The 57,671-nt window shown below is 50.3% G+C and carries 53 protein-coding genes, 1 tRNA gene and 1 CRISPR repeat array (2 of these 55 only partly in view); of the genes, 44 read left to right on the forward strand and 10 right to left on the reverse strand.

The annotated features are described in order from the left end of the window. Together C1714_RS08525 and tnpA are read left to right on the forward strand one after the other, a co-directional pair. Window positions 1–1,795 carry the 3' portion of a DNA translocase FtsK gene (locus C1714_RS08525; protein ID WP_245305085.1) on the forward strand. 908 nt of this gene lie to the left of the window's left edge, so 1,795 of the gene's 2,703 nt are visible here — the last part of the coding sequence; its start codon lies off the left edge, out of view; the stop codon is at window positions 1,793–1,795. A gap of 167 nt (window positions 1,796–1,962) precedes the next feature. Further along, window positions 1,963–2,412 (forward strand): IS200/IS605 family transposase, encoded by a 450-nt coding sequence (tnpA, locus tag C1714_RS08530; protein ID WP_102342769.1) that lies wholly within the window; start codon window positions 1,963–1,965, stop codon window positions 2,410–2,412. A gap of 49 nt (window positions 2,413–2,461) precedes the next feature. Here the strand turns inward: tnpA and C1714_RS08535 are convergent, their stop codons facing one another. After that, entirely contained in the window at window positions 2,462–3,733 is a 1,272-nt protein-coding gene (locus tag C1714_RS08535) for a DDE-type integrase/transposase/recombinase (RefSeq protein WP_102341427.1), read from the reverse strand. Window positions 3,734–3,946: 213 nt separating this feature from the next. On the opposite strand from C1714_RS08535, the gene C1714_RS08540 reads away from it, so the two are divergent. From C1714_RS08540 to C1714_RS08555, 3 genes are all read left to right on the forward strand, one after another. Further along, on the forward strand, window positions 3,947–5,077 hold the full coding sequence (locus tag C1714_RS08540) for an IS110 family RNA-guided transposase (RefSeq protein ID WP_102342366.1): 1,131 nt from the start codon (window positions 3,947–3,949) through the stop codon (window positions 5,075–5,077). A 782-nt stretch (window positions 5,078–5,859) separates the two neighbouring features. Further along, window positions 5,860–6,045 (forward strand): hypothetical protein, encoded by a 186-nt coding sequence (locus tag C1714_RS08550; protein ID WP_102342771.1) that lies wholly within the window; start codon window positions 5,860–5,862, stop codon window positions 6,043–6,045. 48 nt (window positions 6,046–6,093) lie between these two features. After that, window positions 6,094–7,008, forward strand: a complete 915-nt coding sequence (locus tag C1714_RS08555) for a PPK2 family polyphosphate kinase (protein WP_102342772.1) — start codon at window positions 6,094–6,096, stop codon at window positions 7,006–7,008. Between the two features lie 48 nt (window positions 7,009–7,056). On the opposite strand, the gene C1714_RS08560 is transcribed toward C1714_RS08555, so the two are convergent. The 3 genes from C1714_RS08560 to C1714_RS08570 all read right to left on the reverse strand — a co-directional run bounded on the left by C1714_RS08560 (window position 7,057) and on the right by C1714_RS08570 (window position 10,021). Next, window positions 7,057–7,392, reverse strand: coding sequence for a single-stranded DNA-binding protein (locus tag C1714_RS08560; RefSeq protein WP_102342773.1), 336 nt, complete (start codon window positions 7,390–7,392; stop codon window positions 7,057–7,059). 144 nt (window positions 7,393–7,536) lie between these two features. Next, window positions 7,537–8,811 carry an EF-P 5-aminopentanol modification-associated protein YfmH gene (gene yfmH, locus C1714_RS08565; protein ID WP_102342774.1) on the reverse strand — a complete coding sequence of 425 codons (1,275 nt, stop codon included), beginning with the start codon at window positions 8,809–8,811 and terminating at the stop codon, window positions 7,537–7,539. Further along, window positions 8,804–10,021: a M16 family metallopeptidase gene (locus C1714_RS08570; protein WP_102342775.1), complete on the reverse strand. Its 1,218-nt coding sequence runs from the start codon at window positions 10,019–10,021 to the stop codon at window positions 8,804–8,806. The genes yfmH and C1714_RS08570 overlap by 8 nt, the downstream gene beginning before the upstream one ends. Window positions 10,022–10,094: 73 nt before the next feature. On the opposite strand from C1714_RS08570, the gene ffh reads away from it, so the two are divergent. Continuing rightward, window positions 10,095–11,477 (forward strand): signal recognition particle protein, encoded by a 1,383-nt coding sequence (gene ffh / locus C1714_RS08575; RefSeq protein WP_102342776.1) that lies wholly within the window; start codon window positions 10,095–10,097, stop codon window positions 11,475–11,477. Between the two features lie 65 nt (window positions 11,478–11,542). Then, window positions 11,543–12,895, forward strand: coding sequence for a DUF349 domain-containing protein (locus tag C1714_RS08580; protein WP_102342777.1), 1,353 nt, complete (start codon window positions 11,543–11,545; stop codon window positions 12,893–12,895). Between the two features lie 126 nt (window positions 12,896–13,021). On the opposite strand, the gene C1714_RS08585 is transcribed toward C1714_RS08580, so the two are convergent. Further along, the gene (locus C1714_RS08585) at window positions 13,022–14,230 is read right to left on the reverse strand and encodes a D-alanine--D-alanine ligase family protein (protein WP_102342778.1); all 1,209 of its coding nucleotides are present in this window, start codon (window positions 14,228–14,230) and stop codon (window positions 13,022–13,024) included. Window positions 14,231–14,314: 84 nt separating this feature from the next. Between C1714_RS08585 and C1714_RS08590 the strand changes: the two genes are divergently transcribed. The 4 genes from C1714_RS08590 (at window position 14,315) to C1714_RS08605 (ending at window position 17,639) form a co-directional block, all read left to right on the forward strand. Then, a complete protein-coding gene (locus C1714_RS08590) occupies window positions 14,315–15,601 on the forward strand; it encodes a patatin-like phospholipase family protein (RefSeq protein WP_102342779.1) in 1,287 nt (428 codons plus the stop codon). Window positions 15,602–15,604: 3 nt separating this feature from the next. Next, entirely contained in the window at window positions 15,605–16,123 is a 519-nt protein-coding gene (locus C1714_RS08595) for a dCTP deaminase/dUTPase family protein (protein WP_102342780.1), read from the forward strand. A gap of 4 nt (window positions 16,124–16,127) precedes the next feature. Next, window positions 16,128–16,994 carry a methionyl aminopeptidase gene (locus C1714_RS08600; RefSeq protein ID WP_102342781.1) on the forward strand — a complete coding sequence of 289 codons (867 nt, stop codon included), beginning with the start codon at window positions 16,128–16,130 and terminating at the stop codon, window positions 16,992–16,994. A gap of 93 nt (window positions 16,995–17,087) precedes the next feature. After that, window positions 17,088–17,639: a hypothetical protein gene (locus tag C1714_RS08605; RefSeq protein ID WP_102342782.1), complete on the forward strand. Its 552-nt coding sequence runs from the start codon at window positions 17,088–17,090 to the stop codon at window positions 17,637–17,639. A gap of 72 nt (window positions 17,640–17,711) precedes the next feature. On the opposite strand, the gene C1714_RS08610 is transcribed toward C1714_RS08605, so the two are convergent. Beyond that, window positions 17,712–17,788: transfer RNA gene (locus C1714_RS08610), tRNA-Arg, on the reverse strand. A gap of 42 nt (window positions 17,789–17,830) precedes the next feature. Here C1714_RS08610 and C1714_RS08615 point away from each other — a divergent pair. From C1714_RS08615 to C1714_RS08625, 3 genes are read left to right on the forward strand one after another with little or no spacing between them, the layout of a single operon-like run. Beyond that, complete coding sequence (locus C1714_RS08615; RefSeq protein ID WP_102342783.1) at window positions 17,831–18,667, forward strand: HAD family hydrolase; 837 nt, start codon at window positions 17,831–17,833, stop codon at window positions 18,665–18,667. Then, entirely contained in the window at window positions 18,651–20,159 is a 1,509-nt protein-coding gene (locus C1714_RS08620; protein WP_210115282.1) for a carboxypeptidase M32, read from the forward strand. Before C1714_RS08615 ends, C1714_RS08620 begins: the two co-directional genes overlap by 17 nt. A 2-nt stretch (window positions 20,160–20,161) precedes the next feature. Beyond that, window positions 20,162–20,752 carry a xanthine phosphoribosyltransferase gene (locus C1714_RS08625; RefSeq protein ID WP_102342784.1) on the forward strand — a complete coding sequence of 197 codons (591 nt, stop codon included), beginning with the start codon at window positions 20,162–20,164 and terminating at the stop codon, window positions 20,750–20,752. A gap of 54 nt (window positions 20,753–20,806) precedes the next feature. Here the strand turns inward: C1714_RS08625 and tgt are convergent, their stop codons facing one another. Then, window positions 20,807–21,940, reverse strand: a complete 1,134-nt coding sequence (gene tgt / locus C1714_RS08630) for a tRNA guanosine(34) transglycosylase Tgt (protein ID WP_102342785.1) — start codon at window positions 21,938–21,940, stop codon at window positions 20,807–20,809. Between the two features lie 42 nt (window positions 21,941–21,982). Between tgt and C1714_RS08635 the strand changes: the two genes are divergently transcribed. The 23 genes from C1714_RS08635 (at window position 21,983) to C1714_RS08740 (ending at window position 49,353) form a co-directional block, all read left to right on the forward strand. After that, window positions 21,983–22,444 (forward strand): hypothetical protein, encoded by a 462-nt coding sequence (locus C1714_RS08635; protein WP_102342786.1) that lies wholly within the window; start codon window positions 21,983–21,985, stop codon window positions 22,442–22,444. Beyond that, the gene (locus C1714_RS08640; RefSeq protein WP_102342787.1) at window positions 22,441–22,767 is read left to right on the forward strand and encodes an ArsR/SmtB family transcription factor; all 327 of its coding nucleotides are present in this window, start codon (window positions 22,441–22,443) and stop codon (window positions 22,765–22,767) included. Before C1714_RS08635 ends, C1714_RS08640 begins: the two co-directional genes overlap by 4 nt. Before the next feature lie 2 nt (window positions 22,768–22,769). Then, window positions 22,770–23,375: a 3'-5' exonuclease gene (locus C1714_RS08645; protein ID WP_102342788.1), complete on the forward strand. Its 606-nt coding sequence runs from the start codon at window positions 22,770–22,772 to the stop codon at window positions 23,373–23,375. Between the two features lie 90 nt (window positions 23,376–23,465). Further along, window positions 23,466–23,681: a hypothetical protein gene (locus C1714_RS08650; RefSeq protein WP_102342789.1), complete on the forward strand. Its 216-nt coding sequence runs from the start codon at window positions 23,466–23,468 to the stop codon at window positions 23,679–23,681. Window positions 23,682–23,758: 77 nt separating this feature from the next. Further along, a complete protein-coding gene (locus C1714_RS08655) occupies window positions 23,759–25,120 on the forward strand; it encodes an ISL3 family transposase (RefSeq protein WP_102342790.1) in 1,362 nt (453 codons plus the stop codon). A gap of 242 nt (window positions 25,121–25,362) precedes the next feature. Beyond that, window positions 25,363–25,530 carry a hypothetical protein gene (locus C1714_RS14070; RefSeq protein ID WP_167849992.1) on the forward strand — a complete coding sequence of 56 codons (168 nt, stop codon included), beginning with the start codon at window positions 25,363–25,365 and terminating at the stop codon, window positions 25,528–25,530. A gap of 114 nt (window positions 25,531–25,644) precedes the next feature. Beyond that, window positions 25,645–28,248, forward strand: coding sequence for a glycoside hydrolase family 2 TIM barrel-domain containing protein (locus C1714_RS08660; protein WP_102342791.1), 2,604 nt, complete (start codon window positions 25,645–25,647; stop codon window positions 28,246–28,248). A gap of 82 nt (window positions 28,249–28,330) precedes the next feature. Next, the gene (locus C1714_RS08665; protein WP_102342792.1) at window positions 28,331–29,110 is read left to right on the forward strand and encodes a phosphatidate cytidylyltransferase; all 780 of its coding nucleotides are present in this window, start codon (window positions 28,331–28,333) and stop codon (window positions 29,108–29,110) included. 22 nt (window positions 29,111–29,132) lie between these two features. Then, window positions 29,133–29,993, forward strand: coding sequence for a patatin-like phospholipase family protein (locus tag C1714_RS08670; protein WP_102342793.1), 861 nt, complete (start codon window positions 29,133–29,135; stop codon window positions 29,991–29,993). 57 nt (window positions 29,994–30,050) lie between these two features. Beyond that, window positions 30,051–31,433, forward strand: coding sequence for an MATE family efflux transporter (locus C1714_RS08675; RefSeq protein ID WP_102342794.1), 1,383 nt, complete (start codon window positions 30,051–30,053; stop codon window positions 31,431–31,433). A 351-nt stretch (window positions 31,434–31,784) separates the two neighbouring features. Next, on the forward strand, window positions 31,785–35,777 hold the full coding sequence (cas9, locus tag C1714_RS08680; protein ID WP_102342795.1) for a type II CRISPR RNA-guided endonuclease Cas9: 3,993 nt from the start codon (window positions 31,785–31,787) through the stop codon (window positions 35,775–35,777). 3 nt (window positions 35,778–35,780) lie between these two features. Beyond that, a complete protein-coding gene (gene cas1, locus C1714_RS08685; RefSeq protein WP_102342796.1) occupies window positions 35,781–36,689 on the forward strand; it encodes a type II CRISPR-associated endonuclease Cas1 in 909 nt (302 codons plus the stop codon). Beyond that, window positions 36,679–36,972 (forward strand): CRISPR-associated endonuclease Cas2, encoded by a 294-nt coding sequence (cas2, locus tag C1714_RS08690; protein ID WP_245305086.1) that lies wholly within the window; start codon window positions 36,679–36,681, stop codon window positions 36,970–36,972. The genes cas1 and cas2 overlap by 11 nt, the downstream gene beginning before the upstream one ends. Next, window positions 36,969–37,631: a type II-A CRISPR-associated protein Csn2 gene (gene csn2, locus C1714_RS08695; RefSeq protein ID WP_102342798.1), complete on the forward strand. Its 663-nt coding sequence runs from the start codon at window positions 36,969–36,971 to the stop codon at window positions 37,629–37,631. Before cas2 ends, csn2 begins: the two co-directional genes overlap by 4 nt. A gap of 54 nt (window positions 37,632–37,685) precedes the next feature. Continuing rightward, window positions 37,686–41,555: a CRISPR direct-repeat array (repeat unit 36 nt; unit sequence GTTTGAGAGCTATGTAATTTCTTTTGGTAGCAAAGC). An 80-nt stretch (window positions 41,556–41,635) separates the two neighbouring features. Beyond that, window positions 41,636–42,694: a M42 family metallopeptidase gene (locus tag C1714_RS08700; RefSeq protein WP_102342799.1), complete on the forward strand. Its 1,059-nt coding sequence runs from the start codon at window positions 41,636–41,638 to the stop codon at window positions 42,692–42,694. 71 nt (window positions 42,695–42,765) lie between these two features. Beyond that, window positions 42,766–43,185 carry a YbhB/YbcL family Raf kinase inhibitor-like protein gene (locus tag C1714_RS08705; protein ID WP_102342800.1) on the forward strand — a complete coding sequence of 140 codons (420 nt, stop codon included), beginning with the start codon at window positions 42,766–42,768 and terminating at the stop codon, window positions 43,183–43,185. After that, on the forward strand, window positions 43,185–43,616 hold the full coding sequence (locus C1714_RS08710; protein ID WP_102342801.1) for a hypothetical protein: 432 nt from the start codon (window positions 43,185–43,187) through the stop codon (window positions 43,614–43,616). The genes C1714_RS08705 and C1714_RS08710 overlap by 1 nt, the downstream gene beginning before the upstream one ends. A 5-nt stretch (window positions 43,617–43,621) precedes the next feature. Beyond that, complete coding sequence (locus C1714_RS08715) at window positions 43,622–43,858, forward strand: TM1266 family iron-only hydrogenase system putative regulator (RefSeq protein ID WP_210115283.1); 237 nt, start codon at window positions 43,622–43,624, stop codon at window positions 43,856–43,858. 299 nt (window positions 43,859–44,157) lie between these two features. After that, window positions 44,158–46,545, forward strand: coding sequence for a leucine--tRNA ligase (leuS, locus tag C1714_RS08720; RefSeq protein ID WP_102342803.1), 2,388 nt, complete (start codon window positions 44,158–44,160; stop codon window positions 46,543–46,545). Window positions 46,546–46,711: 166 nt separating this feature from the next. Then, window positions 46,712–47,452, forward strand: coding sequence for a segregation and condensation protein A (locus tag C1714_RS08725; RefSeq protein WP_102342804.1), 741 nt, complete (start codon window positions 46,712–46,714; stop codon window positions 47,450–47,452). Further along, complete coding sequence (gene scpB, locus C1714_RS08730; protein ID WP_102342805.1) at window positions 47,449–48,141, forward strand: SMC-Scp complex subunit ScpB; 693 nt, start codon at window positions 47,449–47,451, stop codon at window positions 48,139–48,141. The genes C1714_RS08725 and scpB overlap by 4 nt, the downstream gene beginning before the upstream one ends. Next, a complete protein-coding gene (locus C1714_RS08735) occupies window positions 48,138–48,917 on the forward strand; it encodes an SGNH/GDSL hydrolase family protein (RefSeq protein ID WP_102342806.1) in 780 nt (259 codons plus the stop codon). Before scpB ends, C1714_RS08735 begins: the two co-directional genes overlap by 4 nt. Next, window positions 48,895–49,353, forward strand: coding sequence for a DUF4358 domain-containing protein (locus C1714_RS08740; protein WP_167849993.1), 459 nt, complete (start codon window positions 48,895–48,897; stop codon window positions 49,351–49,353). Before C1714_RS08735 ends, C1714_RS08740 begins: the two co-directional genes overlap by 23 nt. Before the next feature lie 95 nt (window positions 49,354–49,448). Here the strand turns inward: C1714_RS08740 and C1714_RS08745 are convergent, their stop codons facing one another. Further along, entirely contained in the window at window positions 49,449–50,126 is a 678-nt protein-coding gene (locus tag C1714_RS08745; protein WP_102342808.1) for a Crp/Fnr family transcriptional regulator, read from the reverse strand. Window positions 50,127–50,259: 133 nt separating this feature from the next. Here C1714_RS08745 and purB point away from each other — a divergent pair, with 133 nt between their 5' ends. Next, entirely contained in the window at window positions 50,260–51,558 is a 1,299-nt protein-coding gene (gene purB, locus C1714_RS08750) for an adenylosuccinate lyase (RefSeq protein ID WP_102342809.1), read from the forward strand. On the opposite strand, the gene C1714_RS08755 is transcribed toward purB, so the two are convergent. Next, window positions 51,547–52,353, reverse strand: coding sequence for a copper homeostasis protein CutC (locus tag C1714_RS08755; RefSeq protein ID WP_102342810.1), 807 nt, complete (start codon window positions 52,351–52,353; stop codon window positions 51,547–51,549). The genes purB and C1714_RS08755 overlap by 12 nt on opposite strands. Then, window positions 52,354–53,646, reverse strand: coding sequence for an adenylosuccinate synthase (locus tag C1714_RS08760; RefSeq protein WP_102342811.1), 1,293 nt, complete (start codon window positions 53,644–53,646; stop codon window positions 52,354–52,356). Between the two features lie 92 nt (window positions 53,647–53,738). Here C1714_RS08760 and C1714_RS08765 point away from each other — a divergent pair, with 92 nt between their 5' ends. The 6 genes in view from C1714_RS08765 to C1714_RS08790 are tightly spaced (at most 12 nt apart) and all read left to right on the forward strand, a layout consistent with a single transcriptional unit that may run on beyond the window. Further along, window positions 53,739–54,572, forward strand: coding sequence for an Mrp/NBP35 family ATP-binding protein (locus C1714_RS08765; RefSeq protein ID WP_245305087.1), 834 nt, complete (start codon window positions 53,739–53,741; stop codon window positions 54,570–54,572). 7 nt (window positions 54,573–54,579) lie between these two features. Then, on the forward strand, window positions 54,580–55,269 hold the full coding sequence (locus C1714_RS08770) for a response regulator transcription factor (protein WP_102342812.1): 690 nt from the start codon (window positions 54,580–54,582) through the stop codon (window positions 55,267–55,269). Beyond that, window positions 55,241–56,743, forward strand: coding sequence for a sensor histidine kinase (locus C1714_RS08775; protein WP_102342813.1), 1,503 nt, complete (start codon window positions 55,241–55,243; stop codon window positions 56,741–56,743). Before C1714_RS08770 ends, C1714_RS08775 begins: the two co-directional genes overlap by 29 nt. 12 nt (window positions 56,744–56,755) lie before the next feature. Then, window positions 56,756–57,013 (forward strand): TIGR03905 family TSCPD domain-containing protein, encoded by a 258-nt coding sequence (locus C1714_RS08780; RefSeq protein ID WP_102342814.1) that lies wholly within the window; start codon window positions 56,756–56,758, stop codon window positions 57,011–57,013. Continuing rightward, entirely contained in the window at window positions 57,013–57,459 is a 447-nt protein-coding gene (gene lspA / locus C1714_RS08785) for a signal peptidase II (protein ID WP_102342815.1), read from the forward strand. The genes C1714_RS08780 and lspA overlap by 1 nt, the downstream gene beginning before the upstream one ends. Next, on the forward strand, window positions 57,456–57,671 hold the beginning of the coding sequence (locus C1714_RS08790) for an RluA family pseudouridine synthase (protein WP_102342816.1). Its footprint extends 696 nt past the window's final position; 216 of the gene's 912 nt are visible here — the first part of the coding sequence; it begins with the start codon at window positions 57,456–57,458; its stop codon lies off the right edge, out of view. Before lspA ends, C1714_RS08790 begins: the two co-directional genes overlap by 4 nt.

Consider the following 57,671-nt stretch of genomic DNA (forward strand, 5'->3'; position numbering starts at 1 on the left):
GCCGGACGCATCGGATCTTGCGGCTGCGAAGGAGCCTCTGAATCTGACAGAGATTGTTCATGATGCGATTCCTTCGGATCCGTCGATCTTCATTTCGGTGGATGATCTTGTGGATCGTACACAGATGATTCCTGTACAGCCTGAAACGCACGTTGAACCTGCAAAGAATGAAGAACCAGCACCGGTGAAACCCGAAGAAGCTTCGGAACCTGCATCTGCCGTTTCAAGTCTTGAAAACCGCAATCCGGCCGCAACTTCGCAGCCGGTGGACACGAAGGTATATACGCAGCCGACCGAAAATGAAGGCGCCGTGTATGCCAACGGTATGAAGAAAAACAGGCCGTATCAGCTTCCGCCGCTGCGTACGCTGGATCCGCTGCCTCCAAAGGACCGCAATGATCCCAATGCGGCAGCGGCTGCTCAGAAGGGAACGCAGCTGATTCAGGTGCTGCGCAACTTCGATATTGAGGCGCGGCTGATTGATACCCATATTGGTCCGGCGGTAACGAAATTTGAGATCCGTCCGGATGCCAATGTGAAGGTTTCCCGTATTCTTGGCCTGGCAGATGATATCAAGATGCAGCTGGCGGTACGGGATGTGCGCATTGAGGCGCCGATCCCGGGTCATAATGCCGTCGGCGTTGAGGTTCCGAACGTGAAGGCGGTTCCTGTAAAGATGCGGGAGCTGATCGGTCAGATTCCTGAAAAGGAGAAGGATCAGCCGCTGCTTGTGCTGCTTGGCAAGGATCTGATGGGATCGACGGTGACGTGCCGTCTGGACAAGATGCCGCATCTGTTGATTGCGGGTGCCACCGGTTCGGGTAAATCGGTATGCATGAATTCGATCATCTGCTCGCTGCTGCTGCGGACGAAGCCGGATGATGTGAAGCTTCTGCTGGTCGATCCGAAGAAGGTGGAATTTACGCCGTATCAGAAGGTTCCGCATCTGATCGGCCCGGTCATCAATGATCCGACCAAGGCAAGCAATGCGCTGAAGGTCATCGTCAAGATCATGGAAGACCGTTATGATATGTTCTCCAAGGCGGGTGTTCGTAACATCCAGGGATTCAATAAGATGGTGGAGACCATGGACGATCCGGCCGATGGTTCGCCAAAGCCCAAGAAGATGCCGTTCATTGTCGTGATCGTGGACGAGATGGCGGATCTGATGGCTGTAGCAGGCAAGGAAGTGGAATCGAGCATTCAGCGGATTACCCAGCTTGCCCGTGCGGCCGGCATTCATCTGATCGTAGCGACGCAGCGTCCGTCGGTCGATGTCATTACCGGTGTCATTAAAGCCAATATTCCGAGCCGCATCGCCTTTGCGGTCTCCAGTGCCATCGATTCGAAGACAATTCTGGACCATGGCGGAGCTGAGCGTCTGCTGGGAAATGGTGACATGCTGTATATGCCGATCGGAGCCAGCGGCCCGGTCCGTGTGCAGGGTGTGTTTGTGACGGATGAGGAAGTTCAGCGCATTACGGACTTCGTCAGCGATGAAGCGATTCCGATGTGGGATGATTCTTTCGTGCGTCTGGAAGGGGTCAATGACGGCGAAGGTGATGTCGGCGGTGTTGCCGGCGCCGATGAGGATCCGCTTCTGGAAGAAGTGCGTGACTATGTGATCCAGTCGCAGAAAGCGTCAACATCGCTTCTGCAGCGCCGCTTCGGCATCGGGTACAACCGTGCAGCCCGGATGATCGATGAACTGGAGCAGGAAGGTGTCATTGGACCTGCCCAGGGTTCCAAGCCAAGGGATGTATATATTAAGCGTGATGAGAGCAGCCAGGACTGAGCCTGGCTGCTCTTCTTCTTGTGCGTAGGAGCGCTGTTGAGCACCGAAGAGGTGCGAAACAGAAAACCTCCCGCTATGCGGGAGGAGGGCCGGTGCTTCTTATAGAAAGAAGCACCCCATCTATCTAGAATGGTGATTGTCCAAGTCACGATTCTAGAAAGAATGAGGTGCCAAATACGGCTAACAAATATGATTCATTAGCTCACACGAAATATTACTGCGTATATCATGTCGTGTTCACTCCGAAGTATAGAAGAAAAGTAATTTACAATCAACTGCGCTCAGATATCCGGGATATCATAAAACGGCTGTGCAAATACAAAGGAGTGGAGATTCTGGAAGGGCATCTGATGCCCGACCACGTACATCTTCTTTTGAGCATCCCTCCAAAGTACTCGGTATCACAGATCATGGGATACCTCAAAGGAAAGTCCTCGCTTGAAATTTTTGATAAGCATGCGAACCTGAAATACAAATATGGGAACAGACATTTTTGGGCGGAAGGATACTATGTGAGCACAGTGGGGATCAATGAATCCACAATACGCAAATATATCCGTGAACAGGAAAGTGCAGATATCGCAAAAGATAAGACAATATGTAATGGCCTCTGTTAAGATTTTTTGAAAATGTCCCATCTTGTTAGAAACTTCTGAAACGTAACAATCATTTGTTTTTATTCGCGTTCATTTCATTGAGTACCTTCTGAAGTTCCTTCTCGTTACTTACCGTGTAGTAATTGTCACGCTTCCGTTCTCCAACCTTCATGCATGTGTAATGTTTTCCGTATCTTTCGATGTAGATCTCATCTGTAATTGCGTCTATGTAAACAGTAATGTTCTGCTTCTGGCTGAGGTGAACAATCTCTCCATTGCTTGTCACCGGGGTATATAAGCAGTTCCCCATGGAGAACACATCGTTCCTGATCTGCCTCTGATATTCTGCTCTGAAGACTTCTGAATAGTTGAAATCAAAGGGTACCGGAGTGAACAGCTCATGTGGATCCTTTACCGGATATGAGAATTTCGCATTCAGGTAAAGCCTGTATTTCTTGTTGAACCAGTCATTGAGGTAATCATAGTTGTGGGGTACCTTCCATCGGATCAGGTCATTCGGAAGCCGCATCTGTGCCGTACCGTTATAACGTTCAACGCGTCCCTTGGCCTGAGCTGAATTTGCGAAGATCATAGTGATGCCAAGCTTATTCATCATGCTGGCAAACTGCGTTGGTGTTCCGGCTTTGACGCTGCGGAAGACTGAGAACTTGTCTGAATACAGTGCTTCCGGAATGCCGTAATTCTCCAGAACAAGCTTCATCATACGGGCGTATCCACGCGCACATTCTTCAGCCATGAAGTATCCCGCAAGAACCTCGGTACTGGCATCGTCAACCGCAAGATGAAGGGCGTAAGCTCTGCCATCATTGAACCAGTCGTAGGGCGTTCCATCAATCTGCACCAGCTCTCCCATATGGTCTCTCGGGGCTCTTGTTGAATGCGTGACGCGTGTACCATCTGTCCGGCCTGGCTTCTCTACAGGAGACGTCCATCCTTCCCTTACAAACAGATCGCGGAACCAGGTCTTGCTGCGGTTCTTCAATCCATACCTCACAACATCGGCTTCCTTGTCTTTGTTTGTAATGACATCTTCAAGATAGATGTCTCTGAACTGTGCTATGGTGATTGACGGATACGTCTTCTTTAAATCCTCAAGGTACCTGATCTCTTGGTCGGAGGCAGTGGTTACCGGCTTTCTTCCGGTATTGCCGTGAGTGAGAATAGCAGACGTATCTTTTATCTTTCTCTCGGCTGACAATCGCTCAATCTGCTTCCGGCTGTATCCACATTGATCAGCTATCCATTGACAAGTAATCTTAGGGTTCGAATCCCTTTGTTCCAGTAGTTTTAGAGCTTTAACTTTATCTTTTTCTTTCTTCATCTGGATCACCTCCAGATGAATGCATTAGTCCCCGAATGCCTTGAAATCAATGGGACATTTTCATTTGATCACGTGTGGGACATTTTCATTTAACTATGACAAATATGTAATGGCCTCCCTCAACTTGTAGCACCGAGGATCATCCCAATATACTTATGTTGGTCTACAAAGCAGAGGGAAGTTGCACTCATACAAGAAAGGAAGGCCATTACAATGACAGTATACAACGTAGGAATCGACGCACACACCACCAATTTCACACTGGCTACCTGGGGGAAGGATGATCTCCGGGCCACTAACGTTAACACTTATTCCCCATCCGTTGAAAGCATCATCAAATACTGCAATGCGATCACTAAACAGCATGGGGATGATGCCAAAATCATTGTTGGATATGAAGCCGGATGCCTGGGATTCCAACTCTACAGGCAGCTGAAGGATCGTGGGATCGAGTGTGTAGTCATGGCTCCTTCAACAATTGTAGGTACCGAGGTCAATCGCCGCAGGAAAGTAAAGACGGATAAGCGTGACGCCATTGCGATCGCTGAGAGCCTTAAGAACAATCAATACAAAGCAGTATACGTTCCTGATGAAGAGGATGAAGCCGTCCGTGATTTCATCCGCATGAGAACAGATCACAAACAGGCATTGAAGAGAATCAAGCAGCAGATCTGTGCCCTCTGCCACAGGCATGGATATCACTATACGGAAGGCAGAAATTACTGGACGCAGAAACATCTGAATTGGCTGAATTCGCTGCCGCTCACAGGCGTGCTGAAGGAGACGCTGGATGAATATCTGCTGTCTTATGAGCACGCTGTAGAAAAGCTTACCCAGCTGGATGCGAGGATCGTCGAAATTGCAGAAACAGATAAGTACCGCGAGAAAGTACATAAGCTCATCTGCTTCAAAGGGATCAAAGAAATCACGGCACTGGCGCTGATCGTTGAGATTGGAGACTTCAGCAGATTCATTAAAGCAAAGGGATTTGCGTCATTCCTTGGACTGGTTTCCGGCCGGCTGGACAGTGGCGATCACAACACTGCTCTTCCGATCACCAGGCAGGGAAATACCTTTCTGCGGCGGCTTCTGGTCGAAGCGTCGCAATCATTCTCAAGGGCACGGCAAAGCAAATCCGCAGCACTGAAGAAACGCCAGGAAGGATGTGAAGAAGCCGTGATTGCCTACGCAGATAAAGCCAACGAGCGGCTGAGAAAGAGATATTACAAGCTTGTCCTCACCAATAAGAAATCTCACAATAAGGCAGTCACTGCGGTAGCGCGGGAACTTGCGTGTTTTATCTGGGGAATGATGACCGGGAACATTCACACAGCACTCGCATGATTACCTGCCTGCATGGATAAGGATTTGAGAAGCACAGTATATTGATTTCAGAAACAGGAAATAACCAGATACAGACGGGCATCGAGGGTATCGGGAAAGAGCCGCCGGAGCAACTGGACGGTTCAGCTATCTGCGATCTAACTTTTACGGCACAGATACTCCTTGTGAACCACGATTTAAGACAGCAGAGCTGGCGGCGAAACCATTGGCCTGTGGGGTGGGATGAGCAGCTGATCCCTGATACACGTATAACAGAATGGCTAAGTACCGCGAACTGTTACATTCGGAGCTCTTTCCCCGTGCCCTTGATCCGGTTGATTATCACTCCAGCCGCAAAAGAAGAATTAACAGAAGAGGATCGTTGATGATCAAGCATACCAACAGAAGTTTTTTCAGAGCACCTTAATTTATCACTTGACATCGGCCATTACATAACAGTTAAGCGTAAAGGAATATGAAGATCCATTCGGAGAGGATAAAGAAAACAGAAAGCCGAATCCGAATCGGAAGATAACAGCGAAGCCATGAGTAAAAGAGCCCGTTTAACGGGCATGCGAGAGAGTTAAACTGCAATCGTGGCTTGAACATTGAAGATGCGAAAGCCAGCGCCTTAAGACGCTGGCTAGTAATAAAGCCTTATAGGCTTAGGACAAACCGCCCGTTTTACGGGCGGTCATGATTCCTGAAGCAGTTGAAACGCTAAAAAATCAGAAAAGTTAGTTCAAACTAATTGACTCCGGGGAAAAGCTTTGCAAGAATAAGAGCGGACAAGGAGGCAGTCTATGGCTGATATTGTCATTCTCGCTGTCATCGGCGTTCTGCTGGTGCTGGCATTGATTTCCGTCAAGAAACATGGTCTGGAAGACTGTTCCGGCTGCAGTTCCTATGGATCCTGCACGCATAACTGCAGTGCAATCAGGAAAGATCTGAGACGGGCTAGACGTGATATTGCAAAGGAAGGGCGCTGAGCGGCGCCATTTTCTGTACAATGGAGTCTGGAAAAGAGGCAGAAACAAATGAAGAACCCATATGAATACAACGGTTCCCGGGTCTATCACCGTGGAGACATCAAGCCGGATGATACTTCGTTATGCAGGGATAGGGACAAGGCGCTTTCCCACATGCAGGAAAATCTCAGCAGGATTGATGAGCTGCAGCGGCGGCTCTATGCAGAAAAGAAAGAAGGGGTCATCTTCCTGTTTCAGGCCATGGATGCGGCCGGAAAGGATGGGACGATTCAGGGCGTTCTGCAGTGTCTCTCGCCGCATGGCGTATATGAGGCGGCCTTCAAGTCACCGTCTTCCACGGAACTTGCCCATGACTTTCTCTGGCGCATTGAACAGAAAGTGCCTGCCAAGGGCGAAATCGCCATCTTCAACCGTTCCCAGTATGAAGATGTGCTGATCGGCAAAGTGAAGAAGCTGTATGAATCGCAGGCCCATGCGGACCGCATCGACAATGACCATGTAATCGAACACCGTTGCCAGGACATCGTCAACTTTGAGACCTATCTGTATCACAACAGTGTGCGCACGGTGAAGTTCTTCCTGAATGTGTCCAAGAAGGAACAGGCAAAGCGTTTCCTTGCCCGCATCGAGGAACCGGAGAAGAACTGGAAGTTCAACGGCGGCGACTACGAGGAGCGGAAGTACTGGGATGCCTATCAGGATGCCTTTGCGGATGCGATCAATGCGACCGCAACCAGGACGGCGCCATGGTATGTTATTCCGGCGGACCATAAGTGGTATATGCGCTATGTCGTATCGGAAATCATTCTCTCCGTGCTGGAGGACATGAATCCTCAATACCCTGTCGTCACCAGGGAGCGGCTTGCCGAATTTGACGGTTACAAGCAGGATCTTCTGAAAGATCTCGGCCTTGATGAAACGGAAGAAAAACCGAAGAAGAAAAAGAAGGCAAGGAAAAAATAACAAACAGGAAAAAGAAAATGGTCCCCGCAGGGACCATGATTGAGACGGTCAGAGTACCGGCGCCACTTCCTGACGGCGCGTCAGATATTCGACTTTTTCGGCAACGACACCGGCGCTGAAACGCTGCGTGCCGTTTTTTTCATAGGTGCTGCCTTCCAGACGTCCGCGGATACTGATCCAGTCTCCGATTCTGCACAGCGCTGCGCATTCCTCTGCGATGCCGCGCCATAAGGTGACCTGAAACAGGTCGGCACTCAGGCTGCCGTCCTCGTTGCGGAAATTGCGGTCAACTTCCAGTACCATCTTGGCAATGGAGTTTCCCTTGGGAGTGGTTGTGATGCTCGGTGTTTCCTTGATGCGGCCGATTAATACGCAACTGTTCATAGATTTCTTCCTCCTCGCTGTTACGTAGGAACAGTATTGCAGGGAAATCTGTGTACGACAAACCACCGGAACCGTCCCAAAGTCTCAGAATCGGCTCATGAAGATGTTCACTTTGAACAAAGTGTCCAGGAAGCGGTCAATGCGTCAGTCCGGAAGAATTCTGGTCAGCGTCACGTCCGAAAGATCCAGATTCGCAAATGCACGCATGCACTGAGCAGAGCTGAGATTGCGCACGATGGCAAGTTCCTCAAACATGGATACACCTTCCAGCTCACCCTCCAGTGCACTCATTGCCATGGAAACGGGATCATTGAAATTCTGGATGGCGTCGCCAAGGGCCCGCTTCTTCAGCTGTTTCAGAAGCTGTTCATCGACACCATTGCCCCGGATCGAGGTCATCTCTGCGGCAATGAAGTTTTGGAAATCATCCGCCGCCGTTTCATCGAAGAACGTAAGATAACTCAGATTTTTCTCAATGCTCAGATCCCAACCGAAGAGCGGCGAGATTTTTCCTTCATCAATCCAGCTTTGATACTGTGGATTCAGTGGCGTAAACACGCTCTCCAGGATCATTCGTATCCGCCATTCCTGTTCCAGGGCCTCTTTTGCACTGCCGGCCGGAAGTCTGAGGCGATAGCCAAGCATCTGCCGGGGCGTATGCGTATCCATGTGAAGCGTCTTTTCAGCAATGACAGGATCCTGTTCCGGTTCAATGATCCGGTGCATTGGCAGCCTGGAAGGGAAGGAAAACTGCTGTTCCTCTTTTTCGATCAACGCAAGAAGACTGCCCGGATCCATAGGCGAAACGATGACCAGCACCATTTGAGAAGGATGGTAGTCAGCCTGAAACAGCTGCCAGAGATCGTCACGCGTCATCTGTTTGATCGATTCATCGGTTCCGGTAACATCTTCGCGGATCGGATGTTTGCGATACAGGGAGCGCATCGTTTCCTGCATCAGGCAGGTATCCGGATCCTGCTGGTAGCTGTGCAGTTCCTCCAGGATGATGCCTTTTTCCTTTTCGACGGAATCCGGGCTGATGTCAAAGCTCTGTCCCAGCTTCAGCAGCAGCCGCAGCGGGGCGGAGATATCCGAATCCTGACTCGTAAAGTAATAGGCTGTTTCCTCCATCGATGTCCATGCATTGACCGAAGCGCCAAGCAGGGAAAATTCATTCATTGCGTCGCTGCCGCGGCTTTCAAACATTTTGTGTTCAAGAAAGTGGGCGGTCCCGTAGGGGAGGGTGATCCGGTGGCCCTGGTCATCTTCCAGAATATGATCAAAGGAGCCGCAGCGAGCAGCCAGAATGGCACACGAAGTTACAAACAGCGGTTTGCAGAACAGAACGACATTCAGGCCGTTGGAAAGGACGGTGCTGTACCAGGTTTCCTGAAGATCTTCTTCACGATGCTCAATCATGTGATACTCCTTCCAGAATCTCTTCCGCCGCCGGCTTCAGCTTCCTCGCCGCATGCATGACGTCCTGACGGCTGACTCGTTCAAAAGCCGCGATGGTTTCGCTGGCAAAGTCCGGCCGCTTCAGAAGGGATGCGACATATTCTTCCCTTGCCTGGGCACTGATAGAATCCAGGGAGCCGCGCCAGCTGGCCGTGTACAGCCGCTTGGCACTGAGAAAAGCCTCGTCGCTGAAGTCACCGGTTTTCAGCCGTTCAATCTGGCGGTCAATCAGTTTCCGCGCCGGATCGATATGTTCGCCCGCCATCGTCGCTTCAATGGACAGCGTTCCTTCATATACGTGGTTGTCGGAGCTGATCGCATAGCAGAGGCTGTGATGTTCGCGGACCTCCTGAAACAGCAGGGAAACAGGCAGCGCTCCAAGCATGCCGTTGGTGAGCATCAGGGCCGGCATATCCGGATCACTCATGTCGCAGTCGGTTGTATACATCTGAACCAGAGCGCTCTGAATGGTGTCCTTCTGATTGCGACGGATCTTCGGCATCCTGGTTTCCGCCCGTGTGCAGATCGTCAGGGGCAGCTGGCTGAGGGTGTCGTGGAAATATGTTTCGGCCAGTGAATGGATGCGCTGAGGGTCGCCTGGCCCGATGACGGTCAGATCCATGCGGGCAGACGAAAGAAATTCCTTCCAGCTGTTCTCGACATCCTGCAGAGTCAATTTCTGAAACGCTTCTTCCAATGGTGAAGAAGTGCGCTGGGGCAGGTCATTGAACAGGCGGTTGGCGCGGTCGATGGCGTCGCTCAAAGGATCATCGAGCGCCATGGCCCGGTTCATGAGCAGACGTGTGCGGCATTCTTCAAATGACTGCGGCGTAAAGAGGGGATGATAATACAGTGCGTTCAGGAAGCGGAACTGTTCTTCCAGAGGATCTTCGGAAAGAAAGCGGCGGTCCGGGGCGCACAGTTCGAGGCGCAGATTTTCGCTCAGACCGATCTTCTCGATGCCGATGGAAAGATCGCCGCCGTAAAGGTCATCGACTTCCTTCTGCATGGCCCGTTTGTTGGGAAAGGCCTGACACGCTTCTGCAAGCATGTATGACAGCAGGATGCGGGCGGGATGTTTTTCTTCACTCAGTGGAAGGGCGGCCCGCAGGGAAATGAGATTGGACTTGAAGGCCGTGGTTGTACGGATATGGAAATTACTCAGCGTCATATGGAAACCATTATACAAATGATTTCCTGAAAGAGGCGTTATGCTAAAATAACCGGGTTAGGGAGAAACATCTATGGCGTTTGACTCATTAAGTGAACGGATGACAAAGGCAATGCGCAACATTGCCGGAAAAGGCAAACTGACGGATGCCAATATGGAGGACATGCTCAAGGAGGTGCGTCTTGCGCTTCTGGAAGCCGATGTCAACTATAAGGTAGTCAAGGACTTTCTGAACAATGTGCGTGACAAGGCGCGCGGTGCGGATGTCCTGAATTCGGTGCAGCCGGGAGATCAGCTGGTCAAGATCGTTCATGATGAGCTGACAGCGCTGCTTGGCGAAAATCAGGAGCCGCTTCACTATGCTTCCAGCGGGATTACGACAATCATGATGGTCGGTCTGCAGGGTACCGGCAAGACGACGTCAGCTGCCAAGATCGCCAACTATATCAAGAAGAAGGACAGCCGCAGGGTGATGCTCATTGCGGCGGATATCGTGCGTCCGGCTGCCATCGAACAGCTGCAGACGCTCGGCCGGCAGATTGATACGGAAGTGTTCACGGAAGGAGCAGAGACACCAGCGCTGAAGACGGTGCAGGACGGTCTCGCCCATGCGAAGGAAGCCGGCTATGATACGGTGATCATTGATACGGCCGGTCGTCTGCACGTCGATGAGACAATGATGCAGGAGCTGAAGGACATGGAGGCTTTGGTGCATCCCAATGAGATTCTGCTCACTGTCGATGCGATGACGGGTCAGGATATCGTCAATGTGACGAAGTCGTTCCAGGAAGCACTGCCGTTAACGGGTCTTGTGGCGACGAAGTTTGATGGTGACTCAAGAGGCGGCGGCGTTCTTTCTTCGAAGGCCATCACCGGTCTTTCCATCAAGTTTGTCGGTGAAGGCGAGAAGATTGATGATCTGGATGCGTTCTATCCAGAGCGTATGGCGGATCGGATTCTGGGCATGGGCGATGTTGTGTCGCTGGTCGAGAAGGCGCAGGAAAAGATCGATGTTGAGGAGTCGAACCGGATTGCGCAGCGGATGATGGACGGCACCTTTACGATGGATGATATGCTGTCGCAGCTGGATCAGATCCGTAAGCTGGGACCGCTGACCGGGATCATGAAGCTGATGCCGGGCTTCAATCAGTATGCGGACCTGGTGGATGATGCCAAGGCCTCCGATTCCATGAAGCATATGCGGGCGATCATTCAGTCGATGACGCCGGCGGAGCGGGCGGATCCTTCCAGGATGCGCAGCTCGATGAAGCGCAGAGTTGCTGCGGGCAGCGGCACAAGCGTGACGGAAGTGAACAAGGCGATCAACTCGTATGAACGCATGAAGAAGCTGATGATGTCGATGGGCCGTCTGCAGAAGAGCGGGAAACTGAATGAGGAGTCTCTCAATAAGATGATGGATAATCTTCCGGAAGCGGCAAAACGCTATCGGAGATAAATTTCTTGTTTCTGTCTGCGCGAAAAAATGTAGAATAGAACAGGAAACTACAAAGAGGGGAAACTATGAATAAACCGGAATTCAACGATGTATTTGCAAAAACCAGCAGGACCCGTCACAACAAGTTTGACGGCTACGTTGTAGAGATTCTCTACGGCGCAAAGGATGCGGAAGGAAATCCATGTGCGCCTCAGGCGGACGCGGATGACGGACACGGCCGCTGGTATGGCATCGATGTAAACGGTGACTATACGATGTTCCAGTGGAAGCACTCCAAGGATGAGGGGGGAGCTGTTGAATATGGAACAAAATATGAAGACAAGGCTCTGGAAGTCATGGAGGATCAGCTGCAGCAGAAGCGTGATCTGTGCCTGAAGGCGGAACAACTGCTGGCAGACAGCGGCGATGAAGCTGCTCTTGAGGAAATCAAGAAGCAGTGGGATGCGCTGGATGACTGGGGCACGCCGAAGGATAAGGAATGTGCAAAGCGTTTCGCCAGAGTTACAGAAGAGTTCGGCCCGCTGAATGAGGCACGCAAGGCAGCTTCTGCAGCCAAGGAGGCTGTTGTGCAGGAAGCTGAAAAGCTGCGGGAAGCTCCGAATTTTGCAAATGCGCGCAAGCAGCTGCGCGATCTGCGTGACAAGCTGCGTGATCTGGAGAGCGCCGGTGAGGCGGCTGACCGTGAGTTCGCTTCGCGGATCAATGCGGTAGACCGTGAGCTGCGTCAGAAGCAGGAAGAGTACAACGCGAACCGTGAGACCCGTTATGCGGAAGCGAAGGAAAAGAAGACCGCCATCATTGAGGAGACGAAGAAGGCTGTTGCTTCGGTAACCAATTTCAAGGATGGTGCTGCGAAGCTGGATGATCTGTTCCAGCAGTGGCGTGCAGCTGGTTCGGCAGGGCATGAGGAGGATGATACGCTTTGGGCATCTTTCAACGAAGCCCGCCAGCAGTTCTATGACAAGCGCAAGGAGTTCTTCAAGCAGCGCAATGAAGCCTTCAAGGAATCGGTAGCCAAGAAGGAAGCTCTGATTGAGGAAGCCAAGAAGATTTCCGATACGGCAGACTATGGCCGTGAGAATACGGATCGTATGAAGCAGCTCGACAAGGAATGGACAGCTGCCGGATATTCCGGAAAGACGGACAACGATCGTCTCTGGAAGGAATTCAACGATGCCAAGGAAGTATTCTGGAACGGCAAGCGTGATCGTGCGATGAAGCGGATCTCGGACAGCCTCGAAAGCAAGAAGATGGAGCTGACGAAGCTGAAGCACAATAACGATGATCTTGCATACCGGATTGACATCACGGATGCGCCGAATCTGAAGGACGAGTTCCAGCGGACCATTGACTTCAATGAGTCCCGCATCGAATCCCTGCAGAAGGAAATCGATGAGCTCGAAGAACGTTTGAAGTAAGCAAAATTCTTAATACAGAAGAAGCGGGTCGTACGTGATCCGCTTTTCATTTCGAGCAAACGAAAAGGACCGTTTTCACGGTCCTCATTCGGAGTGTTTCTGTTCGTTCATCTTCCGTTGACGGACTCAGAACTGCTTTACACCGCCCTTGACGCCGCCTTTTACACCTTTGGCACCCTTGACGCCGCCGGCAAAGTTTTCCAGCAGATTGGTGTCATAGCTGAAGGTGATACGGGCGCGGCGACGTTCACGGTCGAGAGCCAGTTTAACGAGACGGTTCATCAGTTCCTTGAAGGAAACATTCTTCTCGGTCCAGAGATAGAAGGACAGAGAGCCTGGAATCGTATTAATCTCGTTGACGTAGATTTCGTTGGTGTCCGCATTCATCAGAAAGTCAATGCGGCACACGCCCGAAGCACCAAGTACACGGAACGTCTTCAGGGCATAGTCCTGAATCTTCTCCGTCAGCTCTTTGGACAGAGGTGCCGGAACCTGGCGCGAAGCACCGGCCATGGAGCCGGAGGACTTGTACTTGTCATCAAAGGAAAGCAGCTCATCGTTCTTGGCATGGTGCACTTCCTCAAGAACAGAGGCCTCCGCATGGACGCTGTTGCCCAGGACGGAGCAGTTGATTTCCTTGAGCGGATCAATGGTCTTTTCGGTGATGACCTTCTCGTCATACTGCCGCGCATCATCGAAGGCATCGAGATATTCCGCATCATTGTGAGCGACCGTAATGCCGACCGAGGAACCGGTACGCGCCGGCTTCAGAATGACCGGATAGCCGATCGCATGGACCTGCTTCAGGATTTCATCCTTCTTTTCTTCCATCTCATCGCCATAGACATAGAACCAGGGAGTGATGGGAAGACCGTTGTCATGCAGAATATTTTTCTGCAGAACCTTGTCCTGACCAACAGCGGCCGCATAAAGATCGCAGCCGGCATACGGCAGCTTCAGATTTTCAAAGTAGCCCTGAATGGTTCCGTCCTCGCCATTGGTGCCATGCATGACAGGAATGGCCACATCGATGGTGCCGAGTTCCTTTCTTCCGAAAATTCCGGATTTCACCGGAAGAATTCTTACCTTGTTATCGACGTTGGCCAGCGTGATCTGCGTGCACTTTTTCGTTAATGCATTGAGATCGCGGTAGCTCGCCATATCGCGCAGCCAGCCGGCCATAGAGACATACATCTTGCGGTCCTTCGCGACATAGACAGGGATGACATTGTATAACTCCGGATCCAGGGCATTGATTGCCTGCTGACCGGAGATGATGGATACTTCATGTTCTACGGACTCGCCGCCGAAGAATACAGCGATATTGAGTTTCATACGGATGGTTCCTCCCGACGCATTATTATATAACGAATCACCTTTGGAAAGAATGATAGAATAAGCTGGCGGAAGGCGGCAGATATGAAAAAAGCACTGGTACTTGCTGGCGGCGGAACGCGGGGCTCCTATGAAAACGGAGCGGTTCATGCGCTGCGGCGGCTTGGAAAGGACGACTGGAATCTCGTCTGCGGAACGAGCATCGGCGCACTGAACGCGGTGCTTGTTGTACAGAAGGACTATCAGGCAATGGATGATATGTGGCACCACCTGTCACAGGATCAGATCATCAACGGCGGTATCCCCATCGACATGGACCTCAGCGAGATGATCAGTGAACGGGCGGACATCCAGAAGTTCGTCCATCGTTTTCTGAAGGAGAAGGGAGCGGATATCAGCCCGCTGATCCAGCGGATCACGGACATGTATCATCCCGAACGATTCTTCGCAAGCGATATTGACTTCGGCTGCGTCGTGGCAAAGCACAGAACCAAGGAACCGATCTACGTTACCAAGGAAATGATGAAGGAAGATGGACTGGACTGGTTGATTTCAACGGCCAGCGCCTATCCGGCTTTCCCTGTGCACAGCTTCAAGGGTGGAGAATACATTGACGGCGGCTACTTTGACAATCTGCCGATCGATGAAGCACTTCAGCTGGGGGCGGATGAAATCATTGCCATCGACCTCAACAGTGAGCCTCAGCATCCGAATTTCATGGACCGTCCGGGCATCACATATATTTTCCCGAGGATTGAAACCGGTTCGTTTCTGCAGTTTGATCCGCAGGTGGTGCAGCGGCTGGAAGTTGCCGGCTACTACGATGCGATGAAGGCGTTCGGCATCTTCGACGGCGTCAAATATACCTTTGAGAAGGCGGATCTTCCTTCCTGGTGGCACAGCTTCTACCGCCACCTGCTGATCTATGAAGGAAAAGTCAAGCTGGCGAGCAACCTGAATGAACGCTTCCGCTCTTCACAGGTCATCACCGACCGTCTGCTTGCCCAGCAGCACAAGCGGGTGCTGAGTGAAAAGGATATGTTCTACGGCCTGATGGACAATCTGATGGATGTCTGCGGGGCGAAGGTGGAGCCGGTCTATACGTATCATGAGGCGCGCAATCTGATTCTGGCGGCCTTCAGCGACAGCGCGGACCGTTCGTATGCGATGAAGCCGGGACTCAATCCGAAGGAGATCCTCGACTATGCCTCGTCGCTGGATACGAAGAGTATTCTGGATCGCATGGTGCACGGCATCCTGTATCCGGGAGATGAATTCTTTACACCGGGACTTCAGCTGACGGTGTATCCGTTCCAGATGATGCTCGCGGAATTTGTGGTTGAAATGATGAAGGAACTTGGTCAGGAGTAAGCAATGGGAATTGCCCGATTTGAAAAAGTAAGCTATGCCCGGTTTGCGGAAAGCTGGAAGGAACTGTCTCCATTACTGACGGAGGAAGAAATCAAACGAGCCTATGAGCAGCTTCGTCTGCCGGTGCGGGCGACAGCGGGATCGGCCGGCTATGACTTCTTTGCGCCGATGGATCTGAGAATTCCGGCGCAGACGGAAATCAAGATTGCGACCGGGATACGGGCATGGATGGATCCTCATTATGTTCTGATGCTGTTTCCGCGCAGCGGGCTGGGCTTCAAGTACCGTCTGCAGCTGAACAATACCGTCGGCATCATTGACAGTGACTATTACGGGGCTGCCAATGAGGGACATATCATGTGCCGGCTGTTCAATGATTCCCGCGCAGGCCGGGATCTTGTGATTTCGGAAGGTGAAGGGATGCTTCAGGGCGTATTTGTTCCCTTCGGCATCACTGATGATGATGAGGCAGATGGCGTGCGTACCGGCGGATTTGGCAGTACAACAAAGAAGAAGGTGTAAACAGATGACAGAAGAAGAAATTGATGCGAAGAAGCGCTCCTATTTTGAGACGGAACCGATTCCGGAGCACATTCGTGCAAAGATGGAGGAGTGCCGCAGGAAGCACATGATTGTTCCGGATGATACGCTGATCAAGCGGCCGAGCCAGATTGAAGGGATCCGGAGGGCCGGTGTTGTCAATACAGGTGTTCTGGATGCGGTTGCGGCAGTCATTCATGACGGCATGAGTACGCAGGAGATCGATGACATTGTCGTCAAATATACGCATGAGCACGGCGGTATCTGTGCACCGTATCACTTCGAAGGCTATCCGAAGAGTGTATGCACCTCGATCAATGATGAGGTGTGCCATGGCATTCCTGCCCGCCATCGCCATCTTCATGACGGCGACATCATCAATGTCGATGCGACAACGATCGTCGACGGCTACTATGCGGATGCTTCGCGCATGTTCATGATCGGTGAAGTCAGTCCGGCAAGACGGCGTCTGACGGAAGAGACGAAGAAGTGCCTCGAGATCGGCATGGCCGCCGCACAGCCGTGGAACACGGTCGGTGACATTGGCGCTGCTATCGCGAAATATGCACATTCCCTGGGCTATTCGGTGGTGCGCGATCTTGGTGGACACGGCGTCGGCATCGATTTCCATGAAGATCCGTTTGTCGCCCATATTGCCAAGGCCCATACCGGCATGGTACTGGTGCCGGGCATGGTCATCACCATCGAACCGATGATCAACGCCGGCAAGGCAGGAGTTGTCATCGATCCGTACAATGACTGGACCATCTATACGGCGGACGGCTCCGACTCTGCACAATGGGAACATACGATTCTCATTACCGAGACCGGAAACGAAATATTGACTTATTGATTTGAAATGATCGGGTTTGAAGATATTGAAACCTGATCTTTTTTTTTTTATATATGATGTAGAGATAGTTTTCGAAGAATGAGAGGAACAGCTATGAAAAATGTCTACCGCTTCATCTTCTATTCTGCGGCAGTTTTTGCGATGGCTCTGTCCGGCTGCGCATCGAAACCCGCTGCTGTTCAGGAAATCATTCAGTCGTCAGATACGATGGCTGTTACGTTATACGGGTATGATATCGGCGGGGGATATAAGTCTCCCTCCTCCTACACGGCATTTATCAATGTGAAGGATTTTGATGAAAGCAGTCTGGAAACGATTGGAGCTTCGGATGACTTTGCTGCAAGACTGAAAGAAACATCGGATCAGTATCAGAGCATCTGGAATTCGTTCGGCGATGAGCTGGTTCAATACCTGAAGACGTCCGATTTCAAAGAAACGGCGCAGGTTCCATCGAATGATGATCTTGCCTTTATGGTGGAAACTCCGGATGCCGGCAATGTCTATTTTTACAGGTATGACCTTGTGAAATTCGTTGGTGATCAAACGGTCTGCTACTCGGTTTCCGATATGAAGGATCTGCTGGACACGCTTGCTGGGGCGGCACAGGCCAATGATGCGCTTTTCTCCTCGCTTACCAGCCAATGAGCAGGCACAATATTGATGCACAGCGAAAAATAAAACGGTCGCAGCTTCCTGTCTACGGCCGTTTTTTATGAATGGTGCGCTCGGTGGGGATCGAACCCATAACCTTCAGCTTCGGAGGCTGACACTCTATCCAGTTGAGCTACGAGCGCGGCAACACACTTATGATAACATAATCTGCAAAGGGAGGAAAAATGAATAGACAAGGAAAAATCGACCTGATCGCAGTCGATCTGGACAATACGACGCTGGTTCCGGGAAAGGATTCCTACAGTCCGCGGCTGGTGAAAGACATTCAGTTATGCTCTCAGAACGGCGTCCACTTCATGCTCAATACGGGCCGTCATTATACGATGATTCCGCCGAAGGTATTTGCGGCGCTTCCCAACGGACTGATCGGGACGATCAACGGTGCCTGCCTGGTGGATCATGAGGGACACGTTCTTCGCAAGCATCCGATGTCAAAGGAAGACATGGATGCGCTGGTTCACTGGTGCGATGTCTATGATGTCGGTCTTGGCTTCAAGTTTGAAGATGCGGTCGCTGCCTACGTGAACTATGAAAAGTTCCGCGACGGCTACAGCCATGGCGATCCGTTTGTGGCTGACAGTATTCTCGACTGTACTGCGACGCGCGATCATCATTGTTCGGTTGGACTGCCTCTGGGAACGTTCATCATCTGCGATGATGCGACGGAGGCGAAGCTGAAGCCGCTGCTGCCGCAGTTTACCTTTGCCTGGAGTGCCTGGAACGGCTTTGATGTGTTTCTGAACAACGTCACCAAGGCCTTGACGGTTCAGGATGCCCTGGAATATTACGGCCTCGGGTGGGAGAATGTGCTTTCCTTTGGTGATGCGGAAAATGATACGGCGTTTCTGGTTGCAGCAGGTTATGGCTATGCGATGGCAAATGCTGTTCCGGAAGTAAAGGCGGCAGCCCGGTATATGTGTGAAAGCTGCGAGGATGACGGTGTCGCAAAGACAATCGAACGCCTCGTTTTAGGAGGAGAAATCAATGATGGACACAAGTGAACTGCTGAAACAATACAACGACTGGAAATTCAAGGTATCTGCCTATGAGATGGCAGTCAGCCTGATCGGCATCGAAGAACAGACCATTGCGCCTTCCGGCGGCAGTGAATACCGCAATGACCGTATGGCTTTTCTGCAGGGCGAGCTGTTTTCTCTTTCGACTTCGGAAGATGCGCTGAAGATGGTCGATGCGGTGAAAAACAATGAGGCAATAGAGGAAGTGACGCGCCGCGAGGCCCAGCTGTTTTCGCGTTCGATGCATAACTTCTGCTGCATTCCCAAGGATACCTATGTAGAGTTTACGAAGCTGCAGGCGGATAACTATCTGCGCTGGAAGAAGGCAAAGGAAGCGGGGGATTACAGCCTGTTTGAAGATTCGCTGGTAGCGATCATTGAGATGGAAAGGAAAATCTACGGCTTCCGTGGAAGCAATGTTCCGCTTTATGATCAGATGCTTGATGAATTTGAGCCCGGCATGAACATGGCCTTCTATGATCGGTTCTTTGATCAGGTGAAGGAGCGGCTGGTGCCCCTGATTCAGCGCGTCGCCAGGGCAGAGGCGATTGATGACAGCTTCCTGTACCTGGATTATCCGATTGACAGACAGAGAGAATATACGGAAAAGTATCTTCTGCCGTATTTGGGCTATACGCCCGACTGGGGCTATGTCGGTGAAACGGAGCATCCCTTTACGGCATGGACCTGCGAGAATGACTGCCGGGTGACGACGAAGTATCTGGAGAACAGTGCCGTTTCCAACATCTTCTCGATCATTCACGAGACGGGACACGCCTGGTATGAACATGACATTGATCCGCGCTTTGACGGCGGCCCCCTGAGCAACAATGTGGGCAGTGCGATGCACGAGAGCCAGAGCCGTTTCTGCGAAAACTATCTTGGCCGCAGCGCTTCGTTCTGGAAGTACTGCTATAAGGATCTGCAGAAGGAGTTTCCGCAGCAGCTTGGCGGCGTGGACGTCGATACATTTGTACGCGCCATCAATGCGAGCCGTCCTTCCCTGATCCGTACGGAGGCGGATGAACTTACCTATCCGCTGCATATTCTGATCCGCTATGAGATTGAAAAGGGTCTGTTTACGGGAAAGATCAGTACGGCCAATCTGAACAAGACCTGGAACGATATGTATGAGAAGTATCTCGGAGTGCGTCCTGCCAATGATCGGGAAGGCATTCTGCAGGATGTGCACTGGGCGGACGGCAGCTTTGGCTACTTCCCGACCTATGCGCTAGGCTCGGCGTTTGGTGCCCAGTTTCTGCATGCGATGAAGAAGGACATCGATGTGGATGCGGCGCTTGCAGAGGGAAGATATCTTGACTGCATCGGCTGGCTGAAGGAACACATTCATCGCTACGGTGCGCTGTATGATGCGGGTACGATGGTGAAAATGGCGAGCGGGGAACCGTTTGACGCCCGTTACTATCTGGATTATCTTGAAGACAAATATTCGCGGCTGTACAGTCTGGGAGACTGAAGATGAAGGGACTTGAAGATCGGATTCGCAAGGAAGGCCGGGTGATCGGTGATTCAATTCTGAAGGTGGACAGCTTTCTGAATCATCAGGTGGATCCGGTGCTGATGGATCATATCGGCGCGGAATTTGCGGATCTGTTTCATGGCGTAACGATCACGAAGGTGCTGACGCTGGAAGCCAGCGGCATTGCGCCGGCGCTTGCGGCTGCCTATCATCTGGGTGTTCCGCTGATCTTTGCCAAGAAGAGCGGTTCCCATAACATCGGCAGTGATGTGTATACGTCGGTGGTTCATTCCTTTACCTATAACCGTGACTATATGGTCCAGGTTTCAAGAGCCTATCTGGCGTCGGATGATCGTGTTCTGATCGTGGACGACTTTCTGGCCAACGGGGCGGCGATCCGCGGCATGATGGAACTGATCGCCAAGGCCGGTGCCAGCTGTGCCGGTGTCGGTGTCGTGGTTGAGAAAGCCTTCCAGGATGGTGGTCAACAGCTGCGTAGCAGCGGTGTGCGGGTAGAGTCACTGGCCCGCATCGCTTCGATGAAGGACGGCGAAATTCAGTTCGTTCCAGAAGAAAACACCGGCAATTGACCACAGACTGAAACAGCAGCAGAAAGAAAAAGTGCGCCCCATGGGGCGCACTTTTCAGAATCCGCGTTCATCAAACTTCATGGATGCGAGTGTTTCGTTTTTGAAATCGAGGAAACGGTCTTCCTTAATGGCCTGACGTGCCTCTTCCATGAGGCGGATCAGGAAGCGGGTGTTATGGATGCTGGCAAGCCGTGTTCCGAACCCCTCGTCGCAGCGGAAGAGGTGGTGCAGGTAGGCACGGGTATAGTTCTGACAGCAGTAGCAGTCACACTGTGGATCGAGGGGCGTAAAGTCTTCGGCGAAGGCTGCCTTCTTGATGTTGAGGCGTCCCTGCGATGTCATCAGTGTGCCATGGCGGGCAATGCGGGTCGGCAGGACACAGTCGCACATATCGATGCCGTAAAGCACCGCATCGAGAAGATCGTTGACGGCTCCGACACCCATGAGGTAGCGGGGCTTTTCTTCCGGAAGCTTTTCGGTGGACATGCGTACCATGCGCCGGAATGTTTCCTTGTCTTCACCAACGGAGGTGCCGCCGACGGCATAGCCGGCAAAGTCCATTTCAACCAGCTTCTCGGCGCAGTAATGGCGCAGATCCTCATGGTCGCCACCCTGTACGATGCCGAAGACGGCCTGCTCGTCGGGACGTTCATTTGCCTGTTTGCCGCGCTCGGCCCAGCGAAGTGTCCGCAGCATCGACTGCTCCGTGTATTCGCGGGAGGACGGATAGGGAATGCACTCGTCGAGAGACATCATGATATCGGCGCCGATGCAGTTCTGGATATGGATTGATATTTCCGGCGACATGAACATGCGGTCACCGTTGAGGATGTTGCGGAAGGTGACGCCCTCTTCGGTGATCTGCCTTGTCTTGGCAAGGGAGAATACCTGGAAGCCGCCGGAATCCGTCAGCATCGGTCCTTTATAATTCATGAATTTATGAACGCCGCCGGCCTTCTTCATCACTTCTTTCCCGGGTCTCAGCCACAGGTGATACGTGTTGGCCAGTACGACGCCTGCATGCATTGCATACAGCTCTTCCGGGGACAGGAACTTGACGGTCGCCTGCGTTCCGACAGGCATGAACATCGGTGTTTCCACGTCGCCGTGCGGCGTATGAAGGATACCGGTGCGGGCACCGGACTGGGCGCAGATATGCGTAATTTCAAATGTTACTGGATGTGTCATAGCCTCAACAGTATAGCAGAAGCCGGATGTATAATAGGGATAATGAAATCGCAGATTATCAGAGTTTGCAATATTCCGAAGAAAGACGGTGTGAAGCCTGTGCGCATCCATGTGAAGCCGACGGCGCAGCTGATCGGGGGCATTGCGGTCGGTGCGGCACTGATGCTGGGGCCGTGGTCTTTGGCTGCGTATGGCATCGTGGTGATGGGGATCTGCCTCTTTGCGCTGTTTCTACCGGATCGTACGCTGGTCGAGTTCTATCCGGATTTCCTGGTTCTTTACAATCAGAAGAATCCGGACATGGCATATCTCTGCCTGTGGAAGGATATTGTGCAGTGGCGCTACGAGTACCATACGGCGTCGGACAGGGTGTTTGTGGAACTGGTGGATGGCAGTACGCAGTCGGTGGACATGTTCGGCAGAACGTTTTTTCGCCGGTGCATGAATCTGTATGCCCCGGGCAAGGAAGTGAAAAGTACGCGCATGAAAGGGGAGAATGCATGAACAAGGCTCAGACGCGGACGGACCGCTGCCGCGCTGGAATGATCAAGGAGAGCGAGTACGATGACATGTCGATGCTGTTCACCATGTTTGCGGATTCGACGCGGCTGAAGATCATGAATGCGCTGTTCTATGAGGAGCTGTGTGTGAGTGATCTGTGTGAGGTGCTGCAGATGTCTCCCAGTGCGGTGTCCCATCAGCTTGCCAGTCTCAAGAAGACGAAACTGGTGAAGTCGCGCAAGGATGGAAAGAACGTGTATTATTCGATGTCGGATGAACATATCAAGAACATCTGGAAGATGGCATACGATCATATTACGGAATAGTTATGGACATTACAGCAATCGATTTTGAGACAGCCAACGGGTCGCCGGCGTCGGTGTGCTCGGTTGGGCTGGCAACGATGGACGGGTATGGTTCCATTGAGACGCCCTATTCGACGCTGATCCGTCCGGCGGACAATGTTTCTTCCTTCTGGCCGATGAACATTTCGATCCACGGCATTCATCCTTCGGATGTTGCGGGGGCACCGTCGTTCCGGGAGGTGTACATGGACCTGAAGCCTTATCTGAGTGATCATCTGGTGTGTGCACATAATGCGGGCTTTGATATGGGCTGTCTGGCGGCGGCGTGTGAGAACTGCGGCCTCAGGATCCCGGAGGTGCAGTGGTTTGATACAGTGATTCTTTCGCGGCGTCTCTGGCCGCAGCTGAGTCATCACCGGCTGAATGATGTATGTGACTATCTTGGCATTGAACTGAATCATCACCGGGCGGACAGTGATGCGGCAGGCTGCCTGCAGATTGTGGCCAATGCGATGAATCAGACAGGGATCTTCGATGTTCAGCAGCTGCTGGAGGAATATCAGGTACCTGTGTACAGTCTTTCTTCGCGTACGGGCCGCTCCCGCCGCCTGAAGCAGAAAGATAAATGAAAAAAATTTCAATGATATGCAAGAGATTTACATTTCCTGCAATGGCGGTATAATAAATTTTGTCATTGACAGTATTTTGTGAGGGAATGCATGGCTGAATACGAAAATAATGCTTTTTTCTGGCAGAAACTGGATACGCTGTATCTTTCCAGTTCTGTTCGTCCGGTTCATAAGAAGGGGGAACATCATTCGGAGTTTGCCAATCTGGTATATCCGGTTGATTATGCGCACCTGACGGATACGAATGAAAATCCGGAAGGAGTTGAGGCTTCAGGCATGATTGTGGGTAAACCAGCATCATTTTAGAGATGTCAAAAATTGAAAAAGCCATCCTGATTCTTGTAATGTAAATGCGCTGAACATAACACACAAGGAGATTCAGGATGACCACTGCTACATTATGCAAGAAACTGCTCGGAGTCAAGAATACAGTTGTTGAATCGTATGATTTTTATACTGATTCGGACGGTGTGAATCATCTTAGAATCTATGTCAGAGCAAATGTATGGCATCAGGATGTCTGCCCTCACTGTGGCCGAAGACATCTTCCAAAGTATGACAGGGCTGCACGAAATCCGAAGGTATGGAGAGGATTGGATTTTGGTGGCATTGTCGTTGAGGTTGTATCTGAAACTCACCGTGTCATTTGTCCGGATCACGGTGTGGTTACCGCCGCCGTTCCATGGGCCTATCCTTCCAGCGGCTTTACGAAGGAATTCGATTTAACAGTTGCCTGGCTTGCAGAGTACCTGCCCAGAAGCGCTGTAGCTGAATACATGCGCATTGACTGGCAGACTGTCGGAAACTGTATCTCACGTGCTCTTCACGATCTGGAACCGGAGCGTTCCAGGCGGCTGAACGGATTAGTGAATATCGGCATTGATGAAACGAGCTATCGCAAAGGGCATAAATACATTACAGTCGTCGTCAACCATGATACCAACACCGTCGTATGGGCCGCAGATGGGCATGGGAAAGGCGTCCTTGAGCAGTTTTTCAAGTCTCTGACAGAAGAGCAGCTTGCCAGCATCAAGGTCGTTACAGGAGACGGTGCACGCTGGATTACAGACTGCGTCAATGAGTTTACGACAGACTGCGAACGGTGCGTTGACCCTTTTCACGTTGTGGAATGGGCAATGGAAACACTGGATGAAGTCCGCAAAGACAGGTGGCGCGCCGCTTATCAGAAAGCTCAGAAGATGGAACAGGCAAATCCGCAGAAGCGTGGCCGTCCAAGGACAGATGACAATGTCGCCGCCGCGATTCAGGCTGCCCGCGAGAAGGCGTCCGATATCAAGAATTCCGCATATGTCCTGGGTAAAGCACCGGAGCATCTGACAGAAAAACAGCAGATTCGTCTTGATATTATTCAGGCGAATGATTCGCAGTTGTACCGGGCATACCGTCTCAAAGAGTCTCTTCGCTTACTTCTCAAATCAACTGACGTCGAAAAGGCAGAAGCCGATCTGAAGCACTGGCTCTTCTGGGCAAGCCACAGCAGGATGCCTGCTTTCATAGATCTTTATCACAAGATCAAGCGGCATAAGGAACATATCTTAAACACGATTCGTTACGGTTTGAGCAATGCACGCATTGAGGCAACAAACAACAAAATCAAACTCATTATCCGCAAGGCTTACGGCTTCAGAAACATCAACAACATGATCGACATGGTGTACCTTGTGTGCTCAGATATCCAGGTCCCACTTCCTAACCGAAAACCAAAACAGCTTAGACCCGCATGATCAAAGGAGATTTACTGCTTTTTCAACCATAACGATGCCTGAAGAGCCCNCAACATGATCGACATGGTGTACCTTGTGTGCTCAGATATCCAGGTCCCACTTCCTAACCGAAAACCAAAACAGCTTAGACCCGCATGATCAAAGGAGATTTACTGCTTTTTCAACCATAACGATGCCTGAAGAGCCAAGGAGTTTCGGTTTATCTCGGTTCCGGATCGCATTCGCAGATTACGGCGGTCGTCGTGGCGGCTGACATTCTGAAGAAAACGCTGGATGTCAAGATTCTTGCCGGCTGTAATGAGGAAGAGGAAAAGGCGGTCCTTCGCTTTTTGAATCAGACGGATTATCAGAAGACAGTTCTTCTGCACCGCGGCAGTACGATTCCTTCCTGGGGCGTCAGCGCGGACTGATCGTAACAGTCACAAACAATTGAATGGAAAGTCAGAACGGAGGGAGTGACGGTTCTCTCCGTTTTATTGGCTGCAGCTGATAATACGGGATCTTTGCCATGTTAAGATAGTCTCATGAGGCGTTTGGCAAGTGTATTCCTGACGATTGTCCTGCTATTGGCCGGATGTGTTCCGGCATCGGCGGAAGAAAATGATGTGCCTGATCTTTCCCGGCGCATGAACAGTTTTAATGAAGGCTGGCTTTTTTCGTGTGGGGAAGGGGATGAAACGGCGTCGGATCCTTCGCTTGGGGACAGTACGTGGGAACCTGTTACGCTTCCTCATGACTGGTCGATTTCCATGGCCTATGACGAAAACGGGGAGGCGGAAAGCGGCTTTCTTCCCGGCGGCACAGAATGGTACCGGAAGAAGTTCGTGGTTCCTTCTTCATTGAAGGGGAAACGGATCTCGGTGGTATTTGATGGTGTCTATCAGCGGGCGGAGGTTTATCTTAACGGGCAGAAGCTTGGCTATCATCCGGATGGCTATACCTCGTTTTCGCTGGATCTGAGCGGCGGCCTGATTGTTGACGGGTCGAGTGAAAATGTGCTGGCTGTCCGTGTTGAAAATCCCCAGCCCAACAGCCGCTGGTATTCCGGCAGCGGAATCTATCGGGATGTGTGGCTGAAGGTGACGGATTCTGTGTTTGTCGATGAGGATGCGACTGCAATCCGCTATGATGTCGATCAGCTCAAAAAGCAAAACAGTACCGAAACCAAAGCTTCGATCGTTCTGTGCAATGACAGTGACAATGATGCAGAGGTAACTGTTCACAGTGTGCTGCGTGATCCTGCTGGAACGGCGGTTGGTGAAACCTCTTCGCAGGCGGTTGTACAGGCAAAGCAGACCGCGACCGTTTCGCAGACCATTGAGGCGCGGGATCTGACGCTCTGGTCGGTGGATGATCCTTCGCAGTATACGTGGGAGGTCGCTGTTTCTTCTTCGGATGGCAGTGATGCGGTTTCGATTCCCTTCGGCTATCGCTATGCAGAATGGGACGCGGATCATGGCTTTTTCCTCAACGGGAAGGCTATGAAGCTGCAGGGTGTCTGTCTGCATCAGGATTACGGCGCCCTTGGCACAGCGTGCTATGAGGCGGCGGTGGAGCGGCAGCTGGGCAAGCTGAAACGGATGGGCGTCAATGCGATCCGTTCGACGCATCATGCGGCGGGACGGATTCTCCGTACTCTTTGTGCAGAGAAGGGCATTCTGCTGATTGAAGAAGGATTTGATACCTACATTTATCCGAAGAACGGAAACGTCAACGATGGCAGCAGCTTCTTTCTGGAGACGGTTGGAAGGGACAATGGAATCGAGCACGCATACAGCGATGAGACCTGGGCGGAATATATATCGCGGCGGATGGTGGAGGAGTCGCGCAATAATCCGGCGGTGATCATGTATTCGATCGGCAATGAGCTGCTGGGCAATTTCAGCGGTGATACACAGGCCTATCCTCAGTATGCCGAAGAGATCATTACCTGGATCAAAGATGAGGATCCGGATGCGGTGGTAACGATCGGCGATAATCTGGCAGGCAGGGACAATGCGGTTCAGCTGGCGATGGATCAGGCGCTCGTGGATGCGGGCGGTGCCGTTGGCTTCAACTATGCAGGCGGAGATGTATATGATTCGATGCATGCGGCATATCCCGATTGGTGTCTCTATGGTTCGGAGACGGCGAGTGCGCTGAGCAGCCGGGGCTGGTATTCCAGCCTGGGAGTGGATGAGAAGAATCTTCAGGTGTCCGTCTACGATACGGTACATGTGGGCTGGGGCACGACGGCACAGCAGGCATGGAAGGATGTGATTTCGCGGGACTTTGTTGGTGGCGAGTTCATCTGGACGGGCTGGGACTATCTTGGGGAGCCGGAGCCCTGGAACGGGCTGGAGCCGGGATCGGTCAGCGGACAGGGTGCTTCTCCGAAGTCTTCCTATTTCGGGGTGGTGGATACGGCCGGCTTTGAGAAGGATACGTATTACTTCTACATGAGTCAATGGAATCCGGATGTTGTGACGCTGCACATTCTTCCCGACTGGAATGTAGAAGATATCGTCAGGGACAAACTTGGTCGGGTGAAGGTTGATGTCTACAGCAATGCGGCGAGCGTTGAGCTGTTTCGCAACGGCATGTCACTGGGCCGGAAATACTTCGCGAAACAGACGACGGAAGACGGCTATACGTATCAGACCTGTGAGGGGGAGCTTTATCTTTCCTGGGATGTATGGTACTGGCCGGGTGAAATCATGGCGAAAGCCTACGATGAAGACGGCAATGAAATCACGGATACCGTGGGACGCTCTTCTGTAAAAACGTCTTCGGCGGCTGCGCAGGTTGTTCTTACGGCAGATCGGAGTGAGCTGCATGCGGATGGTTCGGATCTTGCGTTCATTACGGCGGAAATCCGGGATGAAGACGGCAATCCGGTTTACAGGGCGAGCGTTGATCTGGACTTCACCCTGGAGGGGGAAGGAAGGATCATCGGTGTGGACAATGGGGATCCGACGGACCTTTCTTCATATCAGGGCAGTGATGACAGCCATGCAAGCCGCAGGACATTCTCCGGAAAGGCGCTGATCATTGTGCAGACCAGTAAAACGGCCGGAACCATCCGGGTGAGCGCATCCGGCGAGGGGCTGGCTTCGTCCGTCATTGAAATAAATTCCGCTGCACCATAACAGCAGTGTTAAGTACTCTTCAGCATACGAATCGGGCGAAACGTATGCTGAATTTTTATTTGCGGGCGACTAGGATAGCGTTATGAAAAATAACTTTCGTACGCGGGCAGTGACGGCTGCCATCCTGGTTGCGGTTGTTCTTCCGTGCCTGATTCTTGGTGGACAGTGGATGCGGGTTCTGCTGGTATTGATCGGGCTGTTCGGGGCCTGGGAGATCAGCGGTCTGAAGCTGAAGGATACGCGGCAGGTTGTATTTACGGCCATTCTCTGGGTGGCGATGGCGGCATTAGTCTTCTGTGACAGCAGTATTCTTCCGGCGGCGTTGGGCGTGTGGTTCATTGTGCTGGCTGCTTTGTGCCTGATCCCGGGCTTTGTGACAATTGATCTTGCCTGCACGGCGTACTGTCTGAGCGTGATCATGGTAATGGCAGCACGCAGTACGGCTGCGGTTTACGGGACGGCGGACGGCTGGAAGCTGATGTTCTATATCGTGATGATCTGTACACTTGCGGATACGGGTGCGTATCTGTTTGGCTCGTGGCTCGGCAGACATCCGATGGCTCCGTCCATTTCTCCGCGCAAGACATGGGAAGGTGCGATCGGTGGCTATGTTTGTTCGGCAGTACTTTCCTATATTTACGGGATGCTGGTGTGTGAAAGCCTCGGTGGCTGGCAGCTGGCGGTGTGCAGTTTGATTCTGCCGGCAGCGGCGGAGGCTGGCGATCTGATCTTTTCAATGATCAAGAGGCACTGGAAGATCAAGGATTACGGGACCCTTCTGCCGGGGCATGGCGGTGTGCTGGATCGTTTTGATTCGTTGATTGTTGTTCTGACGGTGTTTTCGCTTGCGGCGGGATTGTGATGGCTGAGGACGTGATGGAACTATGAAACGTGGTCTTGTGATGGAAGGCGGAGCGATGCGCGGCATGTTCACCGCTGGCGTGATCGATGTGCTGATGGAGAACAATCTGTATCCGGACGGAGCGGTCGGAGTTTCGGCGGGCGCTGCCTTCGGCTGCAATATTAAGTCGCACCAGATCGGCAGAGTGATCCGCTATAATGTGCGCTTTGCCAGAAACTGGCGGTATTGCTCTTGGAAGTCCTTTTTTCTGACGGGCGATCTGTACGGGGCAAAGTTCTGCTATGATACGCTGCCGAAGAAACTGGACATCTGGGATATCAGGACGTTCGCATCCGATCCGATGGCGTTTTACATTACTGCAACGGATATAAAGACGGGCAAGCCTCTGTATCATCTTTGCACGGATGGCGGGGAGGATGATCTGCTTTGGATGCGGGGAAGCGCATCGATGCCGATCGTCTCCAGGCCGGTCGATGTGGATGGCTACCGGCTTCTTGATGGCGGCATCAGTGATTCGATTCCTCTGAAGTTTCTTGAAGGAAAGGGATACGATCGCTGTGTCGTGATTCTGACGCAGCCGGATTCGTATCGAAAAAAAGACTATTCGAGGGCACAGCTCGATGGTTTGCACTTCCTGCTTCGAAAGATGCCGGCGATCTACGATCAGCTTGCGCGGCGCGCAGACTTCTACAACCGGGAGGTTGCAGAAGTAAGGCGGCAGGAGGAAGCCGGAAACGTTGTCGTTGTACGGCCAAAGAGGGATCTGAATATTTCTTCAACGTGTCACGATGGGGAAGAGAAGATCCGTGTCTATGATGAGGGGCGTGCGGCCGGGGAGGCGGCGCTGGAGCGGATCCGTTCTTTCTGGAACATGACTGTCTGAGGGGCTGTACCTACTGCGGTTTTCTGTGCTAGCATAGCCTCAAGGCGGGGCTGGACAATGCGGGTCAGAAAGAAAAAGGCAATCGATCTTCTTCACGGGAATATTACGGAACAGCTGCTTCTGTTCTTTTTTCCCGTGTTTTTCGGTACGCTGTTTCAGCAGCTTTACAATACGGTCGATGCGGTCGTTGTGGGTAATTTCGTCGGTACGGCCGCACTTGGTGCCGTCGGCGGCTCGACGGGTACGCTGATCAATCTGCTGGTCGGCTTTGTGACGGGGCTTTCTTCAGGTGCGACGGTTGTCATTGCGCAGTTCTATGGTCAGAACAACCGTGACGGTGTGAAGCGGGCAACCGCTTCAGGCATGTTCCTGGCGATTGTGCTGGGAGCTGTTCTGACGGTGGTCGGTATTGTGTTTGCGCCGCAGCTGCTGCAGATGCTTAATGTGCCGGAAGATATGTTTGCGCAGGCAGTAACGTATCTCAGAATCTATTTTGTCGGCATGGTGCCGACGATGGTTTACAACACCGGCGCCGGTATTCTGCGTGCGATCGGCGATTCGAAGCGGCCGCTGTATTTCCTGATTGCCTCTGCCTGCACCAATATCGTTCTTGATATTGTTTTTGTGGCGGTATTTCCATTTGGAATTGCGGGAGCCGCATGGGCAACGGTGATTTCGCAGGTGGTGAGCAGCCGCCTGACGATGTATGTTCTTTCACATACGAATCAGCCGGTCCAGTTCCGGTATCGTGATCTTTCGGCGGACTGGCCGATTCTGAAGCGGATTCTTGCCATCGGCCTGCCGACGGGCATTCAGTCTTCTCTCTACAGCATCGCCAATCTTTTCATTCAGGCGTCCATCAACGGCTTTGGGACAAGTACCGTGGCGGCCTATACGGCCTTCGGTAAAATCGATGCCTTCTTCTGGAACGCCAGCGGCTCGCTCGGTACAGCTGTTCTGACTTTTGCGGGTCAGAACTTCGGAGCTGGCAATATCAAGCGTGTACGTTCTGGGTTCTATCATGCGATCGGCTGCTATGTGGTCGGTGCGCTTGGCATCATTGCGATTTGCTGGTTCGGGGGTCCGAACCTCTTCCGTCTGTTTACGCCGGATCAGGAAGTCATTACGATCGGTCTTTCCATCCTGCATTATCTCTGCCCGTGGTGGATTTCGTTCTGCCTGGTGGAAGTATTCTCGTCCGGCATCCGTGCCTGCGGAGATTCTCTGATTCCGATGCTGATTACGGCCTCGGGAATCGGTGCTTTCCGTATTCTCTGGATCATCTTCTACCCCGGTACAACGATCTTTGATACACTTGTCTGCTATCCTATCAGCTGGGTTCTTACAAGCATTCTCTTTATGATCTACTACCTTCAGGGAGGCTGGCTGAAGCGGTCACTGAAGCTGAAGGAACAGGTTTCCGGCCTTGGTAATAAATAATTTTTCAAGGTACCCGGAAAGACAGATTCCTGTCTGCATTTCGAATGATGTAGTGGAATGGGACAATTTAAACAGCATTGCGGTAAATAATAGAAAGCCTATATAATTAACTTCAGAGAAGACAACATTGCTTGCATATTCAGACTATTATCGCCTTCTAAAAATCATTCGGGCAAACAGACAAAACAAAAACTTCCTTTCGGAAGTTTCTGCTCACACACTGTGAATTCGTCTAAGACGATAAGTTCGCTGTAAAGCTTATTTGAACCTGCTATGTAATTTGTCTTTGGTAGTAAGACACTATTTTTATAGTCTAGAACCTGATGTTTGTCAATTGAAGGAGAAAGCATAATGAAACAAAACGGGAATAATGAGAAGCAGGGAAATTGGTACCTTGGTCTTGATGTTGGAACCAGTTCCTGTGGTTGGGCAGTGACGGATCAGGACTACAACATTCTGAAGTTCAAGGGAAAGTCGATGTGGGGCGCACGTCTATTTGACGAGGCAAATACTGCTGAAGCCCGCAGAACAGCACGAACGAATCGTCGTCGTCTGAATCGCAGAAAACAGAGACTCCTTCTATTGGAATCGATCTTTACAGATGAAATCAAGAAATTGGATCCGAATTTCTTTGTGCGTCTTCATGAAAGCAATCTGTGGGCGGAGGATCGAACGGAGTCCGGCTGCAAGTATACGCTGTTCAATGATCCCGGTTTCACCGATGTGGATTATCTGAAGAAATATCCGACCATTTATCATCTTCGCAGTGAACTGATCCACAATGATCAGCCGCATGATGTTCGTCTTGTTTTTCTTGCGCTGCATCACATTATCAAAAGTCGTGGACATTTTCTTTGGGAGAGCTCTGCAAACTCAGAGGGGAAGACACTTGATGAGGCGATGGAGGATCTGGAAACACGTTTTGAAAGCGACGGGTTGAGCTTTTCGCCAAGAGATCCTGCTCTGTTTAAAGATGTTCTTTCCAGTGCGGATTCCGTTTCGATTAAAAAAGAGAAACTTAATAAGGCATTTGGAGACTTAGCAAAAACGGAGGAAGATTCGCTTGATTACGGTGCTTTTCTGGACTTGCTTTCGGGGGCAACTGTCAAACTCAGCAAATTGTTCTGTGATGATTCTTTAACTGACGCTGATATCAAGTCAATTTCCTTGAAGGATGATATCGATAGTCAGATGGATCAGCTTACAATCCTGTTGAGTGACAGGGCAGATTACATTTTTTATGCCAAGGAAGTCTTTGATATTGCAAAACTGGCTGAATTTCTGGGAACGAATGAATATCTCAGTGATGCGAAAATCGTTCTCTTCAAGAAAAATGAACGCGAACTCAAAGTACTGAAGAACTTTGTACGCAATAACCTTTCTGCTGAAGACTATAAGGCGATTTTCCATTCGGGAAAAGGGAATAATCTGTGTGCATATCTTGCCTCTGATGATGCTGAAAAAAAGTGTTCTCAGGAGGAATTCTGTAAGTACCTTGAACCTTTTGTGGCGGGTATGAAAGATTCGGTAGACGATGAGGAGGAAAATGTTTATAAGGAGATCGCTGGCCGAACATTTTTGACGAAACTTAAGGGGTCAAGCAATGGTGTGGTTCCTTATCAGCTGCAGAGAAAGGAACTGATTGCCATTTTGAATAATGCGGAACATTATCTTCCGTTTCTGAATGACGTTGATTCAGACGGCTATAGGACCTCGGACAAGATTATCTCGTTGGTTGAGTTCCGCATTCCCTATTATGTTGGACCATTGAAGAATGGTTGGGCAGTTCGAAAGAATTCGAATGAGAGGGTGTATCCATGGAATTTTGAAAAGATGATCGATGAAGAAGCGAGCGCGGAAAAATTCATGGAAAATCTTGTCGGCCGGTGCACATATACAGGTGCTCCTGCGCTTCCGTTGAACTCGCTGCTTTACAGCCGGTATATGGTACTGAACGCGATCAATCCGATCAAGGTGAATGGATATCCGATTGATGTTAGGACGAAGCAGCAGATTTTCAACGATCTGTTCGTTAAATCCAGGAAGAAAGTTACAAAGAAGTCTATTCATGGTTACCTGCTTTCAAAAGGGCTGATTAAACAGACTGATGAGATTTCCGGTATTGATGATGAGATTAATGCCAGCTTAAAGTCTCTGCATGATTTTTCATCGATGCGTGACCATATTTCGGATGCTGATATTGAAAAAATCATTAAGGCGATTCTTGTTTATGGAAAAGACAAGAAGATGCTGGGAAGCTGGATTAAGAAGAATGTGAAATGCGTTACCAAAGATGATCTTCGCTGTATCCGCAGTTTTCAGTATTCGGAATGGGGAAGATTGTCTAAGGAATTCCTGACGGAAATCTACCATACCGATGAGAATGGCGAAGTGAAGACCATCATGGATATGCTTTGGGAAACGAATAATACCTTGATGCAACTGCTTTCGGACCGGTATCAGTTTCTTGTAAATGCGCAGGAATATCGTAAAGAACAATTTGGGGTCGGTGATTCTGTCAGGGAACAGGTAGAAGACCTCTATATTGCACCCGCTGTCAAACGGAGCATCTGGCAGACACTAAAGGTGGTTGATGAACTTGTTGACATCCAGAAGTCTGCTCCTGCGAAAATAATGATTGAAATGGCTCGCACAAATTCCAAAGAGCTGAAGAAGAAGCGTACTGTTTCTAGAAAGGACACTTTATCTGAGCTGTATCGTTCCTGTGCTAAAGAAGCTTTTCAGTTTATCCCGAAAGAAAAATTTGAAAAAGTTAAATCAAGACTTGAAAAGGAAACAGACCAGTCATTAAGAAGAGACAAACTTTATCTTTACTATACCCAGCTTGGATGCAGTGCTTATACAGGAGAACCGATTGATTTTGAACAAATGATGCTCGAGGATAAAACTTATGATATTGATCATATTTTCCCTCGTTCGCTCATTAAGGACAACAGCCTGAATAATCGTGTTCTGGTTGAAAGCCGCCTGAACCGTGAGAAGACGAATGAGTATCCGATTAAGGATTCCATCCGCAAAAAGATGCTTTCGTTCTGGAAGATGCTGCATGATAAGAACCTGATCTCAGACGTGAAGTTCGAGCGGCTGAACAGGTGTACTCCATTGACTGAGGAAGAGCTGTCGTCCTTTGTTGCCAGACAGATCGTTGAGACGCAGCAGTCTACCAAAGCCCTTGCCGAGATCCTTCATAACTCCTATCCGACTTCCAGGATCGTTTATTCCAAGGCGGGGAATGTCAGTGATTTCAGGCAGGAATTTGATCTTCCAAAGTTCCGGGAGATCAACGATCTTCATCATGCCAAGGATGCTTATCTGAACATTGTTGTCGGAAACGTGTACAACACCAAATTCACGGACCAGTTCTTCAAGAACATTACGCATGAAAAATACTCTTTGAATAAGGTTTTTGATTTTGATGTTCCCAAAGCCTGGAAAGCTGATGGCACTTCAATCAGAACTGTCAAGAAGTACATGGCAAAGAACAATCCCATCGTTACTGTTGCCCAGATAGAGGGGAAAGGCATGTTCTTCAAGCTAAATCCGCTATCGAAAGGTAAAGGTCAGCTGCCCATTAAAGAGGGAATGGATATCAACAAGTATGGCGGCTATGATAAGGTTTCGGGCGCGTATTTCTGTGTTGTTGAACATCAGAAGGGGAAAAAGAGGATAAGAACTATTCAACCCGTTCTCCTTTATGCAAAGGATGAATACGAAAACAAACCGGAAGAATACTGTGAGAATGTGTTGAATCTTGAAAAACCGAGGATCATTGTGAAGAAGGTTCCCAAGAATGCAATTCTTGAACTGGATGGTTCCAGATTGTTGATTACAGGGAGAACTGGAAGTCAAAATGTATACAGGCATGCTTATGAGTTTTCTGTTGACAACGAACATGGACAATATTTGAAGAACCTTCAGAAGTACTGCCAGAGATGTGCAACTGCAGGAAAAGATGTAGAACTGAAAGTTACAAGTTGCGATGGTATTTCTGCTGAAGACAACGTTAAGATGTACGACTGGTTTATCAGCAGAATTGAGCAGCCTTGTTATTTGAAACTGTTTAATAATGAAAGAAAACAATTATCTAATTGTCGCGATGCTTTCTGCTCTCTGTCGATATTGAAGCAGGCAAAGGCATTGATGGAAATATTGAAAGTTTTTAAATGTGATTCAGTATTTGGAAACTTTAAGGAATTTAATGGGTCTTCTGGTACTGCAGGAAGAGTTCAGAAATCAAGTAACATATCTTCATTTACCAGCGCTTTCCTGATTCATCAATCAAGTACAGGTCTCTATGAAACAAAAGTTGATCTTTTGAAATGATTTATGGGCTGGCGTGTTGTTGCAATCTCCAGTATTGCGAAACTTGATTACAAATTGGATTATCTCGTTATCAGAACCAAGGATAATGTGAACCGCATTCATATAAGTGAGATTTCTGTCCTGATCATCGAGTCTACAGCAGTTTCATTAACTGCTTATCTCCTTGTAGAGCTTGCGAAGAACAAAGTCGATGTTGTTTTCTGCGATGAACGGCGGTTCCCGTTTGCAAGATTTCAACCACTTTATGGCAGCCATGATACTTCTGATAAGGTCAGAAAGCAGGTTGTTTGGCCGCCAGATGTAAAAAAGGCAATATGGAGCAGGGTAGTTGTCGCTAAGATCCTGGGGCAAAGTGCAGTTTTGGACCGGATTGGAAGCACAGAAGGCAGAGATGCATTGCTGGAGTTTGCAAAAGAAGTAATGCCCGGCGATGTGACAAATCGGGAAGGGCATGCAGCAAAAGTATATTTCAACAGATTATTTGGCATGAGCTTTACAAGAACGGATAAGGACAATGTAATCAATTCTTGTCTGAATTACGGCTATAGTCTTCTGCTTTCTGTTGTCGCGAGAGAGGTGGTCAACAACGGTTACGTTACTCAGCTGGGCATTCATCATGACAATATGTTTAATGATCTAAACCTTGCTTGTGACTTAATGGAACCATTTCGGCCATTTATTGATCTTCTTTGCGTTCAAATGAAGCCGGATCAGTTCGGTAAAGATCAGAAACTTCAGTTGATTGGTTTTATGAACCGTCAGGTCAATATTGACAGTAAGCAGCAGTTCATCCTGAATGCCATTGAAATATACGTTAAAAGCGTTTTGACATCTTTAGAATGTGGGGATCCATCGATCATTAAATTTCCTGATTATGAATTTTCGATATATGAGAGTTCTGGTGTTCTTTGATCTTCCTGTTACAACTGCAGCAGGCAGACGAGCATATACAACGTTTAGAAAATTTCTGATTAAAGACGGCTTCTTTATGATGCAGGAATCGGTCTATTGCAAAATAGCCCTTAACCAGCAGTCAAGTAATGCAATTGTTGAGCAAATCAAAAACAATAAGCCGGATTGCGGTCTTGTTCAGGTACTCGTTATTACTGAGAAACAGTATTCCAATATTGTTCATGTGGTTGGAGACAATAAAAGTGACGTCATTAACTCATCGGAACGATTGGTGGTCTTATGATCCTGGTGAATCCTAACTATTTTGATCCGATATCCATTACTGAGGAATATCCCGAGACTCTGGTTGTGGAAGATAATTTCTATTATCGGAGTATTCTGACGGACATGATTGAGCAGTTGAAGACCGGGAAAGGTGATTTTGTTCTTTCGGAAAATGAGGAAATCATCAGCTGCCAGAACATTCAAATTGTTACCGATCTTCTTCAAATGGATTTTTCTGATCGAACAGCAAAGACAAGACTCCAGCAGACTATTGCATTCGATTTTCGCGATGATCCGGCTGTTGAAAGTATCCGTGAAGATCTTTATCATTTCTGCTTTAAAATCTGTACAGATTATCCTCTTCCGGTCAGCTTCAAAATGGATCTGACAGCCATTGATCTTGTAAAAATGATGGATTTTTTCCTTGATCTTAGCTTTTCTTCATGGGTAGAGAAGATTATTCTTCTCCTTGAAGCGGAGCGTTCCCTGCTAAAGAAGAATCTGTTTATCTTCTCAGGTTTAAAGGATCTGATGAATAAAGAAGAGTATGCGGCTCTTGAGAAGGAATTGAAGTATCGAAAGTTCAGTGTACTAATGATAGAACATCGTGAACATCAGGATCTCGATGACAAAGATCATCTAAGGATTATTGATAAGGATCTCTGCCTGATAGAATAATAGGTGCCAGAAGCCTGTTTGCTATGCAGGTAAATACATAGGTCCAAATTTGAGGTTTGAGAGCTATGTAATTTCTTTTGGTAGCAAAGCGATGGTAGCCTCTTTGATACATCATACAAGGTTTGAGAGCTATGTAATTTCTTTTGGTAGCAAAGCAATTAAAGTTGCAATGCTTTTTACCCTTATGTTTGAGAGCTATGTAATTTCTTTTGGTAGCAAAGCAATTAAAGTTGCAATGCTTTTTACCCTTATGTTTGAGAGCTATGTAATTTCTTTTGGTAGCAAAGCTAAGAGAAGGATGGCATATCGTAGCAGGCTGTTTGAGAGCTATGTAATTTCTTTTGGTAGCAAAGCCACGACATGAAACACAAAATACTATCTATCGTTTGAGAGCTATGTAATTTCTTTTGGTAGCAAAGCTTCTTTGGAGAACGGGTACAAATGCTGCCGGTTTGAGAGCTATGTAATTTCTTTTGGTAGCAAAGCTCCCCATGTACGGCTGCGGATGTACTCAACGTTTGAGAGCTATGTAATTTCTTTTGGTAGCAAAGCCAGTCTATGGTCAATCCTATGCCTGGGGCAGTTTGAGAGCTATGTAATTTCTTTTGGTAGCAAAGCCTTTACTTTTTCAGACGGATCAAACCCGTAGTTTGAGAGCTATGTAATTTCTTTTGGTAGCAAAGCTATTTTGAATTCCTGTCGCCTGCTGCACGCGTTTGAGAGCTATGTAATTTCTTTTGGTAGCAAAGCAGTTCTTAGAGTTAAACGTAATCACGGCATGTTTGAGAGCTATGTAATTTCTTTTGGTAGCAAAGCCCATCAGCCGATCCTTATCAACCATGTGCTGTTTGAGAGCTATGTAATTTCTTTTGGTAGCAAAGCTATCAACGCTGTATGGTTCCATTCCTTTCTGTTTGAGAGCTATGTAATTTCTTTTGGTAGCAAAGCTCAGAGTGATGTATCTGATGCCGGAGGATCGTTTGAGAGCTATGTAATTTCTTTTGGTAGCAAAGCAATACATTGACAGCAATGCAGACGATGTTCGTTTGAGAGCTATGTAATTTCTTTTGGTAGCAAAGCGGAATTCCTTCGACGACATCGAAGATGCCAGTTTGAGAGCTATGTAATTTCTTTTGGTAGCAAAGCAGCCGATGACCTTATGTCTTTTTGTTCCTGGTTTGAGAGCTATGTAATTTCTTTTGGTAGCAAAGCACCGGACACGGGAAGAACTGAACAGCGGAAGTTTGAGAGCTATGTAATTTCTTTTGGTAGCAAAGCAGTGGAACCGGTTGCTGTGCTGACCGACATGTTTGAGAGCTATGTAATTTCTTTTGGTAGCAAAGCGAAAACCGTATGCCTTCATGTCCTGCACCAGTTTGAGAGCTATGTAATTTCTTTTGGTAGCAAAGCAAAGGTCATTCCACATAAAGTCAGGGCAGTGTTTGAGAGCTATGTAATTTCTTTTGGTAGCAAAGCTCTCCGGCACCATGCGCCCGATGAACAGGAGTTTGAGAGCTATGTAATTTCTTTTGGTAGCAAAGCTAAGTGTTACTAAAATCCTTGTAATAGTTGAGTTTGAGAGCTATGTAATTTCTTTTGGTAGCAAAGCATCTCCCCCAACTACTGTACATGACACGGAGTTTGAGAGCTATGTAATTTCTTTTGGTAGCAAAGCAACCGTACCGACCATCGATATTCCTATTCGGTTTGAGAGCTATGTAATTTCTTTTGGTAGCAAAGCGGATGTCTGTTCCGACAAACTGCGGCAGCGGTTTGAGAGCTATGTAATTTCTTTTGGTAGCAAAGCCGGTAAAATCGTTTTCCGCTTCCATGAGTCGTTTGAGAGCTATGTAATTTCTTTTGGTAGCAAAGCCGTGCAGCTGATGCCGTTTTTATTTATGCAGTTTGAGAGCTATGTAATTTCTTTTGGTAGCAAAGCTAAACGCGCAATCAAGCTGATCGCGGAACAAGTTTGAGAGCTATGTAATTTCTTTTGGTAGCAAAGCCTGCTTTCTGTCGATGTTCTGAGACTGCTTGTTTGAGAGCTATGTAATTTCTTTTGGTAGCAAAGCTTCGCTTTTCCATTTCCTTACCTCCTTATTGTTTGAGAGCTATGTAATTTCTTTTGGTAGCAAAGCCAGTCGGTTCAGCGAGAATAATCGGCGCAAGTTTGAGAGCTATGTAATTTCTTTTGGTAGCAAAGCTTCTCGGTCGGGTGGAATACCGGCTGGATGGTTTGAGAGCTATGTAATTTCTTTTGGTAGCAAAGCCTGCCCGTTTCTGTTTCCACGCCCCCGAGTGTTTGAGAGCTATGTAATTTCTTTTGGTAGCAAAGCCAGACGGAAAGAAGGAAAATGTTTCGACATGTTTGAGAGCTATGTAATTTCTTTTGGTAGCAAAGCTTCGGCTTTGCTTCAATGTTCCCCCTGTTAGTTTGAGAGCTATGTAATTTCTTTTGGTAGCAAAGCTTTTCCGTCTCTACTTCTCTGAGGCATATAGTTTGAGAGCTATGTAATTTCTTTTGGTAGCAAAGCCTGATTCATACGCTGAACTTTCCTAATCCGTGTTTGAGAGCTATGTAATTTCTTTTGGTAGCAAAGCTCTGCCCCTCGATTACAGGCTTCAGGATGTGTTTGAGAGCTATGTAATTTCTTTTGGTAGCAAAGCCGTCAACGATCATTGCTGCATTAAACGCCTGTTTGAGAGCTATGTAATTTCTTTTGGTAGCAAAGCAGTTTTACCACTACCCTTTTTACCAAAAACGTTTGAGAGCTATGTAATTTCTTTTGGTAGCAAAGCCTGCCTGATGTTGATACTATCTGTGTTGCAGTTTGAGAGCTATGTAATTTCTTTTGGTAGCAAAGCATTTGATAGATTTACAGGTTGATCCGGACGGTTTGAGAGCTATGTAATTTCTTTTGGTAGCAAAGCTGCAGGACAGTTCAATAAGCGGATAACGATAGTTTGAGAGCTATGTAATTTCTTTTGGTAGCAAAGCCCCACACAGCGATGTATCTGCGCGGCAATCGTTTGAGAGCTATGTAATTTCTTTTGGTAGCAAAGCCGCGTGAGCAGTTTGGGAAACGCATGGCCGGTTTGAGAGCTATGTAATTTCTTTTGGTAGCAAAGCATACATCACTGTTAATGCCGATCTGCAAGTGTTTGAGAGCTATGTAATTTCTTTTGGTAGCAAAGCCTTAGTGTATCTGCTGATATCCGCATACATGTTTGAGAGCTATGTAATTTCTTTTGGTAGCAAAGCTGCATTGACCTCGCTCAAGTCGATTCCGGAGTTTGAGAGCTATGTAATTTCTTTTGGTAGCAAAGCTGTTTGAAAAAGATTTGTTATCCACCTACGGTTTGAGAGCTATGTAATTTCTTTTGGTAGCAAAGCCAATAGCGCGCTTAAATAAATAGCGCTTGTGTTTGAGAGCTATGTAATTTCTTTTGGTAGCAAAGCTTGTTTTCTGGTCTTCAGTGATAAATGTTTGTTTGAGAGCTATGTAATTTCTTTTGGTAGCAAAGCCAAAGATGAGGCTACAGAAAAAATTGTCGATGTTTGAGAGCTATGTAATTTCTTTTGGTAGCAAAGCATCCTTCCCGCCCGCTTCAAATTGTGGGCTGTTTGAGAGCTATGTAATTTCTTCTGGTAGCAAAGCCTTCATTGCCGCTTCGAACTGTTCCTGTGTGTTTGAGAGCTATGTAATTTCTTCTGGTAGCAAAGCACTATTCCTCTCATTGCTATTCCTCGATTAGTTTGAGAGCTATGTAATTTCTTCTGGTAGCAAAGCTTGCCTGTGGCGATCGTGTAATTGACTACAGTTTGAGAGCTATGTAATTTCTTCTGGTAGCAAAGCAAGAATTGCTGAAGTATTGAGGCCTATATCAGTTTGAGAGCTGTGTAATTTCTTCTGGTAGTCATTCCATTTGATGATGATTGAGGCAGGCAGCGTTTTCTTTCTATGAAAGAACTATACTGGTAACGATGAGTGAGAGGTGTTGTGATGGAAGAACGGGAACGCATTGAGCAGCTTTCGAATCTGTTTGGACCTTCTGGCTTTGAGGATGAAGTATCGGATTTTGTTCGCTCTGAATTAAAGGAGCTCAGTCTTCATCAGGACCATATGCGCAATCTCTCGGGTGCCTTTGGAACGGATGGTCCGGTTGTGATGCTGGACGCGCATCTGGATGAGGTTGGGCTGATTGTGCAGGCGATCAAACCGGATGGGACGATGCGTTTTCTGACGCTTGGACGCATGGCGCCAGAGGCAGTAGCGGCCAGTAGTTTCCGCATCCGTACGGACAAGGGTACATATGTTCCGGCGGTTGTGGCATGCAAGCCGCCCCATTTCCGTTCGTCATTGGAAAAGAATATGCCTTTGGATATTTCGTCGATGGTTCTGGATTGCGGCACATCGAGCAAAGAGGAGACGGAGGCCTTGGGCATCTCGATCGGATCGCCCGCAGCTCCGGATGTGGTGTGCCGCTATGATCAGAATCTGCACCGGTTCTATGGCAAGGCGTTTGACTGCCGCATCGGTGTGGCGGCGGAAATCGAAACGCTGAAGCGCCTGGAGAGGGAAGGCTTTGATCATCTGTCCTGCCGTGTCGGTGCTTCCTTTGCGGTGCAGGAAGAAGTCGGGGAACGCGGGGTTCTGGTGAATGCTTCGCGGCTTCAGCCGGATGTCATGATCTGCTTCGAAGGCTGTCCTGCCGATGATACGTTCTCGGAAGACTATATGGTGCAGGCGGCTCTTGGAAAGGGGCCGATGCTAAGGAATATGGACGTTTCCATGATTACCAACTGGCGCTTCCAGAAGTTCGCCGTTGATCTTGCGAAGCAGTGCGGCATTCCTGTGCAGCAGTCGGTACGTGCCGGCGGCGGTACGAATGCGGCGGCTGTCAACAGCCGCTTTGGTACGCCGGCGATCGTGATCGGCATTCCGGTGCGCTATATTCACAGTCCGAATTGTTTCGTGGATGAACGTGACTATGAAAATGCGGTAAAGCTGGCTGTGGCACTGGTGCATGCGCTGACGGCTTCCAATGTAGGCAAACTGTAAGAAAGTGGGCCGTTTCCTCTATTGAAAATATGTAAAATAGAGGAAGAATCAGCTTTGAGTAGAGGTGTTCAATGAAAATTACATCCGATGATCTGAAGAATGGTGTATGGGATGATTCCATTTCCCATCTGACCTGCGGAAAGAATGAGAGTCCGCAGCTGAGCATTGAGCCGGTGAACGGCGCCGTCAGCTATGCGGTCTATATGCTTGATCCGGATGGCCATGACTGGGAACACTGGGCAAGCATCGGCAGTGAGACAGAGATCGTGCATGGAGACAATCCGGGCAGCTATGTAGGTCCCTATCCTCCTTCGGGAACGCATCGTTACATCATTTACGTGTTTGCGCTGAAGAAGGAAATCTATGATCTTCCGGGCAGCTTTGATGCGCCGGGCAACCGGATCGAAGAGATCCGACGTGCGCTTGGACCTTTGACGCTGGACGAAGGGTCATTGACAGGTACGTTTACGCGCAGAAAGGGAGTGATCTGATGGAACAGGTACAGATCTGGGAAGCCATCGAGGCCGGTGAACAGGCACACGATGATCTCAGCAGCGCCTATGACAAACTGTGCAGTGCAGCAGGCTGGGGATGGCTTGATGTATTCGGAGGAAAGATGATCGTTACCGCGATCAAGCGTCAGCGCATGAGTGAGGCCGACGCATTGATGGACCGGGCGCAGCGTTCGCTTTCGCATTTTGCGGATGTGCTGCAGAACTACGGAATGCTGGTGCCGGACCGTGTCGGAGGGACTCTGGATGCTCTGGATGTCTTTGACTGGTTCCTGGATAATCCGATTACGGACATGATGGTACAGAGCCGCATCAGTCAGGCGAAGACGACGGTTCAGCAGATGCTTGAAGATCTGGAAGTGGAACTGAACCGTCTGCACACATATGCCGAACAAACGGCAGGGAGATAAAGAACATGATTGCAGTCATCAGTATTGTTGTTGAAAATCCGGAATCTGCAGAGGATGTGAACCGCATTCTCCATGTGCACCGTGATGCGATCATCGGACGCATGGGCATCCCGTACCGTAAGAAGAACATCAATATCATTTCGGTTGCGGTCGATGCCGGCGAATCTGAGATTGCGGGGATGAAGAAGGAGCTCGGGGAAGTTTCCGGTATCCGCGCTGCCAGCGTCGAAACGGCCGAATGAGGCTGGAATTGAATTGAATTCCACGGCGTGCTTTGTTAGAATGAGCGTGCTGTGATGAACGGAAAGCAGTAGTAGGAATTGCCCCTCAGAGAGCATCGGGCTGGTGAAACGGTGCGGGCATGCAGTATGAACTCGTTCCGGGAGCGGCCGCTGAACTGTGCGCTTGCCAGCGTTAACAATGCGAGCAAGAGGGTGGATGGCGATTTGACGCCATGCAAACTAAGGTGGTACCGCGTTGATTATTACGACGTCCTTAGATCAAAGGGCGTCTTTTTTAGTGAAGCCCGGGGAGAAGAACTATGTACGATCATCAGAAAATCGAAGCGAAGTGGCAGAAGTACTGGGAAGACAACAAGACCTTCAAGACGGATGGCTGGGATTTCTCGAAGCCAAAGTATTACGTCATGGACATGTTCCCGTATCCGTCCGGTCAGGGACTGCATGTTGGTCATCCGGAAAGCTATACGGCGACCGATATCATGGCCCGCATGAAGCGGATGCAGGGATACAACGTGATGCACCCGATGGGATTTGATGCCTTCGGTCTTCCGGCGGAGCAGTATGCGCTGAAGACGGGTCATCATCCGGGTGAATTTACCTATGCCAACATTGACCATTTCCGTGCGCAGCTGAAAATGCTCGGTTTCAGCTATGACTGGGACCGTGAAATCCGTACCTGCGATCCGGAATATTACAAGTGGACGCAGTGGATCTTCCTGCAGCTATACAAGAAGGGCCTTGCCTATGTGGCCGAGATGCCGGTCAACTGGTGCCCTGAGGAGCGTGCCGTCCTTGCCAACGAAGAAGTCATCAACGGCAAGAGTGAACATGGTCACGCCGTCGTTCGCCGCAACATGCGTCAGTGGGTGCTGAAGATCACGGCCTATGCCGAGGAGCTGCTCAAGGATCTTGACGAGGTAGACTGGCCGGAGTCGACCAAGGAGATGCAGCGAAACTGGATCGGCAAATCGACCGGCGCTGACATCACGATGAAGATCAAGGATACCAATCTCGAGTTCACGGTCTATACGACGCGTCCGGATACGGCATTCGGCATTTCGTTCATCGTCTTCTCTCCGGAACATCCGTTCGTGGATCAGATTACGACACCCGAGCACAAGGATGAGGTCCATGCCTATCAGGCGGAAGCGGCTAAGAAGAGTGAGCTTGCCCGCACCGATCTGAACAAGGAGAAGACCGGCGTGTTTACGGGAAGCTATGCGATCAATCCGGTCAACGGACGTCTGGTTCCGATCTGGATTTCTGATTATGTGCTGGCCAACTATGGTACCGGCGCCGTCATGGGTGTGCCGGCAGGCGACCAGCGTGACTGGGACTTTGCGACGAAGTTCGGCCTCGAAATCATTCCGTTCATGAAGGATGTCGACATTTCCCAGGGGGCCTATGCCGGGGAAGGCATTCATGCAAATTCCGGCTTCCTCGATGGTCTGAATGTTGAGGAATCGAAGAAGGCGATGCTGGACTGGCTGGTTGAGCATCACTGCGGCGAGCCGAAGGTTCAGTACAAGCTTCGTGACTGGCTGTTCTCGCGTCAGCGCTACTGGGGTGAGCCGATTCCCATCGTTCGTATGGATGACGGGACTCTGCGGGCGCTGCAGGATTCCGATCTTCCGCTGGAGCTTCCGGCGGTTGACAACTATCAGCCGAGCGAAGACGGAGAGTCGCCGCTGGCCAATGCCAAGGACTGGCTGAATGTGACGATCGATGGTCAGCACGGTGTGCGTGAGACAAATACCATGCCTCAGTGGGCAGGTTCCTGCTGGTATTATCTGCGGTATCTGGATCCGCATAATGATAAGGCTCTGGCAGATCCCCAGCTGATCAGGCACTGGATGCCGGTTGATCTTTATATCGGCGGTGCGGAACATGCGGTTCTGCATCTGCTGTATGCGCGGTTCTGGTACAAGGTGCTGCGCGATTGCGGCGTCGTGTTCAACGATGAGCCGTTCCAGAAGCTGTATCACCAGGGCATGATCCTGGGCGAGAACGGTGTCAAGATGTCCAAGTCGCTCGGCAATGTCGTGAATCCGGATGATCTGGTCAAGAGCCATGGCGCCGATGCGCTGCGTCTTTATGAGATGTTCATGGGACCTCTGAATGCGTCCAAGCCGTGGTCGAGCAAGGGTATGGATGGTGCGCGCCGCTGGCTGGACCGTGTCTATCGGGTCGCGGAAGCCAGGATGTACACCGATGAGCTGACGCCGGAGCTTGACTATAGCTACAACGTGATGGTTAAGAAGGTGACGGAGGATTATGACAGTCTTGCCTTCAATACGGCCATTTCGCAGATGATGGTATTCATCAATGATGTGTACAAGCTGGGCCGTGTGTCGAAGGATATGCTGGAAGGCTTCATCAAGATTCTGTCGCCGATTGTGCCGCATATCTGCGAAGAGATGTGGCAGATGGTAACGGGGAAGACAGGCATCTCCTATGAGCCGTGGCCGTCATTCGATGAGTCCAAGACGCAGATGAATGAAGTGACGATGGCTGTGCAGGTCAACGGCAAGATGCGCGGAACCTTTACGGCGTCTGCGGATGCCAGCGACGAAGAGCTGACGGAAGCCGCCAAGCAGGTGGAGTCGGTTCAGCGTCAGATTGAGGGCAAGACCATCCGCAAGGTGATCGTCGTCAAGCACAAGATCGTGAACATCATTGCTAACTGATGTGTACGGTTTTGTAAAATGCGTTAAGTCCCATAAAATTGAGCTTGGTATCATAGAGACGCAGATTTCTGCGCCTTTTATTTGAGAATCTCTGCTTTGCAATTGGTTGGTTGTCCGGGGAAACGATAGGAATAGGATGGCGTTTTTGGTATAATTTGCGGTGGTTATGGAAGACTTCAAGGTTACGATTGACAAGTTTGAGGGTCCGCTCGATCTGATGCTGCATCTGATCAAGGAAAAGCAGCTGGATCTCTTCGATCTGGATATGAATGTGCTGACGAATCAGTACATTGCCTATCTCAACTCGATGAAGGATATGCACCTGGAAGTGACCAGTGAATATCTAGTGGAACTGGCGGAGCTGATTGAATACAAGTCCCGTAAACTGCTCCCGAAGGATGAGTCGCAGCCGGAAGAAGATGAAGAGGATCCGAAGGAACGCCTTGTCCGCAGACTTCTGGAATATCAGCAGTACAAGAACGTGAGCCAGACGCTTGGCGAGATGTTTTCGGAGCGTCAGGAGATGCTGGGACGCCCTCTTGCCAAAGAGGCGGATGAATGGATGAAAGATGACAGCAGCCAGCCGTATGAGGGGGATCCCTACGAACTGATGAAGGCGATGAAGCGCTGTCTCATGCGGATGCAGCTGGCGAAGCCGATCGGCGTCAAATATACGCAGCGTGAAATTTCGATGGAAGACAGGGAGCTGCAGATTCGATCGCGTCTGACATCGCTGCCGGATACATTCCGGTTTGAAAATCTTCTGGAAGATGTAGAAAGTCTTCCGATGTTTATTGCAACATTCCTTGCGGTGCTGGATCTGGCCCGTCTTCATACGCTTGTCTTTACAGTGGATCAGGATGATGTGATCTGGTTTTCCAAAGGAACGGGGACATTATCGGCATGAGTGAATTAGAGAAAGAAAAAACAGAACCGGAAACGGAAAAAGATCAGGAACCGGCGCAGACGAACGCTGCCCCGGTAGATGTTCATAAGGATGATTCTGCTGCCTCGGAAACTGCAGACAGCCTGGATGAAACAGAACAGGAAGGCCGGGCGAAGGCAATCCTGGAAGGGCTGATCTTTATTGTCGGCGATGACGGTATATCGGCTGAGCAGGCGGCTGAGACGCTTGACGTGAGTGTGGAGCGTGTTGAGCAGCTTGTGGAAGAGCTGAAGAACGATTACAGTGATGACAGCCATGGCTTTGAGCTGACGCAGTACGGTGGTCTTTACCGCTTTATGTCGAAGGAGTTTGTGCATCCGTATGCGGCGCAGCTGTTTCAGATGGGCAGGCAGGCGACGCTTTCGCAGGCGGCTTTGGAGACGCTGGCGATCATTGCCTACAAGCAGCCGGTGACCCGCGTCGAGATTGAGGAAATCCGCGGTGTGGGAGCGGATGTGATGCTGAGAAAGCTGATGGCGCGCGGGCTGATCAGGGAGTCGGGCCGCTCAGACGCTCCGGGCAAGCCGATTCTCTATGAGGTGACGGAGGAATTCATGAATTCCTTCAAGCTGATGAGTCTGAAGGAGCTGCCGGAACTGCCGGCCTTCCGCAGCGATGACAATGAAGATGATGGAGATTTTCTGAAGTGATCACAGGGAAGAAAACATTACAGGTGATGGCGGCGGCGCTTCTGTTATGCGGCTGCGGGAGTCCGGCGGCTGCGACGGGTGCGACGGCATCTGCGGCGGCGGGACGGAATGATTCGTATGCCTGTCGGGTGATGGACTACTATGACTACAGTGCCCCGGCACCCTATACGGTAGAAGCGGTGGATGAGAGCTATTATGCGGATACGCTGTTTGCCGGAGATTCGCGGATGGGTTCGCTGGCTCTCTACGGCTCGCACCCGGATGCGGAAGTTGACTACGTGACGAGTCTCAATCTTCTGCTCATTGATACGATGCCGCTGGATGAACATGAGGATGGTTCGACGCTGATGGATGTTCTTTCTTCGACGACGAAGGATAACATTTATCTGCTGTTTGGAATCAACGAGATCCGCAATTCCAACTTTGATGCGTTCAATGCGCAGTATCAGGACATTCTGACGATGCTCAGGAACAATAATCCGGATGTGAATGTCTACATTATTCTTGCCTATCATCCGGACAAGATTACGGACCTTCCGGAGCCGCAGTTGAGTGAGCATCTGCAGAATCTGAATTCGGGACTGATTACATTGGCTGAGACCAATGCGATGTTCTATCTGGATACGGACAACGGCCTTGATGAGAACGGCACGATCAAGGATGATTATGTATGGGACGGTCTGCACCTCAACCCGACCGGTGCCCGGGCGTTTGAAGACTATATCGCTACCCATGTGGTACAGAAGGAGAAATATGTTAAAGAAGTTTGTGAGTAGTTTACTGGTGATTGGATTGCTTGCTGGATGCGGCAGTACACAGAGTGCTGAAGCTTCGTCAACGTGTGCAGATACGGCAGCTTCGTTAGTCAGCGAGCTCGGCCTGAGTGATACGACGAAAGAGGCGTCCGACCGCATCATTTCCGGTCTCTTCTTCTTTGATGAAGGAACGATTACGGATTCTTCGCTCTATGTTGCCACTGATAAGTCGGCGAATCTCGTTGGTGTCTTTGATACGACGGACATGGACGCAACCAAGAGTAAGATCAAGGATTATCTCAGCACGTTGAAGTCGCAGATGCAGTCCTACTATCCGGATGAAGTGTTCAAGATTGATAACGCCGTTCAGGAAGATAACGGGACCCGCATCATTGTCATTGTCTGCGATGATCTCGAAACAGCAAAAACCGCGGCGCGAAGTGCACTGGGTCTCTAAACAGGAAACAATGAAAGCGATATGCCTGCATGCAATGATGCGGACATATCGCTTTTTAAATGAACAGAAGGGGGATGGATCTGAAGCTTCCTCTTTTATTTCTGTCCAGGGCCTTTTTCCTTCAGCTCAAAGTGATTATGGTCACTGCTGAACCATCCGTCTCTGGCAAGCCGGGCGATTTCAGTGGAAAGGGCGGAACGGTCCACGGCAAGATATTCTGCCATTTCTGCCCGCGTATAGGGAATGTCAAAGGAAGGGGAACTGTTATGGAAGAACTGCCGCGAAAGGAAGCAGCGGATCTTGGCGGGCGTTGAGCGCTGCACAAGTATCTTCTGACGCTGCTGCAGCAGGAGGCTGCGTCGCGCAAACTGGTTCATCAGATTGCGGATCACGATCGTGTGCCATGGCTGGGATCCGTCGAGCTTCAGTATTTCGCTGAGTCCGACCCAGAGAACGATCGAAGCCGTGACGGCTTCAATCCGTTCATCGGCGATGGCCCCGCGGGTCTGGGCAAGATCTTCGGCAAAGATCATGCCGGGCTGAATTTCTTCGATCGGTGTCAGAGTTCCCCAGAAGCTGACGTCGCTGATGGTCAGGCTTCCTTCGAGCAGAATCCCCATGCGATAGACCGGTCTTCCCTCTTTAAGAACAATCTGGCAGCTGCGGTAGTTTTTCAGCTGCGAATCGAGGCTTTCAAGCATGGCCGGAAATTGCTGTTTTTCAATGCCCGCAAACAGGGGGCAGCGGTAGATCATTTCTTCTGTTTTTCGCATTTGGATTCTGCTTTCTGATAGCGGTTTCGGTGTTGGTTTTCCAACATGACAGTTCCATTATACCGATCCCTGTTCCCGTTGCAGAAAAATGAGGTTCCTCGTACAATCGAAAACGGAAAAGGGAAGAGTGACTATGATTGAACGGTATGCACGCAAAGAGATGGAACAGGTCTGGAGCCTTGAGCAGCAGTATCAGGCCTGGCTGGAGGTAGAGATCGCTGTCGATCGCGCCTGGGCGAAGCAGGGCATTGTGCCCATGGAGGATCTCGAGAAGATCGAAAAGAATGCGTCGTTTACAGTCGAGCGCTGCCTTGAGCTGGAACAGGTTACCCACCATGATGTCGTTGCCTTTACGCGCTGCGTATCGGAAAGTCTTGGGCCGGAAAAGAAGTGGATCCACTATGGCGTAACGTCGACGGATATCGTCGATACGGCAAACGGCCTGCGCTTCAAGCGGGCGGATGCGATCCTGAGAAAGGATATTCAGGACTTCATGGATATTCTCAAAACAAATGCGCTGAAGTACAAGGATACGCTTATGATCGGCCGGACCCATGGCATTCATGCGGAAATTACGACGTTCGGTATGAAATTTGCTCTCTGGTATGAAGAAATGAAGCGCAACCAGCAGCGCTTTGAGGCTGCTGCGGCCGACGTGGAGTGCGGAAAGATCTCCGGGGCGGTCGGCACCTTCGCCAATATTCCGCCTGCCGTGCAGGATGATGTATGTGCGCAGCTTGGACTCCATTCGGCGAATATTTCGACGCAGATTCTGCAGCGTGACCGGCATGCGCATTACTTTGCGACGTTGGCTCTGATCGGATCCTGCCTGGAACAGATGGCGATGGAGATCCGGCATTTGCAGCGTACGGAAGTTCACGAAGTGGAGGAACATTTCTCGGCCGGGCAGAAGGGATCCAGTGCCATGCCCCATAAGCGGAACCCGATCGGCAGTGAAAACATCTGCGGCTGTTCGCGTGTGCTGCGGGGATATATGGTTACCGCCTATGAAGATATTCCGCTCTGGCATGAGAGAGATATTTCCCACTCCAGTGCGGAGCGTATCATTGCGCCGGACGCCACGATGCTGCTGGACTATATGCTGGTGCGGTTTGGAAAGATTTTGAAGAATCTGACAGTGTTCCCGGAGCGAATGAAGGAAAACATCAACAGGACTCATGGCCTCATTTATTCGGAGCGGGTCATGTTAAGTCTGATCGAGAAGGGTCTTTCACGTGAAAAAGCCTACGACCTTGTTCAGCCGCAGGCTATGAAAGCATTTGAAGTCAATGGCGATTTCCGTTCCTACATCGAACAGGAACCGCAGATTACATCACTGCTCAGTGAGGAGGATATTGATCACTGTTTCGACCCTTCCTATCAGGTGCGCAATGTCGATGAAATTTTCAGAAGAGTAGGCCTACTCGGTTAATTCGCCTTCGACATCATCTTCGTAGCGGTCGCTTTTGAGCATGTCCTCATCGGCGCCAGGCATATCTTCACTGCGTAAGTGATCTGCGTCAGCCCTGTGCTGGCACAGTTTTTCAAATACCTGATTCAGCGTCGCGGCACTGACCGCATCGTAGGCGCCATTATCCTGCAGCGGGGTACGTGCACTGAGATGAACCTGATTCGAGCCCGTAGACGCAAGCAGATCGAGGACATTGCCGGGCCGGACGCCGCAGCCGGGAAGAATCTCGATGGAATCTCCATAGGAATCAATCAGATGTTTGATCATATCCGCTCCAAGCAGACATGTTTCCTTCTGGCCGCTGGTCAGAACCCGGTCCACATGGCAGCGGATCAGGGCCCTGATCGCCTCATCGCCATCACGGGTATTATCGAAGGCACGATGGAATACGGCCGTCTTCCCAAAGGAATGGATCAGATCCACCATCTTCTCTGTCATTCCTTCATCGATGGTATGATCCGGATTCAGAAAACCAAAGACGATGCCATCGGCTCCTTCCTTAAGAAATACTTCCGCATCCAGGAACATGATCTGCTTCTCCTGCAGGCTGTAACAAAAGCCGGCACCGCGGGGACGGACCATCGTCATTACAGGAACGGAAACATTCTTCTTCACTTCCCGAAGCGTGGAAAGCGAAGGCGTCAGACCGCCCAGTTCGAGGGCGCTGTTGAGCTCAATGCGGGCAATCGGAAACCGTCCTGCCGCAAGTGCATCCCCCAGGCCTCCGCAGCACACCTCAACCTTGACGGATTTCATTTACTTCACCAGCTTGTGCAGAAGGATACTGCCGCTGCGGTCCGGATTAACGGACACCAGTGATACCTGCGTGTGGCAGTATTCCTCAATGAAACGCACATAGGCACGGCAGTTTTCCGGGAGATCTTCCCAGCTCTTGACGCCGCTGATATCTTCCTTCCATCCGGCAAGCATCCTGTAGACTGGCTTGGCTTCTTCCAGATCCCTTAGGCACGCCGGCACATAGTCGATCACGCTTCCGTCCTTCAACTGATAGCCGGTGCAGACAGGGATTTCATCATAGCCGGAAAGAATGTCGATCTTTGTAACGGCAAGGTCGGTCAGACCATTGATGCGCACCGCTTGGCGAACAACCGGAAGATCCAGCCAGCCGACCCGGCGCGGCCGGCCGGTCGTTGCGCCATACTCGGCACCGCGTTTGCGCATGTCTTCGCCCATCTCATTGTTCAGCTCCGTTACGAACGGTCCTTCACCGACACGGGTGGAATACGCCTTGGCGATCCCAATGATTGTATTCAGCTTCTGCGGCGCGACACCGGCGCCGGTTAAGGCTCCGCCGGCGGTCGGGGAGGACGAGGTTACATAGGGGTAGGTGCCATAGTTGATGTCCAGCATGTTTGCCTGTGCACCTTCGAAGAGAACGTTTTTCCCGGCGTCGAGGGCGTTGTTTATGATATCCGTCGCATCGACGAGCATCGGCAGAAGGCGTTCACGGATATTCATGAACCTGTTCAGCAGATCGTCATAGTCAAACGGTTCGCCGCCATAGAGATCCACGATTTCCCTGTTCTTCATCGGCAGGATTTCCTTCAGCTTGGCAGCGAAGATATCCGCATACTTGAGGTCGCACATCCTTAGACCGATGCGGCTGTACTTGTCACAATAGCAGGGGCCGATGCCGTTCTTGGTTGTGCCGATGCGCATACCGGGGTCTTTGGTGGCTTCCTGCAGCTCATCGATGCGCACATGATAGGGCATCAGAATGTGGGCGCGGTCCGCAATATGAATATGATTCACCGGATAGTCGTGTTTCGAGAGTTCTTCCATCTCCTGAAAGAGAACGAAAGGATTGACGACGACGCCCGGTCCGATGATGCAGTCGGCATTCGGATTGAGTATTCCCGACGGGAGCAGGTGCAGAACGATCTTATTGCCGTTGATGACGACGGTGTGACCTGCATTGTTTCCGCCCTGGAAGCGGACGACCATGTCCATATCCATGCCAAGCAGATCAACGATTTTGCCCTTGCCTTCATCTCCCCATTGGGTGCCTACGACAGCGTATCCAGCCATTTGGTTATCCTCCTGAAAAAACAAGGCCTATTGTAGCACCCGGCGTGCCGTTCTTATCGCTTTTTGATAATATTACGGGGAAGGAGTTTTTTATGAGTGAAGAGAATAAAAAGGATCCTACTGAGGAGAAACTTGATAAGATGTTCGGCCGCCACAAGGACGGTACGCCGCTGAAGCTGGAGCTCAATCCGCGCAGCTCCGTGAAAAAGATGTTCGGCATCGTCTCCGGCAAGGGAGGTGTAGGCAAGTCATTTGTGACTGCTTCGTGTGCGGCTGAAATGCAGCGCAGAGGAAAGCGGACAGCGATCCTCGATGGCGATATTACCGGTCCAAGCCAGGGAAGAATGTTCGGTATCAAGGACAAGCTGTACAGCGATGGTCAGCTGGCACTGCCCGCGGTTTCCAGAACAGGCATTCAGATCGTCAGCGCCAATATGATGCTCGATAATGATTCGCAGCCGGTGATCTGGCGCGGTCCGGTTGTGTCCGGTGTTCTGCAGCAGTTTCTGCAGGAAGTGTTCTGGGACAACGTGGATGTGATGTTTGTTGATATGCCGCCCGGAACCAGCGATGTTCCGTTAACCGTGTTCCAGCAGTATCCGCTCGACGGCATTCTTGTTGTTGCCTCGCCACAGGACCTGGTATCGATGGTCGTTGAGAAGGCTATGAACATGGCGGCGATGATGAACATTCCGATGATCGGTCTGATTGAAAACATGAGCTGGGTCGAATGCGATCATTGCGGAAATAAGATCAAGATCTTCGGCGAATCACATACAGCTGAGGCCGCCGCACAGTTCCATATTCCGCTGCTGGCCCAGATTCCTATGCGCCCGGGATATGCACAGGCGGGCGATGAAGGAACGATGGAAGATATTCAGGTTCCTGAGATCGCTGCCGTCTGTGACGCTTTAGAGCAAAGATGAGGTAGGTATGGCAGTTGTTCTGGTTTGTGATGATGAGGAAAAGATCCGCCAGTTGATCCGCAAATATGCGGAGTTTGACGGCTTCACTGTCCTGGAGGCGGCCAATGGTCTGGAAGCGGTCAAGACCTGTGCCTCGCAGCCGGTAGACATCGTTTTGATGGATGTCATGATGCCGGAGATGGACGGCTTTGAAGCTGTCCGGCGCATTAAGCAGGATCACAAGGATCTGCCGTTCATCATGCTGACGGCACTCGGCGAGGAGTATGACAAGGTTCATGGCTTTGATCTTGGCGTCGATGATTATGTCGTCAAGCCGTTCAGCGGCCGTGAGCTGATGATGCGCATCCATGCCGTTCTGCGCCGCAGCGGGCATGAAGAGGGCAGCGCAAATGTCTATACGCTGGGCGGTCTCCAGATCAACTTTGATGCGCATACGGTGAGTGTGGATGGACAGCGTGTTTCCCTTTCGCTGAAGGAATATGATCTGCTGGTCTATCTGGTGAAGCATGAAGGCCAGGTGATGCGGCGGGAGATGATTCTGGAAGCGGTCTGGGGCATGGATTTTTATGGCGATGAACGTACGCTTGATACGCATGTCAAGCTGCTGCGCAGAGACCTGGGCCCCTACGCAAACCACATTGTGACAGTCCGGGGGGTAGGTTATCGTTTTGAAAAAGAAAGCTCCGGTCAGAATTAAAATCGCCAAATATCTGTTTGGCTTTGCGGCAGGCCTGATCATTCTTCTGCTGGTTTTTCAGATCGGCCTTCTGCAGCCGATGTACGAGCACTACAAGCGTTCTGCCGTCAAATCAGCGGGTGAAGAGATCACTTTCGCTCTGCAGAATTATGAAGGAACGGAGCTGAATCAGCAGCTGTACCGTGTTTCGGCGTCGGATGATGCCTGCATTCGCATCATTCAGGGCAATACCGATACGACAGCCGGCAATGGCGGGTGTCTTCTGTACCGGATGAGCACGCAGGAGATTGCGACCCAGGTTTCAAGAGCCTCGGAATCAGAAGATCAAACGTACCTGGAAACACGGACCAGCGCCTTTGCGACGATGCCGGGCGGACCGACGGACAATTCTCTGAACCCCCGGGGAGCCGACAGCAATGTTGTACAGGAGCTGATCTATACGCAGCTGGTTGAGATCGAAGGCGTAACAACCGTGATCATGACATCGACAACACTGACGCCGATCAGCGCCACGATGTCGACGCTGCGGATTCAGATCTTCTATATTTCTCTCATTGTCATTGCGGCAATGGCGATTCTGACGTGGCTGTTCAACCGTCACCTTGCCCAGCCTCTGGCGGCCATCAACGGCGCTGCCAAGGAACTGTCCGAAGGAAGATACAGGACCCCTGACGCAGATCTGAACTACCAGGAGGCGCAGGAACTGGATGCGACGCTGCAGCAGGCGGCCATTGATATCAACAAGGCTGAGAAGGCGCGCCGCGATCTCATCAGCAATGTTTCGCATGATCTTCGTACACCATTGACGATGATCAGCGGCTACGGGCAGATGATGCAGGATCTTCCGGGTGAAAAGACAGATGAAAATCTGCAGGTCATTGTCGATGAAAGCAACCGCCTGACGGCTCTGGTCAATGATCTTCTGGATCTTTCCCGCCTGCAGAACAACCGGATTGAGCTGAAGCTGTCGGTTTTCAATATGACGGATTTGATCCATCAGGAGCTTCGGAAGTATGAAATCTATCACGTGAAGGATGGATTCGATTTTGAAACGGAGCTGGACGACGATCTGTATGTGAAGGCGGACAGGTCAAGAATTGCGCAGGTATTCAATAACTTCATCATCAATGCCATCAATTATTCCGGGACGAGTCTTCGTATCATCATCCGGGCAAAGAAAGATGATGATTCTGCCCATATCGAGATTCAGGACTTCGGCGAAGGCATTTCCGAGGATCAGCAGAAGGATATCTGGGACAGGTATTACAAGATTGACCGCGAACACGTCCGCCACAGCAATGGATCGGGCATTGGCCTGAGCATTGTGAAGCAGCTGCTGGAACTTCATCATGCCCGCTACGGGGTGCGTTCGAAACCGGAGGATGGCAGTACCTTCTGGTTCGATCTGCCATTGGCTGATCCACCCGGAGCAGACAGTACGGAGTGTGCTAAAATTTCCGATAATCAGGCATGAGAGGAGAGGTGTATGAGTGAGCGTTATATTTATCATCCCAAGGGCACATGCTCAACAGAGATGATCTTTGATATTGAGGACCATAAGGTAAAGAATCTGGAAGTCGTCCATGGCTGCAACGGCAATCTGAAGGGCATCGCTTCCCTGGTTCAGGGGATGGATGTTGATGAAGTGATCAAACGGCTGGATGGCATTACCTGCGGAATGAAGCCGACATCCTGCCCGGATCAGATTGCGAAGGGGCTGGAAGCCTGGAAGGAACAGCACTAATGGAAATTCTGGTGATTGCGGCGGTACTGATCATTGATCAATGGTCGAAGGCTGTGGTTCAGTTCAGTACATCGCTTCCGATCGAGGTAATTCCCAATTATTTTTACATTACCTATCTGAAGAATGAAGGCGCCGCCTGGAGCATGCTGGCGGGGAAGACTGTGCTTCTGGAGCTGATTGCCTTCGTGGCGATCGGCATTCTGCTGTACGGCCTGCTGCAGGTGAAGAAAAAGAAGCAGCGGCTGCTGATCATTGCGTATGCTCTTCTGATTTCGGGAGCGGCCGGCAACCTGATTGACCGCCTGCGCTTTGGATATGTACGCGACTTCTTTGAATGGTATCCTTTCCACTACAGTTTCCCGGTGTTCAATGTCGCGGATGTGGCGCTGACATTCGGTGTCATTCTGCTGGTGATTGGCGTATGGCTGACGGAGAAAAAGGCATGAGCAGAGAGTTGTTTACATCGGAAGAAGACGGTGTTCGGGTTGACAAGTATCTGAGCACCGTTTCATCGATTTCCCGCACCCGGGCCCAGCAGCTGTGCGAGCTTGGCCTGGTGAAGGTGAACGGTCAGCCGGTCAAGAGTGCCTATAAGCTTGAAGTCGATGATGTTGTTGAAGCAGAGATTCCGGACGATGAACCGCTGGCGATTGAACCG

This window comes from Galactobacillus timonensis (assembly GCF_900240265.1).
Taxonomy (GTDB): Bacteria; Bacillota_I; Bacilli_A; order Erysipelotrichales; family Erysipelotrichaceae; genus Bulleidia; species Bulleidia timonensis.

Bases quoted from the DNA above. Each gene is read 5' to 3' on its own strand.
- C1714_RS08535 (WP_102341427.1), bottom strand. From the start codon at position 3,733: ATGAAGAAAGAAAAAGATAAAGTTAAAGCTCTAAAACTACTGGAACAA.
- C1714_RS08540 (WP_102342366.1), top strand. From the start codon at position 3,947: ATGACAGTATACAACGTAGGAATCGACGCACACACCACCAATTTCACA.
- C1714_RS08550 (WP_102342771.1), top strand. From the start codon at position 5,860: ATGGCTGATATTGTCATTCTCGCTGTCATCGGCGTTCTGCTGGTGCTG.
- C1714_RS08555 (WP_102342772.1), top strand. From the start codon at position 6,094: ATGAAGAACCCATATGAATACAACGGTTCCCGGGTCTATCACCGTGGA.
- C1714_RS08560 (WP_102342773.1), bottom strand. From the start codon at position 7,392: ATGAACAGTTGCGTATTAATCGGCCGCATCAAGGAAACACCGAGCATC.
- yfmH (WP_102342774.1), bottom strand. From the start codon at position 8,811: ATGATTGAGCATCGTGAAGAAGATCTTCAGGAAACCTGGTACAGCACC.
- C1714_RS08570 (WP_102342775.1), bottom strand. From the start codon at position 10,021: ATGACGCTGAGTAATTTCCATATCCGTACAACCACGGCCTTCAAGTCC.
- ffh (WP_102342776.1), top strand. From the start codon at position 10,095: ATGGCGTTTGACTCATTAAGTGAACGGATGACAAAGGCAATGCGCAAC.
- C1714_RS08580 (WP_102342777.1), top strand. From the start codon at position 11,543: ATGAATAAACCGGAATTCAACGATGTATTTGCAAAAACCAGCAGGACC.
- C1714_RS08585 (WP_102342778.1), bottom strand. From the start codon at position 14,230: ATGAAACTCAATATCGCTGTATTCTTCGGCGGCGAGTCCGTAGAACAT.
- C1714_RS08590 (WP_102342779.1), top strand. From the start codon at position 14,315: ATGAAAAAAGCACTGGTACTTGCTGGCGGCGGAACGCGGGGCTCCTAT.
- C1714_RS08595 (WP_102342780.1), top strand. From the start codon at position 15,605: ATGGGAATTGCCCGATTTGAAAAAGTAAGCTATGCCCGGTTTGCGGAA.
- C1714_RS08600 (WP_102342781.1), top strand. From the start codon at position 16,128: ATGACAGAAGAAGAAATTGATGCGAAGAAGCGCTCCTATTTTGAGACG.
- C1714_RS08605 (WP_102342782.1), top strand. From the start codon at position 17,088: ATGAAAAATGTCTACCGCTTCATCTTCTATTCTGCGGCAGTTTTTGCG.
- C1714_RS08615 (WP_102342783.1), top strand. From the start codon at position 17,831: ATGAATAGACAAGGAAAAATCGACCTGATCGCAGTCGATCTGGACAAT.
- C1714_RS08620 (WP_210115282.1), top strand. From the start codon at position 18,651: ATGATGGACACAAGTGAACTGCTGAAACAATACAACGACTGGAAATTC.
- C1714_RS08625 (WP_102342784.1), top strand. From the start codon at position 20,162: ATGAAGGGACTTGAAGATCGGATTCGCAAGGAAGGCCGGGTGATCGGT.
- tgt (WP_102342785.1), bottom strand. From the start codon at position 21,940: ATGACACATCCAGTAACATTTGAAATTACGCATATCTGCGCCCAGTCC.
- C1714_RS08635 (WP_102342786.1), top strand. From the start codon at position 21,983: ATGAAATCGCAGATTATCAGAGTTTGCAATATTCCGAAGAAAGACGGT.
- C1714_RS08640 (WP_102342787.1), top strand. From the start codon at position 22,441: ATGAACAAGGCTCAGACGCGGACGGACCGCTGCCGCGCTGGAATGATC.
- C1714_RS08645 (WP_102342788.1), top strand. From the start codon at position 22,770: ATGGACATTACAGCAATCGATTTTGAGACAGCCAACGGGTCGCCGGCG.
- C1714_RS08650 (WP_102342789.1), top strand. From the start codon at position 23,466: ATGGCTGAATACGAAAATAATGCTTTTTTCTGGCAGAAACTGGATACG.
- C1714_RS08655 (WP_102342790.1), top strand. From the start codon at position 23,759: ATGACCACTGCTACATTATGCAAGAAACTGCTCGGAGTCAAGAATACA.
- C1714_RS08660 (WP_102342791.1), top strand. From the start codon at position 25,645: ATGAGGCGTTTGGCAAGTGTATTCCTGACGATTGTCCTGCTATTGGCC.
- C1714_RS08665 (WP_102342792.1), top strand. From the start codon at position 28,331: ATGAAAAATAACTTTCGTACGCGGGCAGTGACGGCTGCCATCCTGGTT.
- C1714_RS08670 (WP_102342793.1), top strand. From the start codon at position 29,133: ATGAAACGTGGTCTTGTGATGGAAGGCGGAGCGATGCGCGGCATGTTC.
- C1714_RS08675 (WP_102342794.1), top strand. From the start codon at position 30,051: ATGCGGGTCAGAAAGAAAAAGGCAATCGATCTTCTTCACGGGAATATT.
- cas9 (WP_102342795.1), top strand. From the start codon at position 31,785: ATGAAACAAAACGGGAATAATGAGAAGCAGGGAAATTGGTACCTTGGT.
- cas1 (WP_102342796.1), top strand. From the start codon at position 35,781: ATGGGCTGGCGTGTTGTTGCAATCTCCAGTATTGCGAAACTTGATTAC.
- csn2 (WP_102342798.1), top strand. From the start codon at position 36,969: ATGATCCTGGTGAATCCTAACTATTTTGATCCGATATCCATTACTGAG.
- C1714_RS08700 (WP_102342799.1), top strand. From the start codon at position 41,636: ATGGAAGAACGGGAACGCATTGAGCAGCTTTCGAATCTGTTTGGACCT.
- C1714_RS08705 (WP_102342800.1), top strand. From the start codon at position 42,766: ATGAAAATTACATCCGATGATCTGAAGAATGGTGTATGGGATGATTCC.
- C1714_RS08710 (WP_102342801.1), top strand. From the start codon at position 43,185: ATGGAACAGGTACAGATCTGGGAAGCCATCGAGGCCGGTGAACAGGCA.
- C1714_RS08715 (WP_210115283.1), top strand. From the start codon at position 43,622: ATGATTGCAGTCATCAGTATTGTTGTTGAAAATCCGGAATCTGCAGAG.
- leuS (WP_102342803.1), top strand. From the start codon at position 44,158: ATGTACGATCATCAGAAAATCGAAGCGAAGTGGCAGAAGTACTGGGAA.
- C1714_RS08725 (WP_102342804.1), top strand. From the start codon at position 46,712: ATGGAAGACTTCAAGGTTACGATTGACAAGTTTGAGGGTCCGCTCGAT.
- scpB (WP_102342805.1), top strand. From the start codon at position 47,449: ATGAGTGAATTAGAGAAAGAAAAAACAGAACCGGAAACGGAAAAAGAT.
- C1714_RS08740 (WP_167849993.1), top strand. From the start codon at position 48,895: ATGTTAAAGAAGTTTGTGAGTAGTTTACTGGTGATTGGATTGCTTGCT.
- C1714_RS08745 (WP_102342808.1), bottom strand. From the start codon at position 50,126: ATGCGAAAAACAGAAGAAATGATCTACCGCTGCCCCCTGTTTGCGGGC.
- purB (WP_102342809.1), top strand. From the start codon at position 50,260: ATGATTGAACGGTATGCACGCAAAGAGATGGAACAGGTCTGGAGCCTT.
- C1714_RS08755 (WP_102342810.1), bottom strand. From the start codon at position 52,353: ATGAAATCCGTCAAGGTTGAGGTGTGCTGCGGAGGCCTGGGGGATGCA.
- C1714_RS08760 (WP_102342811.1), bottom strand. From the start codon at position 53,646: ATGGCTGGATACGCTGTCGTAGGCACCCAATGGGGAGATGAAGGCAAG.
- C1714_RS08765 (WP_245305087.1), top strand. From the start codon at position 53,739: ATGAGTGAAGAGAATAAAAAGGATCCTACTGAGGAGAAACTTGATAAG.
- C1714_RS08770 (WP_102342812.1), top strand. From the start codon at position 54,580: ATGGCAGTTGTTCTGGTTTGTGATGATGAGGAAAAGATCCGCCAGTTG.
- C1714_RS08780 (WP_102342814.1), top strand. From the start codon at position 56,756: ATGAGTGAGCGTTATATTTATCATCCCAAGGGCACATGCTCAACAGAG.
- lspA (WP_102342815.1), top strand. From the start codon at position 57,013: ATGGAAATTCTGGTGATTGCGGCGGTACTGATCATTGATCAATGGTCG.